Raw genomic sequence first — 56,915 nt, 5'->3', positions numbered from 1 at the left:
ACCTTGGAAGTCGGGTAGGTCTTGACCGTCTTCGTCAGCGCCTTCTGGTCGTCCGGGGTGAACGCCCGCAGCGCGTGCTGCACGCGGGCGCCGAGCTGGGACAGGACGTTGTTCGGGATGTCGGTCGGCAGCTGGGTGCAGAAGAACACGCCGACGCCCTTGGACCGGATCAGCTTCACGGTCTGCTCGATGCGCTCCAGGAACGCCTTCGACGCGTCGTTGAACAGCAGGTGCGCCTCGTCGAAGAAGAACACCAGCTTCGGCTTGTCCAGGTCACCCGCCTCGGGCAGCTCCTCGAACAGCTCGGCGAGCAGCCACATCAGGAACGTCGAGAACAGCTTCGGGTTGGCCGACTGCTCGGCCAGCTCCAGCAGCGAGACCACACCCTTGCCGTCGACCACCCGCAGCAGGTCGGCCGGGTCGAACTCCGGCTCGCCGAAGAACGCCTCGCCGCCCTGGGCCTCCAGGTTGACCAGCGCCCGCAGGATGACCCCGGCCGTCGCCGCCGACACCCCGCCGATGCCCTTGAGCTCGGCCTTGCCCTCGTCCGAGGTCAGGTGCTGGATGACGGCGCGCAGGTCCTTGGTGTCGAGCAGCGGCAGCCCGCGCTGGTCGGCCCAGTGGAAGATCAGGCCGAGCGTCGACTCCTGGGTGTCGTTGAGGTCGAGGACCTTCGACAGCAGGATCGGGCCGAACTGGGTCAGCGTCGCCCGGATCGGGATGGCCGCGCTCTTCTCCCCCAGCGACAGGAACTCGACCGGGTACGCCGTCGGCGTCCAGTCGTCGCCGGTGTCGGTCGCCCGCTGGTCGACCTTCGGGTTGTGCTCACCGGCCCGTGCGAGACCGGACAGGTCCCCCTTGACGTCGGCGAGCAGCACCGGGACGCCGGCGTCGGAGAGCTGGCCCGCCAGTCCCTGCAGGGTCTTGGTCTTGCCGGTACCGGTCGCGCCGGCGACGAGACCGTGCCGGTTCAGCGTCGCGAACGGGATCCGCACCTTCGCGGCCGGATCCACGACGCCGTCGACGAGCACGGTGCCGAGTTCGAGGGCCGAGCCCTCGGTCGCGTACCCGGCGGCGATGGTCTGAGCTGGGGTGTTCTCGGCCACGGGTCCAGAGGCTAGGGCATTTCCACCGTCCGTGGCCGCGCGGCTCACCCCGTGGACCGGCCCTTTCTCACCTAGGCTGCGCGAATGACCGACCGGCTGGTGTGGATCGACTGCGAGATGACGGGGCTCGACCTCGGGCGTGACGCCCTGATCGAGATCGCGGCCCTGGTGACCGACGGCGAGCTGAACGTGCTCGGGGACGGCGTCGACGTCGTCATCTCCTGCACCGAGGCCGAGCTGGAGGGGATGCCCGAGGTCGTACGCAACATGCACGCCAAGTCCGGGCTCACCGAGGAGGTCCGCGCGTCGACGGTCACGATCGCCGAGGCCGAGAAGATGGTGCTGGACTACCTGCGCCAGCACGTACCGGACCCGGGCACCGCCCCGCTGGCCGGCAACACGATCGCCACCGACCGGGCGTTCCTGGCCCGCGACATGCCGGAGCTGGACAAGCACCTGCACTACCGGATGGTCGACGTCAGCTCGATCAAGGAGCTCGCCCGCCGCTGGTTCCCGCGGATCTTCTACGCGAAGCCGGAGAAGGGCCTGGCGCACCGCGCGCTGTCCGACATCCGCGAGTCGATCCGCGAGCTGGCCTACTACCGCCGCGCGCTGTTCGTCGCCCCGCCCGGACCGAGCACCGAGCAGGCCCAGGCCGCGGCCGCCGAGGTGGCCGGAGTGGCCGCCCCACCTGCGGGAGAGTCGTGACCGGTACCCGCTCGCACCGGTCGCGGGCGGCCGGTTAAGCTTATCCGGCACGCCGGTCGAGAGGCCGGTAGGCATGGTGGGTGTAGCTCAGTCGGTAGAGCACCTGGTTGTGGTCCAGGGGGCCGCGGGTTCAAGTCCCGTCACTCACCCGGTCGCCACCCCGGTGATCGAACCCGGAACAGGACATGTTAATGTTCTCCGGGTCGCGATCACAAGGGATTCGATGCGACTAGCACGACATATCTGAATATGCGCCGTTAGCTCAATGGCAGAGCAGCTGGCTCTTAACCAGCGGGTTCGGGGTTCGAATCCCTGACGGCGCACCGAGACAGGAACTGCCCGCGAAGCAATTCGCGGGCAGTTCTCGTTTCCGGTCCCGGTCTCTTTCGGGCGGATCCTCTCCACAATTCTGTGGGTGTCGCCCCCGGATCGTTGCCCTCGTCCCACGGCGCCACGCACCCTTCGTCCCATGACGACGGACACGTCCCGGACCACTGCACCGGCCTCCTACGGCAACCGCTGGTACTACGTCGTGATCGCCGTGTCCCTCGGCATGCTCTCCCCCGTCCCGTTCGCCCACGCCGCGATCCGGATGCGGGGTGCCCGGGCGCGGCTGTGCTGGGTCTGGACCGCGCTCTACACCGCCGCCGTCGTACTCGCCCTGGTGCTCAGCTCGGTGGCGTCGACGAGCTCGGCGCTGCCCGCGTCCGAGCGACCCACGCCCTGGGGCGGGTTCCTGATCCTGACGATCATCATCGTGGCGCTGGTGCACGTGACCGCCGTCCGGCGTCAGGTGTGGTCGGCGACCCGCCCGCCGGACGAGGCGGTCGGGGTCGTGCTGGCCGCGCGGCGGCGCCGCGAGGAGGCCCGGCGGATCCTCGCCCGCGACCCGTCGATGGCCCGTGAGCTGCGGATCGGACGTCCGGACCTGCCGCGCACCTTCGACGACGGCGGGCTGGTCGACCTCAACTCGGCACCACCCCTGGTGATCGCCGACGCGTGCGGGATCGACCCCGCGATCGCCGTCCGGATCGTCGAGACCCGCCGCGTCACGGGAGTGCCGTTCGCCGCCGTGGACGACGTGTTCAGCCACGTCGAGATCCCGGTCGACCAGTGGGACCGGATCCGGGAGCGCGCCGTCGTCGTCGGCTGAGCCGTACCGCCGGGTGACGATCATCGCCTCGGCTGCGACCCCGGACGTCCGAGGCGCAACGATGTCGGTCATGACGCGCGCCGACCACCTCACGTTCCTGCGACGGGCGATCCGGCGCCCGGACCTCCTCGCCACACCGTTCGTCACCGGCCCCCGGCTGGCGCGCGACATCGCGAAGGTCATCCCGCGGGGCTCGTCGAGCACCGTCGTCGAGCTCGGCGCGGGGACCGGCGCGATGTCGGACCCGATCCGCGACCGCCTCGCGCCGGACGCACGCCACCTCGCCGTGGAGATCGACCCGGACCTGGTCGCGCACCTGCGGACCTCGCGGCCCTGGCTGGAGCTGGTCCACGGCGACGCGCTCGACTTCACCACGATCCTCGACGACGCCGGGATCGGCACCGTCGACGTCGTCATCTGCTCGCTGCCCTGGGCCCTGTTCCCCGCGGCGCAGCGCCGGGCCCTGCTGCGCGACATCTCCGGACGGCTGGCCCCGGACGGCGCGTTCAGCACGATCACCACGTGGATGGCGCTGCCGGGCCGGGTCCGCGACCTGCGCGGCGCCCTGGGCGACGTGTTCGACGAGGTGGTGGAGACGGCGACGGTCTGGCTCAACCCGCCCCCGGCGCGGCTGTTCGTCTGCCGGCGCCCGCTCGTCCCGCCATCATCTTGATGAGCAAGATACTTGATGAACGAGCTATAGTGGCGACATGACCGACACCCCGCCCGTCCCCGGCCGCACCGTCGTCGTCGGTGGCGGGCCGGGCGGCATGCTCCTCGCCTACCTGCTCGCCCGGGCCGGTCTGCCGGTCACGCTGCTGGAGCGTCACCAGGACTTCGACCGCGACTTCCGCGGCGACTCGCTGCACCCGTGGACGCTCGAGCAGCTCGACCGGCTCGGGCTCGCCGACCGGCTCCTGGAGCTGCCGCACGTGCGGGCGCGCTGGTTCCGCTTCCACACCCCGCGCGGCACGGTCACGACCTCGGACTACGGGCGGGTCGACTCGCGGTTCAACTACGTCGCGCTGATGCCGCAGGCCCGGTTCCTGGACTTCCTCGCCCGTGAGGCGGCCGAGCTCCCCGGCTTCGAGCTGCGCACGGGGGCCGCCGTCAACGGGCTGGTGACCGACGGCGCCGGAATCGTCACCGGCGTCCGCTACCGGGTCGGCACCGAGGAGCACGAGCTGGCGGCCGAGCTCGTCGTCGCCGCGGACGGGCGGTTCTCCAGGATCCGGCGGCTGGCCGCGATGACGGCGGAGTCGATGGGCGCCCAGACCGACCTGCTGTGGTTCACCCTCCCCCACCACGACGACGACCCGGACGACGCCGACGTCGACCTCTACTTCGGCGAGCACCACTACCTGGGCCTGATCAGCGGTCCGGGCCGCTGGCAGGTCGGCTACTCGCTGCCCAAGGGCGGGATCGCGGCGGTGCGCGAGGCCGGGGTGGAGCCGATCCGCCGGTTCGTCGCCGAGCAGGTGCCATGGCTGGCCGACCGGGTGCACCTGCTCACGGACATGAACGACACGACGCTGCTCTCGGTGGACATCTCCCGCGTCCCGCGCTGGCACGCGCCCGGGCTGCTGCTGATCGGTGATGCCGCGCACGTGATCTCCCCCGTCGGCGGCAACGGCATCCTGATGGCCTGCCAGGACGCGGTGGCCGCGGCGAACCGGCTGGTCCCGGCCCTGCGCGCGGGCACCCCCGGCGAGGACGTGCTGGCCGGGATCCAGACCGACCGGGAGCCGGCCATCCGCCGGGTCCAGGACGCGCAGGTCCGGGTGGAGCGCCAGGTCGCGAAGGCCCGCGAGCGCGGACGCCCGATCACCCCGCCGGCGTTCCTGCGCTGGCTCACCCGGATCCCGGCCGTGCGGGGCCGCTCGGCGCGGCGCAACGCCTACGGCCCGAACCCGCCGTCGCTCTCGCCCGCCCTGCTCGCGGCGGGGTCGAGGACCGGGGGTTAGCGTCGCAGGCGTGACGATCGACGAGCACGCCCGCCCGCTGGCCCACGTCGTGCGGGGGGACCTGGTCGAGTCGGTACATCTCGGACATCTCGTGCTCCTCGACGCCGGCGGCGCCGTCTCCGAGCGGCGCGGCGACCCGGACGCGGTGATGTTCCCGCGCTCGGCGCTCAAGCCGGTGCAGGCGGTCGCCATGCTGCGGGCCGGGCTGGACCTGCACGGCGAGCTGCTGGCGCTGGCCGCGGCGAGCCACAGCGGGGAGCCCGAGCACCTCGACGGGGTCCGCCGGATCCTGTCCGGCGCCGGGCTCGACGAGTCGGCGCTGGACAACACACCGGACGTCCCCCTGGGCGAGGCCGGGGCGGCGGCGTTCCGGGCCGCCGGGAAGGCGCCGTCGCCGATCGCGCAGAACTGCTCGGGCAAGCACGCCGCGATGCTGGCCACCTGCGTCGCCGCCAGGTGGCCGACCGAGGGCTACCGGGACCCGTCGCACCCGTTGCAGAAGCTGATCCGCTCGACGGTCGACGAGCTCACCGGGGACGGGGCGGAGCACGTCACGACCGACGGCTGCGGCGCACCGCTGTTCTCGTCCACCACGACCGGGCTGGCGCGGGCGTTCGCCCGGATCGCCGTCGCCGGCCCGGAGACGCCGGAGGGCCGGGTTGCCGCCGCCGTGCGGGCGCACCCGTGGTGGCTCGGCGGCACCGGACGTCCGGTGACCCGGTTCTGCGAGACCGTGCCCGGCCTCGTCGCGAAGGACGGCGCCGAGGGCGTGTTCGCCGGCGCCCTGCCGGACGGGCGGGCACTCGCGCTCAAGGTCCTCGACGGCTCGTCGCGCGCGATCCCGGCGATCGTCGCGTCCGCGGTGGAGCGGATCGGCGCCGGCTCGGACGCCGTCACGGAGCTGGGGCGGATCGACGTCCTCGGGCACGGGGTCCCGGTCGGGCGGATCACCGCCGAGGTCTGACCCGCCGCTACGGAGCGGCGGGCTCGGTGCCCTCGGCCTCCCGGACCATCCGCCGGGTGCGCTTGCGTGTCCACAGGGCGACGCCCAGCCCACCGAGGACGGCGACGACCAGACCGACCCAGGAGAACCGCTTGAGCCAGGTCTCGGCGACGATCCCCAGGTAGTAGACCCCCGCGGTGGTGCCGCCGGCCCAGCAGATCCCGCCGAGGACGTTGGCGACGAGGAACTTTGGGTACGGCATCTTCAACGCCCCGGCCAGCGGCCCGGCGAAGATCCGCAGCAACGCGATGAACCGGCCGAAGAACACCGCCCCCATGCCCCAGCGCCCGAACAGCCGCTCGGCCACCGCAACGTGCCCGGGACCGAAGTGCTTCGGGAACCGGCGGCCCAGCCAGCCGAACAGCGGCATGCCGTAACGGCGCCCGATCGCGTAGCCGATCGAGTCACCGATGATCGCGCCGGTCGTGGCGGCCACCCCGACCCAGAGCGGGTGGACGTCGATCTCCGGTCGCGAGGACAGCAGCGCGGCGCTGACCAGGACGATCTCGCCGGGCAGCGGGATGCCCAGGCTCTCCAGTCCGATCACCAGACCGGTCAGCAGGTAGACGACCAGCGGCGGGATCGTCTGCAGCAGGTGATCGACGCTCACACCGGTCCCTTTCCGATCCCGTCCCGTACCGCACCAGTGTGCCGTCGGCCCGGACGCGCCCGTGCCCGGGTCGCCGGACGGTCGTCGACGGACACGTGAGATGACGCTCATCCCCGTCCGGCCGTGCCGGAGGGCCACCGGCGTCATCTCACCGGCGGGGGCACGACGTCGGTGCGACCGCCGTCCCCACCGATCTCGGTACCGTGTCCGTTATGCACCTTCCGCTGCGCCAGGTCGTGGCCGTCGCCGGGCTCGTCGCGCTGCTGGCCGGGTGCGGAGGAGCACCCGCACCGAGTGCCGCGGCCCCGACCGGGCAGGCGCAGTCGGCGGCCCCGGCACCGGCCGAGCAGCTCACCGCGCAGCCGACGGCCGGAACCCCGCGGGCGATCGCGTCGGGTCTCGAGGTCCCGTGGGGCGTGTCGTTCCTCCCGGACGGGAACGCGCTGGTCACCGAACGCGAGACGGCCCGGATCCTGCGCGTCACGCCGTCCGGCGAGGTCACGCCGGTCGGCACCGTCGCCGGCGTGCAGGCCCGCGGCGAGGGCGGCCTGCTCGGCATCGCGGTGTCCCCGGGGTTCGCCACCGACCGGACCGTCGCCGCCTACTACACCTCCGGCTCCGACAACCGCGTCGTCGCGCTGACCGTCGCGCCCGACGGCACGGTCGACGGCGCCGCCCAGCGCGTCCTCGTCGACGGGATCAACTCCGGCTCGGTCCACAACGGCGGTGGCCTCGCGTTCGGCCCGGACGGGATGCTCTACATCGGCACCGGCGAGGCCGGGCAGCGCAGCCCGTCGCAGGACCGCGACGACCTCGGCGGCAAGATCCTGCGCGTCACCGCCGACGGTGCACCCGCGCCCGGGAACCCGTTCGGCACCCCGGTCCTGAGCCTCGGGCACCGCAACGTGCAGGGCATCGCGTTCGGCCCCGGCGGGCGGGTCTACGGCGCCGAGTTCGGCCAGAACACCGTCGACGAGCTCAACCTGATCACACCGGGCGCGAACTACGGCTGGCCCGACGTCGAGGGCGTCGACGACCGGGAGGGCTTCACCAACCCGCTGCTCACCTGGCCCACCGACGAGGCCTCCCCCAGCGGGATGGCCGCGGCCGGTGGAGCGCTCTGGATGAGCGCACTGCGCGGGGAGCGGCTCTGGCAGATCCCGCTGACCGCCGACGGCGCGGCCGGGGAACCGAGGGCCCTGCTCGACGGGCAGTTCGGCCGGATCCGCGCCGTCACCGCGACACCCGACGGCTCCGCACTGTGGGTCACCACCAGCAACCGGGACGGCCGCGGCTCCCCCGGCCCGGACGACGACCGGATCGTCGTCGTCCCCCTGAGCTGATCCCTGCGCTCAGGAGCCGGGGCCGGCGGCGCGGGTGAACCGGGCGGCCAGCACGTGCAGGTGCTCGACGAGCTCGGGCGGCTCCAGCACGTCGAAGTCGACGCCGAACGCGCCCAGCCACACGCCGAGGGTGTCCAGGCTGTTCGCACCGGTCACGAAGATGCAGGTGTGCTCGTCGATCGGCTCCAGGGTGCCCGTCGCGGGGGTCACCCACTCCGCCAGCTCCTCGACGGAGGTGTGCATCCGCACCCGTGCCCGGTAGCGGTAGGCGCCGGTGCTGATCCCGCGCTGGGCGAACTCCGCCGCCCCGCCCTCCGGCGGCTCCCGCGGCGGGAAGCGGGGTCCGGCCGGGAGCTTGAGCGTCATCCGGTCCACCCGGAACGTCCGCCAGTCGTCCCGGTCGGTGTCCCACGCGACCAGGTACCAGCGACGCCCGGTGTGCACCATCCCGACCGGCTCGACCACCCGGCGCGCGGAGTCGCCGCCGGAGGTCGTGTAGTCGAAGCGCAGGCGTTCGTGGTCGCGGCAGGCCGCGGCGACGGCGGAGAGGTCGTCGGCGTCGACGGTCGGGCCGCGGTTGGCCAGCGTCGCGGTCGCCGCGCCGAGTGCGGCGACCCGGCGGCGCAGCCGGTTGGGCAGCACCTGCTCCAGCTTGACCAGGGCGCGCATCGACGTCTCCTCGATGCCCGAGACCGTGCCGCCGGCCGCCGTCCGCAGCCCGACCGCGACGGCGACCGCCTCGTCGTCGTCGAGCAGCAGCGGCGGCAGCGACGCCCCCGCGCCGAGTTTGTAGCCGCCGGTCACGCCCGGTGTGGAGTGCACGGGGTAGCCGAGGCTGCGCAGCTTGTCGACGTCGCGGCGCACCGTCCGGACGTCGACGTCCAGGCGTTCGGCGAGCAGCGTGCCGGTCCACTCCCGGGGCACCTGCAGCAGTCCGAGCAGCCGCAGCAACCGGGCCGATGTCTCCTTCACACCGGTCATCATGGCGCGGATCGCGGACAGTTCCGGTCCTCGACCCGATCGGGGGCGGACAGCGCCGGTGGCGAGGAGTAGACCGGAGCGGACGTGATCGGTTCCCGGGTACCGATCGGCGCCACCCACGGCCCCGATCGGTACCCGTTCCCCGACCACCCCACAGCACGGAGGAGACGTATGACCGACTCGGCCGCACCCGTCGTCCGCACCACCGCGGGTCGGGTCCGCGGGATCCGCATCGACGGCCCGCCCGGCTCCGAGCCCGTGGTGCGCTTCCGGTCCGTCCCCTACGCCGCGCCACCCGAGGGTCCGCTGCGCTTCGCCGCGCCCGCCCCCGCACCGGCCTGGGACGGCGTCCGCGAGGCCGGCGGCGAACCCGGCCCGAACGCCCCGCAGCCGGTCCGGGCGATCGCCGGCGGGCTGGACATGACCCCGGTGATCGGCACCGGCTGGCGTCCGGGGTCGGACTACCTCACCGCCGACGTCTGGACCCCCGACCCGGCCGCGGGCGGGCTGCCGGTGATGGTGTTCGTCCACGGCGGCGCGTTCGTCGCCGGCGAGGCGGCCGCCCCGGTCTACGACGGCGAGGCGTTCGCCCGCTCCGGCGTCGTGCTGGTCTCGGTGAACTACCGCCTCGGCGCGGAGGGCTTCCTGCCGCTGCCCGGCGGGGAGACCAACGTCGGCCTGCGTGACCAGCTGGCGGCGCTGGCGTGGGTGCGCGACAACGCGGCCGCGTTCGGCGGCGACCCGGAGCAAGTCACGGTGTTCGGCGAGTCCGCGGGCGCGATGAGCGTCGGGGTACTGCTCGGCTCACCGCTCTCGGCGGGTCTGTTCCGCCGGGCGATCCTGCAGTCCGGCGGCGCGGAGATGGCCCGCGGTGGCCCCGACCGGACGACGTCGTTCCGCGACCTGCTGTGCGGCGAGCTGGGCATGACGGCCGACGCCGACGCGCTGCGGGCCCGTCCGGTCGCCGACCTGGTCGCGGCCCAGGGCACCGTGGACGTACCGGGCGGTCGTGGTGACCTGCGCGAACCCGACGGCAGCGACCCCGGGTTCGGGATCGGCGTGTTCATGCCGGTGCTCGGCGACGACGTCCTCCCCCGTTCGCCCCTGGACGCGCTGCGCGACGGCGCGTCGGCCGGCATCGACGTCCTCGCCGGGTCGAACTCCGAGGAGATGAACCTCTACTTCGCACCGACCGGGCTGCTCGAGGTGCTGACCGAGGAGCAGGCGCGCGCCGCGCTCGGGACGGTCCGCCCGGACGCCGAGGCCCTGATGGACGGCGCCGGTGACGGCACACCCGGGCAGCGCTACGCCCGGGTGCTCACCGAGCTGGTGTTCGCCGGTCCGACCCGGCGCGTGCTGGCGGCGCACACCGGCCGGTCGTTCGGCTACGAGTTCGCGTGGCGCTCGCCCGCGTGCGACGGCCGTCTCGGCGCCTGTCACGCCCTGGAGCTGCCGTTCGTGTTCGGCACCCTGGACCGCGCCGCCGCCCCCGACGGGCTGCCCGGTGAGAAGCCGCCCGCCGAGCTGTCGGAGCGGATGCACCGCGCCTGGGTCCGCTTCGCCACCACCGGCGACCCCGGCTGGCCGGCCCGCGACGACGCCGACCCGCGCATCCAGCGGTTCGACGCCGATGCCGACACCGTCGTCGCCGAACCCGCCCCGCCCGTGGGCTGATCGGTGCCGGGCCGGGCGGCGGCGCTACGGTCGGGGGCGTGGACACGACCCCCGGTGAGAGCGGACCCAACGGCGCGCCCCGGCCGGGCCCGGAACGGGTGGGCCGCTACGTGCGGATGACCGCCCAGCCCGGGCGCGGCGGCGAGCTGGCGCAGGCCCTGCTGAAGGTCGCCGACGGCATGGCCGACGCGCCGGGCTGCCAGGCCTACATCGTCAACGCGGCCCCGGACGAGCCGGACGCCGTCTGGGTCACCGAGGTCTGGGCCGACGCCGCGTCGTCGGACGAGGCGCTCAACCGCGACCTCGGCGAGGCCGGTCTCGGCGCGGTGCTCGAGCTGCTGGCCGCGGCACCGGAGTACATCGAGGTCAGCCCGCTCGGCGGCCCCGGCCTCAGCCCGAGCTGAGAAGCCGGGCTCAGCCCTGCGAGACCGAGCCCACCACCACGACCCGCTGCAGCTGCCCGACGAGCAGCTCGGCGCGGTCGGTCCGGACCGAGAGCCGCACGACCCCGGCGTCGAGGTCCGCGTCGACGGCGCGGACGTCCCAGCGCCGCCCCCGCAGCATCGTCACGACCTTGGCCAGCGCGTCCAGCGTGGTGCCGGGCTCGCCGATCTCGACGACGAGCTGCGCGCAGTCCTCGACGGCGGGGGTCGCGGTGGTGGGACGGGTGAGGGTGGAGCTGGTCACGAGGACCTCCGGGGTGGAGCGGGTGTCGGCCACCGGGCCAGGTCCCGCATCGGCGCCGTCCCGCGACGGGCGGGAGCGCGCGGCGAACCGCTGCGCGTCGGCGTCCTGGCTCAGCCGACGCGCCGGGTAATCGCCCGCCTGCGCGTACTCACGTGACCACCATAACAAGACGTGCCGTCGATCACCTGGTACGTCTCCGGAAGATCGCTCAGCGCGTGCGTCCGCTCGCCGGCGCGAAGACGCCCTCGGCCGGGAATGCGCCGTTGGTCAGTGCGGTCCGGACCAGCCCCGATCCCAGCTCACCGAGGCGGGCCGTGCCCTCGGCACCCAGTGCCGTCCACGGTGCGGCGCCGAGACGGTGCGTGTCGTCCTCGATCCGGTCGCGCAGCTTCTCGCCCGCGGCGGTCAGCTCCAGGTCGGCGTCCGGGTCGAGCAGCCCGCGCTCGCGCAGACCGGCGACGCCGGCGTCCCACTGCTCGCGCGACCACCCGCGGCTGGCGCGGGCGAAGCCGGGCAGGAACCCGGTACCGGTGGCGGTCGCGGTGAGCAGCGCCTCCAGCCCGGACAGCTCCGCCTCGACGAGCAGTGCGATGTGCCCGTCGCCGCGGTGCTCGCGCAGGATCGACAGGGCGTGCCAGAGCACCAGGTGCGGCGCGTCCGGCCACGCGAGGTCGATGTGCCCACCGGCCAGCGGGCGGCCGTCGGGGTTCGCCGCCTCGGCCGCGCTGCGGGCGAGCCCGGCCGCCTCGGCGACCTCCGGGGAGGCGACGCCGTCGTCGCCGAGCAGGCGGCGCAGCGCCGCGTCGACGATCTCGAAGCGGGCCGCGACGAGCGTCGCCGGGTCGGCGAGGGTCCAGGCCCGCGGGATCGACGCGCCGACCAGCTCGGCGGAGAAGTTGTAGAACGTCGCCGTGACGACCGACGCCGACACCGCGCCCATCGGAGCGGCGCGCCCGGCGAAGTAGCTCATCCGCCCGGGCTCGAGACCGGCCTCGACGTAGCGCGGCTCGGCCTCCGGCGCGAAATAGACCATCGCGTGCAGGGGCTCGAGGCGTCGGGCGATCTTCCCGGATTCGCGTGCGTCCACGCCCGGACGTTATCGCGGGGCCGCCGGGACCCGGACGGCACAGGCGTCGGCACCCGTGGCGAGCACACCTCCCAAACGGTCGTCCGATTCACTCGTCCACCGTAGTGACGCCGGTGTGTCCGCCGTCATACGGTCGGCTCGCTGTCCCCTCCGACGAGGGGACCCTGCAACGTCGCAGTGCGCGGCCCCCACCGGCCGCGGGGAGGAGAACGACGATGACCGAGGCCGACGAAGACCGGCAGCTCGACGCCCTGATCGTCGGCGCCGGCCTGTCCGGGCTCTACCAGCTCAAGACGCTGCGCGATCTCGGCCTGAACGTCCGCGTCGTCGAGGCCGCGAAGGGCGTCGGCGGCACCTGGTACTGGAACCGCTACCCGGGCGCCCGCTGCGACGTCGAGAGCCTGTCGTACTCCTACTCCTTCTCCCCCGAGCTCGAGCAGGAGTGGACCTGGACCGAGAAGTACCCCACCCAGCCCGAGATCCTGCGCTACGTCGAGCACGTCGCCGACCGCTTCGACCTGCTGCGTGACATCTCCTTCGAGACCCGGGTGACCAGCGCCGTCTACGACGAGAGGTCCAAGCGCTGGACGGTGACCACCGGCGGCGGGGACGTGATCGACACCCAGTTCCTGATCATGGCGACGGGCTGCCTGTCGGTGTCCAAGGCACCGGAGGTCCCCGGGGCCGAGCGCTTCCAGGGCCCGACCTACCACACGGGGCACTGGCCGCACGAGGGCGTGGACTTCACCGGGATGCGCCTGGGCGTGATCGGCACCGGCTCGTCGGGGATCCAGTCGATCCCGATCCTGGCCGAGCAGGCCCGTGAGATGACGGTCTTCCAGCGCACCCCGAACTTCTCCATGCCGGCCGGCAACCGGCCGCTCGCGGCCCAGGAGGTCGCGGACATGAAGGAGAACTACCGGGAGTGGCGCGCGGCGCAGCGGGCGTCCGGCTTCGGTGTGCCGGTTCCGGCTCCCACCGAGTCCGCGATGGACGTCTCCGAGCACGACCGGACCGCGAAGTATCAGGCGGGCTGGGACCAGGGGAACCTCGTCGGCGTGCTGACGGCCTACACCGACACGCTGACCAGCAAGGAGGCCAACGACACCGCGGCCGGGTTCGTCCGGGACAAGATCCGGTCGAAGGTGCACGACCCCGAGGTCGCCGAGACGCTGTGCCCGACGAGCTTCCCGTACGGCACGAAGCGCCCCTGCCTGGACACCGGCTACTACGAGACGTTCAACTCCGACCACGTGCATCTGGTCGACCTGCGCAAGACGCCGCTGCAGGAGATCACCGAGTCCGGCATCCGGACCTCGGAGGCGGAGTACGAGGTGGACGCGATCGTGTTCGCCACCGGCTTCGACGCGATGACCGGCGCGCTCACCGCGGTCGACATCCGTGGCAGGGGCGGGGTGGCGCTGAAGGAGAAGTGGGGCGAGGGACCGCGCTCCTACCTGGGGCTGGCCGTGGCCGGGTTCCCGAACCTGTTCACGATCACCGGGCCGTCGAGCCCGTCGGTGCTCTCGAACATGATCGTTTCGATCGAGCAGCACGTCGAGTGGGTCACCGACGCCATCGCCTACCTGCGCGAGCACGGCCACACCGAGATCGACGCGACGACCGAGGCCGAGGACGGCTGGGTCGCCCACGTCGAGGAGGTCGGCAACCACACGCTCTACCCGACCGCGGACTCCTGGTACATGGGCTCCAACGTGCCGGGCAAGCCGCGCGTGTTCATGGCCTACATCGGCGGCGTCGGACCGTACGCGGACCGCATCACCGAGATCGCGGACAACGGCTACGAGGGCTTCACCCTGAGCTCCTGAGGCCGCCACGATCCCACCGCCGGTCGGGTACAGCGCCGTACCCGACCGGCGGTGCACCACATCGATGCACGGATGTGCATCTCCGTCGCGCGCGATGACCGGGCCGCTGCGACGATCGGCCACGATGACTATTCAGACGACCGGCTACGCCCACGTCCGCATCACCGTCCGCGACATCGCCCGTTCCCGGGAGTTCTACGACTCCGTCTTCGGGTTCCCGGTCGCGGTCGAGCTGCCCGCCGATGCCGACGAGGCCACGCGCGAGCAGATGTGGTTCCTGTTCGGCGGCGTGATCTACCAGATCCCGGGCGGGGCGTTGTTCGGCCTACGCCCGATGGCGCCCGAGTCCGACACCTTCGACGAGAACCGCGTCGGGCTCGACCACCTCAGCTTCTCCGTGGGCACCGTGGCCGACCTCGAGGCCGCCTCCGCCCACCTCGACTCGTTGTCGATCAAGCACGAAGGCGTGAAGGACATCGGCATGGGCCACCTGCTGGAGTTCCGCGACCCCGACGGCATCGCCCTGGAGCTCTTCGCCCCGGCCCAGTAGCCACCTGCTCTCCAACGAGCGGCACGTTCGTCGCAACCTTTTCGACGAGCGTGCCGTTCGCCGGTTTTCTGGGGGTCAGATGGAGAGGGCGGCGTCGGCGCCGGTGTTGATCGCGCGGACGAAGTCGCCCGGTGCGTCGGCGTCGCCGAGGATCCGGACCTCGATCCCGGCTTCGACGAGCGGTCCGGAGAACGTCTTCCCGGACGGACGCCACCCGATCGCCAGCGCGACGACGTCGGCGGGCAGCTCCTGCTCCCCGCCCTCGGCGTCGGTGAAGCGCACCAGCCCCGGCTCGATCCCGACCACCGTGGCGTTCGTGAGCACCTGCACACCGTCGTGGCGCAGCGAGCGCACCATCTGCCGGCGGGTGATCGCCTCGATGCCACGTCCGATGCTGCGCGCCATCTCCACGATCGCCACCTCGGCGCCCCGCTCGCGCAGCAGCTCCGCGGTCTCGCAGCCGGTGGCGCTGCCGCCGACCACGACGACGCGGGCCCCGGTCGGCACGTCCACGTCGCCGCGCAGCAGCCGCTGCGCGTCGTGCACGTGCGCGCCGTCGATGCCGGGGATCGGCGGCACCAGCGGGTCGGCCCCGGTCGCGACCACCACGACGTCCGGCTTCTCCGACGCGACCGTAGAGGCGTCCACCTCGGCGCCGGTGTGGATCTCGACGCCGAGCGTGCGCAGCCGCGCCGCCTGGAACGCCCTGTAGCGCAGCACCTCGTGCTTGCTGGGTGCGAGTCCGGCGACCTCGAGCTTGCCGCCGAGCTCGTCGTCGCGCTCCCAGATCGAGACCGTGTGTCCGCGCAGCCGTGCGATCCGGGCCGCCTCCATCCCGGACGGCCCGCTGCCCACGACCATCACCCGCCGCGGCGTCACTACCGGGTTCAGCGACCACTCCCGCTCGCGCCCGGCCTCCGGGTTCACCGCGCAGCGGGCCCGCTCGCCGCGCCCGACGAGGTCGACGCAGGCGTTGCAGGCGATGCAGGGACGTCGCTCGTCGAGACGTCCGGCGTGCACGAGGTCCGGCCAGTCCGGCTCGGCGATCAGCCCGCGTCCGATCAGGACCATGTCGGCCTCGCCGGAGGCGATCACCTCGGCGGCCATGTCCGGGTCGTCGAGGCGCCCGACGGCCATCACCGGCACGTCGACGGCGCTGCGCACGGCGGCCGCGAACCGCCGCATGTGCCCGCGCGGGGTCGACATCGGAGCGAGGGTGACCTGCAGCGACAGCCACGTCCCGGCCGTCACGCTGATGGCCGACGCGCCCGCGTCGACGATCGCCCGCGCCGCCGCGACGGACTCGTCCAGGCCCAGCCCGTCGCGTTCGGCGTCCTCGCCGTTGATCCGCCACACCAGCGGCATCCCCGGCCCGACGGCGCCGGTGATCGCGCCCGCCACCTCGGCGGAGAACCGCACCCGGCCGGCGAGGTCGCCGCCGTAGCCGTCGGTGCGGTGGTTGTGCTGCGGGGACAGGAAGTTCGACGGCAGGTAGCCGTGCGCGCCGTGCACCTCGACGAAGGAGAACCCGGCGTCGCGGGCGCGGCGGGCGGCGTCGGCGTAGTCGGCGACGATCGTCGCGATCTCGTCGGCGGTCAGCTCGTGCGGGACGGGCGCGTGCGAGTTCAGCGGCACCGGCGACGGCGCGACCGACGGCCCCTCGACGACCTGACGGCCCGGGTGCATGAGCTGGACGCCGACCGTCACGTCGTAGGGGGCGAGCGCGTCGACGAGCTTGCGCAGGCCGGGTAGGTAGTCGTCCGAGCAGATCTTCGGTTCGGGCCCGACGGTGTCGGCGGAGACCAGGCAGCCCTCGACGGTGATCGCGCCGACGCCGCCCTGGGAGCGCCGGACGTAGTAGGCGATCGTGTCGTCGGTGATGTGCCCGGACTCGTCGAGGCAGGTGCCCATCGGGGCCATCACCAGGCGGTTGCGCAGCGTCAGCGGGCCCAGCGCGACGGGGGTGAACAGGACGTCGTGCGCCCCGCCCGCCACCGGCTCGGCGCGGTGCGGCGCGACCGCGTTCACTCCTCCTCCAGCACCGACAGCGCCCGGACCGGGCAGGACTCGACGCCGATCTTCGCGACGTCCTCCTCGCCCTCGGGCACCGTCGCGTCCGGGCCGAGCGCGCTGTAGCCGTCGTCGTCGAGCGGGAAGAGGTCCATGTCGACGACGGAGCACTGCCCGTGCGCCTCGCAGACCTCGGAGTTCACCCCGATACGCATCAGTGCGTCACCACCAGCGTCTCCATCGACCGCGACGCCAGCGCGTCCTTCCACACCGGCTCGTGGGCCAGCGCGAGACCGGGCAGGCGCTCGACGATCCGGCCCACCGCGATCCGCGTCTCCATCCGCGCCAGCTGCGCACCGATGCACGCGTGGATCCCCTTGCCGAACGCGACATGCGGGTTCGGGCTGCGTGTCAGGTCGAGGGTGTCCGGGTCGGTGAACTTCTCCGGGTCCCGGTTGGCCGAGGCCAGCACCAGGTGCACCCGCTCCCCGGGCGAGATCGTCCGGCCGGCGAGCTCGGTCTCCGCGACCACCCACCGGTTGATCACCTTGATCGGGCCGTCGTAGCGCAGGAGCTCCTCGACGGCGGGGTTGAGCAGCGACGGGTCGGCCCGCAGCGCGGCGAGCGCGTCCGGGTTGCGCAGCAGCGCCAGCGTCGCGTTGGCGATCGAGTTCGTCGTCGTCTCGTGCCCGGCGAACAGCAGCAGCGCGCACATCGCGACGAGCTCGTCGTCACTGAGCTTGTCGTCGCTCTCGTCCGTCGACATCATCGCGCTCAGCATGTCCTCGCCGGGCTCCGCGCGACGCTGCGCGACGAGCCCGCGGAAATAGGCGTCCATCTCGTTGAGGCCGCGCAGGGCGCGCTCGTGACGCTCGGCGCGCGCGGCACCACCGGTGCCGAACGCGACCAGGGCCAGCTCGTCGGACCACTCGCGGAACAGGTCCCGGTCCGACGGCGGCGCGCCCAGCATCGTCGCGATCACCGTGGCGGGCAGCGGGTAGGCGACCTCGCTGATCAGATCCTGCTCGCCGGCGCCGGCGAGGAACCCGTCGAGCAGCTCGTCGACCAGGGCGGTGATCTGCGCGTCCATCACCGCGATCCGCTGGCCCTTGAACGCGCCGGCGGCGAGCTTGCGCAGGCGGGTGTGCACCGGCGGGTCGGACACGACCATCCAGCCCGACATCAACGCCAGCACCCGCTCGGACGCGGTCGCGGGACGGTCGGCGGCCTCGCCCGACTCCGCGCGCCGGGCCTGCTGCTTGGCCAGCACCGGACGCACCCGGTCGTTGGAGAACGCCTTGTTCGCGAACGCCGCGGAGACGTCGGCGTAGCGGGTGACCAGCCACGCGCGGTGGGTCTCGCTCCAGTGCACCGGGTCGTCGCGTCGCAGCGCGTCGAACACGGCGTACGGGTCGGCACTCGCCTGCGCGGTCAGCAGGTCGTCGGCGATCGCACCGGTCACAGGAGCCTCCCTCTTCGGTCGCGGGCGGGGACGGTCATCGGCTGCGGGCGGGGGCCGGCGACAGCGCGCGGGCCATGCCCAGACGGTCGCGCACAAGGTGCCCGGACGCGACCTGACCGTCGCGGACGTGCACGAGCCCGACCAGGTGGCACGTCGCGGGGGTGCCGGCGGGCGCGTCGGTGACGTCGTCCAGCCCCCCGGCGTAGCGGCCGTGGCAGGTCAGGCGGAACGCGACCGCGTCCCCGGCGGAGAACAGGTCGTCGATGACCGACGCCGCGTCGGCCAGCACCGCGTGCTCGCTGCCCGGGCCGCCGTCGTCCCAGGTCAGATCGGTGTTCACGGTCGAGGAGCGCGCTGCCGCCGGTCCTCCGGCGGCCACCCCGCGGGCGATCCAGGACCGCACCACGGCCTCGGCCGCCGGGTCCGCCGGACGGGCCGGGGTGTCCCACGGCGCGACGGCCGGGCCTCCGACCGCCGCCGGGGTCCCGGAGGCGAGCTGACGGCGCCGGGACAGGTAGTCCTGCTCGACGGAGTTGTCCTGCAGCCGGGTGCCGTTCCAGCGGTAGAGCCCGAGTCCGGTCCAGGCCGCGGCGGCCCCCTCGTGCCGCCGCGACGCGCCGTGCTCGGAGAACCGCAGCGCAAGGCGCTCGCCGTTGGTCACGACCTCGTGCACGGTCAGCCCGAGCCCGGGGAACTGCATGAACTGCTTGCGCGACGCCGGGATGTAGGCCTCGTCGCGCCCGGACACCTCGTGCGGGCCCATCCGGAGCGTGTAGTCCGGCTCCATGATCTCGGCGCAGACGCTCGTGTCCTGCCGGTTGGTGTAGTCGACGACGTAGCGGCGCATCAGCGCCACGAACGGATCCGGCCCCTGCCCGGTCACGGCCGTCACCGCCCCTCGAACCGCGGTGGGCGCTTGCCGACGAACGCGGCGATCCCCTCGGCGGCGTCGTGGGTGGAGTGCAGGACGGTCAGCGCGGCCGTGGAGTGGTCGAACTCGCCGCGCTCGACACGTGCGTTCACCAGGTTCTTGCCCGTCGCGACGGCCAGCGGCGCGGCGGCGGCCATCCGTTCGGCCAGCTTGCGGGCCTCGGCCATCAGCTCCGCGGCCGGGACGACCTTCTGCGCCAGCCCGATCCGGACGGCGGTCTCGGCGTCGACCTTCTCCCCGGCGAACATCATCAGCTTCGTCCAGTGCCGCCCGATCACCGAGGGCGCGCGCAGCACCCCGAACCCGGGCACCAGCCCGACCGCCGTCTCCGGCATCCCGAACCGCGCGGTGTCCGACGCCAGCACGACGTCGCAGGCCAGGGCCAGCTCGCAGCCCCCACCCATCGCGTAGCCGTTCACGGCGGCGATCACCGGCAGCGGGGACTCCTCGACCGCGGCGAATGTGCGCATGCAGTCCTGCTGGAACGCCCGCTTCGCGGTCGCGTCGCCCAGCTCGGCGAAGCTCGCGATGTCGCCCCCGGCGGAGAACGCCTTCTCCCCGGCGCCGGTGACCACCACTGCCCGCACCCGCTCGTCGGCCTCGCAGGTACTCAGGGCGTCGCGCAGCTCGGGCCAGAACGTCCGGCCCATGGCGTTGAGCTTCTCGGGTGCGTCGATCACGAAGAGCGCGACCGCACCGTCCACCTCGACCCGCAGGTTCGTCATGCCCGACCTCCCAGACCCGATCCACCCAGACCCGATCCACCCAGGGCTATCTCGATGCTGGTCGCCACGACGTGACGGGTGGACGCGGGCTCGATGACGTCGTCGAGCGAGAGGTGCGCCGCGGCCTCCCACGGCTCCGCCTCGCTGATCCACTCCGCAGTGAGCTCCTCGACCAGCGCCGCGTGCGCCTCCGGGCCCTGCTCCGCGAGCACGGTCTCCAGACGACGGCGGTAGATCGTGCGGATGCCCGTCTCCGGGGCCATGAACCCCAGCTCGGCGGTCGGCCAGGCGTAGAGGAAGTCCGGCTGCGTCGGGCGCCCGCCCATCGCGAAGTGCCCGCCGCCGTACGCCTTGCGCAGCACCACGCCGACCTTCGGCACGCTCGCCTCGGAGATCCGCGAGACGAGCGCCTCGTAGCCGTGCAGGATGCCCGCCTTCTCGGCCTGGGTGCCGATCATCAGGCCGGGCACGTCGTGCAGGAACACCAGCGGCAACCCGAACGTGTCGCAGAGGTCGACGAACGCACGCTCCTTCGCCAGCGCGGCGGGGTCCAGAGCGCCGGCGCGGACGATCGGCTGGTTGCCGACGAGACCGACCGGACGGCCCTCGATCCGGGCCAGCGCGGTGAGCAGGCTCGACCCCCAGCCGTCGGCCCAGGGCAGGACACTCGCCTCGTCGGCCAGGCAGGCGAAGACGTCGCGCATGTCGTAGCCGGCGCGCGAGCCGGTCGGCACGAGCGTCTCCAGCTCGGACGGGTCGCGGCCGGGCGGCCGGGCCGGCGCGATCGGTGCGGGCAGGCTCGAGTTCTGCGGGAGGTAGGACAGGAACGCCGCGATCGCGTCCATCGCGTCCGCCTCGGTCTCGACGACCAGGTGCGCGTTGCCGGCCTCGGTCGCCGCGGCGGGACCGCCCAGCTCGTCGTCGGTGACCTTCTCCCCGATCGCCGGCTCCACCACCGACGGCCCGGACAGCGCCAGCGACGCCGACCGGATCATCACCACGTAGTGCGCGGTCGAGGCGTGCAGGGCCGAGTCGCCGTAGCTGGGTCCGAGCACCGCGGCCGCACGCGGCACGACCGGCGCGCCGGGGGCCGGCTTGAGGAACGAGGTGAAGTCGAGCGGCAGGCCGGAGAACCGCCAGCCGGAGACGTCGGGCATCCGGCCGCCGTCGGCGTCGCAGAGCAGTACCAGCGGGAAACCGTGGCGCTGCGCGTGCTCGATCAGACGGCCCTGCTTGCGCATGCTGATCGGCGCCGTCGTGCCCGCGACGACACTCGCGTCGATCCCGATCACGCCGATCCGGCGGCCGTCGAGCAGCCCGAATCCGGTGACGACGGCGTCGCCCGGGATGTGCTTGGCGGTGCGGCGCTCGGGCAGTGCCAGTGCCCCGATCTCGAACCACGAGTCCGGGTCGACGAGCATGTCGACGCGCTCGCGGACCGGCAGGCGCCCGGACTCGCGATGCTTGCGCAGACCCTCGGGCCCACCCATCTCCAGTGCGCGGGCGCGCCGCTCGCGCAGAACCGCCAGCCGCCCGTCCATGCTGGTGTCACTCGCCGTCACGCGCCCTCCTCCGGTGAGCCGGTCGCTCGTCCCGCCGGTGACGCTAGACTATCAGACGGTCGGTTGGTAGACAGACCTCGAAGCGCACCTCACCGAACGGACAAGGAGCCCCCGTGGCCGACCGACTGGGTATCCGCACCGTCCTGGTGGCCAACCGCGGGGAGATCGCGGTGCGGATCGTCCGCGCGTGCCGTGAGCTGGGGTTACGTGCCGTCGCGGTGTACAGCGACGCCGACGCCGACGCCCTGCACGTGCGGCTCGCCGACGACGCCCACCGGATCGGTCCGGCACCCGCACGACAGTCCTACCTCGACATCGACGCGCTCCTCGACGCGGCCAAGACCGCCGGTGCGGACGCGGTGCACCCCGGGTACGGCCTGCTCTCCGAGGACGCCGGATTCGCCGCCGCCGTCGTCGCGGCCGGGATGGCGTTCGTGGGCCCCTCGCCCGAGGTGATCGCGCGGATGGGCGACAAGGTCGCGGCGCGTGCGGTCGCGGTCGCCTGCGACGTCCCGGTCCCGCCCGGCACCGGCGCGCTCGACGTCGACGACCGGGACGGGGTCATCGCGTCCGCCGAGGAGATCGGCTGGCCGCTGGTGGTCAAGGCGTCGTTCGGCGGCGGCGGGCGCGGCATGCGCGTCGTGCAGGGTCTCGACGGGCTGGACGACGCCCTGGCCGCCGCCGGTCGCGAGGCCGCCGCCGCCTTCGGTCGCTCCGAGGTGCATCTGGAGCGCTACCTGGAGCGTCCGCGGCACGTCGAGGTGCAGGTCCTGGGCGACACCCACGGCACGGTTCTCGCGCTCGGCGACCGCGACTGCTCGGTGCAGCGCCGCCACCAGAAGCTGATCGAGGAGGCGCCCGCACCGGATCTGTCCCCCGACCTGCGCGCCGCGATCACCGACGCCGCCCTCCGCATCGCACGCGACGTCGGCTACACCGGTGCCGGGACCGTCGAGTTCCTCGTCGCCGACGACGCCCATTACTTCCTCGAGATGAACACCCGCCTGCAGGTCGAGCACGGCGTCACGGAGCTGGTCACCGGCGTCGACCTCGTCGCCGAGCAGCTGCGCATCGCCGACGGCCGCGCGCTCACCCTCACCCCCGGCGACGTCACCGTCCGCGGCCACGCGATCGAGGCCCGGATCGCCGCCGAGGACCCGGCCCTGTCGTTCCGCCCCTCCCCCGGCCGCATCGGCACGCTCACCCTGCCCACCGGGCCGGGCCTGCGCGTGGACACCGGCCTGGAGTCCGGTGGCTCGGTCGCGGCCGAGTACGACTCGATGTTCGCGAAGGTCCTCGCCCACGGCCCCGACCGCGACACCGCCCGCCGCCGCCTGTCCGCCGCACTCGGCGAGCTCCGCGTCGACGGCATCGCGACGACCGCGCCCTACCTGCGCGCCGTCCTCGACCAGGACACCTTCACCACCGCGACGCACGACACCGGGTCGGTCGAACGCGAGTGGGACCCCGCCACGCTCCTCGCCAACGCCAACGACACCACGGCCACCACCGCCGCCGGGGCCGGTCCCGGAGCCACCGCGGGCGCCCCGTCGGGCGCCCGGTCCGGCGCCATGCCCGGCCACCCGGCGACCAACGGCTCCGGACCCGCGGCGGCCCCCGGACCCGGGGCGTCGAACGGCGCAGCGACCGGCGCCGACGGCGACATCCCGGCCCGACGCGTCCGCATCGCGACCGACCGCGGACCCGTCGAGATCGAGGTCTACGGCCGGCCGATCCCTGCCGGTCGACAGGCCGGGACCTCGACCCGCCGCTCCCGCACCGACGACGACCGCGCCGCCGCCACCGCGGGCGGCCCCGGCGGGCCTCCCACCGCGCCGATGGACGCCACGGTGATCGCCGTCCGGGTCGAGCCCGGCCAGGAGATCGCCGCGGGCGACGTGGTGGTCGTGCTGGAGGCGATGAAGATGGAGATGGAGATCCGCTCCGAGATCGCCGGCACCGTGCGCGCCGTCCCGGTCACGCCGGGCGCCTCGGTCCCCGCCGGCACAGTCCTGGTCGAGGTCGTCACCCGCTGACCGTGCGATCGGTCCGCCGCCCACCGTCGAGAAGACCGGCGACCCGACACCGGCACCCGTTCCCGTTCCCGTTCCCGGAGGGCGGGGCGGGCCCGCCGAGCAGACTCGCGGCAGGGCCGTCGCGGAAACTCCGTCACCGGTTCTGAGACTTCGTGAGCGAATTTCCACGGAGCACCACCCGGGGCCGGCGCTCCGATTCACAGTCGGGAAGCAGACCGCGGCGCGCGGTTCCGCACCGTCCCGGCGCGGCCGGCATCCGTGCGGCCTCGTGAGCGAATCACCACATGACCGGCTCCCACGATCACGACCGACACGCCCACGCCCACCACTCCGACGCCGACTCCGACTCCGACTCCGACTCCGACTCCGAGGAGATCACCGACGCCGAGGAGATCCTGGATCTCCTGGCGCGCCTGGAGATCGGTTCGATGCTGTTCCGGCAGGCCCTGACCCAACGGCTCGGGATCACCGGGACCGAGCATCTGATGCTGGACCTGCTGATCCAGCACGGCGACCTGACCGGGAGCCAGCTGGTCGGCATGACCGGCCTGACCAGTGGAGCGATCAGTGGTCTCGCCGACCGGTTGGAGCAGGAGGGGCTCCTCAGCCGCTCGCCGGACCCGTCCGACGGGCGTCGGCGTGTCCTACGGCCCACCGACGCCGCTCGCCGTCACATCGAGACGACGATCGAGAAGCTCCGGCTGCGGCGGAAGGAACGGGTCGCCGTCGAGTTGCTGCACGGGCTGGACGACGCCGACCTCGACGCCGTGACGATCTTCCTGTCCCGTGCGACGGACCGGGCCTTCCGGCAGGCGCGCGCGCTCAGGCTCTGGCAGCGAGAGCCTTCTCGGTGGCGATCCCGCGGATCGACATCTCGGCCAGCTCCGACCCGATCTGCTCCGGGGTGAACGCGCCGCCGGGACGGAACCAGCGGTACACCCAGTTCGTCGACCCCAGGACCGACAGCGCGGCCAGGCGGGGGTCGAGGTCGGCGCGGACGTCGCCCTGCCTCTGCGCCTGCTCGATCAGGTCGCGGAACACGCCCTGGTAGGCGTGCTCGCTGCCGAGGACCTCCTTGCGCCGGTCGATCGGCAGCGCGGAGAGCTCGTGCAGGAAGACCGCGGTCGGCACGAGGTTGCGGCAGGTGTGCTCGACGTGCCCGACGATCACCGACTCGAGCTTCTCCAGCGGTGAGCCCTCGACCTCGGCGCGGGCCCGGACGACGGCGAGGCCGTCGCGGTGCACGGTCGAGATGACGTCGAAGAGCAGGTCCTCCTTGGACTGGATGTAGTAGTAGAGGCTGCCCTTGAGCATCCCGAGACGGTCCGCGATGTCCTGCAGGGAGGCGCCGTCGTAGCCCTTCTCGTAGAACACCTGGGTGGCGACCTCGATGAGCTCGGCCCAGCGCTCCTCGCGGGGCTTGCGCTCCCCGCCGGACCGCCGGGCGCTGCGCCCTGCTGGCTGTCGCACCTGGCCACGACCCTTCGACGTTCGGTGAAGGAAGAAGTCTACCGTTTGGTAGGCGCGGTCCCCGTACTCGCGGTCCTCAGAGCCGGGTCGCGGCGTCGAGCCGCACCACCTCGCCGTTGATCAGCTCGTTCTCCATGAACGACGCCACGAGGGCGGCGAAGTCCGACGGCCGGCCGAGCCGCTTCGGGAACACGTGCAGGTCCATCAGCGCCTCGCGGCGTTGCTCGTCGGCCCCGGCCAGCATGCCGGTGTCCATGATGCCCGGGCACACCGTCATCACCCGCACGCCCCAGATGGCGAGGTCGCGGGCCAGCGGCAGGGTCAGCGCGACGATCCCGCCCTTGGACGCCGAGTAGGCGGCCTGCCCGGCCTGCCCCTCCAGCGCCGCGGCCGAGGACACGTTCACGATCAGGCCGCGCTCGCCGTCGGGGCCGGGCTCGTTGCGCGCCATGGCGGCCACCGCGTGCCGCAGCACGTCGAAGGTCCCGACCAGGTTGATCTCGACCGTCCGCCGGAACACGTCGAGCGGGTGCAGCTGCCCCTTGCGGGAGAGCACCCGCGCCGCCGGGCTGATCCCGGCCGCGTTCACGCACACGTCGATCCGCCCGAAGTGCTCCGCGACGGCGGCGACCCCGCTCTCGACCTGGCTCTCGTCGGCGACGTCGACCGGGACGAACAGCGCCCGCTCCCCCAGCTCGGCCGCGAACGCCTCCCCGGCCGAGGACGGCAGGTCGAGGATCCCGACACTGCCGCCTCGCTCGACCAGCATCCGGGCCGTCCCGCCACCCAGGCCGGACGCTCCGCCGGTGACCAGTCCGACCGCACCGTCGATCCGCATCCCGATCTCCCTACTTGACGTTCGCGCCGGCGTCGACGGGCAGTGCCACGCCGGTGACGTAGCGGGCCTCGTCGCTGGACAGGAACAGCACCGCGTTGCTGATGTCGACCGGGTCGACCCACGGCACCGGCAGCGCGTTGAGGGACATGAACCCGGCCATCGCCTTGTCCTGTGTGGGGTCCGGGTCGCCCGGGGCGAACATCCCGTACGTGCCGGGATTCTGGATCATGTGGGTGTCGACGTTGGTCGGGTGCACGGTGTTGACCCGGATGCGCTCGGCCGCGAGCTCGTTGGCCATCGTGCGCATCAGGCCGACCAGCCCGTGCTTCGCCGAGACGTAGTGCGCGACCTGCATGATCCCCTTCAGCCCGCCGATCGAGCTGGTGAACACCATCGAGCCGCCGCCACGGGCGCGCAGGTGCGGCACGGCCGCCTTCGCGGTGTGCCAGACGCCGGTGAGGTTGACGTCGAGCATGTCCTGCCACATCTGCTCGGTCAGGTCGACGCTCATGCCGTAGCTGGCGATCCCGGCGTTGGCGACGACGGTGTCCAGCCCCCCCAGCTCGGACACGCCCTCGTCGAGTGCGGCCTGCAGGCCGCCGGCGTCGCGGACGTCGGCGACCCGGGCGACGATCCGCCGGTCCAGCTTCTCGACCTCGGCGACGGTCTCGTCCAGGTCGGCCCGGGTGGCGCCCGGGTACTTGTCCACGCTGGCGATCGGGGCGCAGACGTCCACCGCGATGATGTCCGCGCCCTCCTGCGCCAGCCGCACCGCATGACTGCGGCCCTGCCCGCGCGCCGCGCCCGTGATGAACGCGACCTTGCCCTCCATCCGACCCGCCATGCTCGATCCCCTCGTCTCAGTAGCGCACGGTCCCGGCGAACGCCGGCAGCCGTCGTCCCAGCACCGACTCGGCCGTGGTGATCCCGGCCCGGGCCGCCTTGTCGATCCCGATCCCGCGCGAGCGGGTCGTGTCCCCGGTCAGCCACAGTCCCTCGACGCCGCGGACCTCGGTGTCCGGGCGCACCGGCCCGACCAGGCCCGGTTTGTTGATCACCCCGTAGTTGTTCACCACGTGCGGTTTCGTCCAGAGCGCGCCGCGGGCGGCCGGCATCATCTCCTCGATGTCGTCCCACAGCTCGGCGAACTTGCGGTCGATCCAGGGGCGGTCGCCATATCGCTCGGTGGCGTCGAACGAGGCTCCGACGCAGGTCAGGTACTCCCCCGTCGGTGAGACCGACGGGTCGTAGCCGGTGAAGTTGAGCGTGAACCCGGGCAGCCCGCAGCGCGGCGTCGACAGGAACGAGGCCATCTCCCGTTCGGTCATCGCGATCACCGGCTCCTCCGCGGCGATCCAGTAGCCGATCCAGCAGGCGCGGTTGCGGTTGTCGGCCAGCATCCGGATCCGGGCCAGCAGGTCCCACGGCAGGGCGCCGGAGTCGAACAGCCGCGGCAGATCCCACACCGGCGCGGACACCACGACCCGGTCGGCGTCGATCTCCTCGGCCGGGCCGCCGTCGAGGGACCGCAGCCGCACCCCGCGCACCGCCCCGTCGTGGACCCGGACCCGCGAGACCGGCGTCGAGAGCCGCAGCTCCCCGCCGAGGGCCTGGAACCGTTCGACCATGGCGTGCCAGAGCGCGTCCCAGCCGCCCATCGGCCAGAACGAGTACCCGGCCGTCCGCCGTGCCTCGTAGTGCATCTTGCGGGTGAAGAGGTTCTCCGACGCCGAGTGCTCGTGCGGGCGCAGCGTGATCTGCTCCAGCACCGAGATCGCCTCCCACACCGTGTAGACGCCCTCGTCGGAGGTGTGCTGGGCCATCCACTCCCGCAACGACGCGTGGTTCCAGTTCTCCAGCTCGGAGTACGGGGTGTCGGCCAGGGCCCGGATGCAGCGCTTGAGCCCGGCCTTGGCCGCGCCGGAGTACTGCTCCTGAATCGGCGCCCAGCCCTTCCCGTTCGTCCAGAACGGCATCGAGTCGCTGCGGCGGGAGTGCTCCAGCTCGTGCCCGAGCACCGCGCAGACCCGGGTCAGCGAGTCACCCGGGTCCTCGACGAGATGGCTGCCGAGCCCGATCTGATGCCCGCGGTAGCGGTACTCGCGTGCCCGTCCACCCAGGTGACCGTGCTTCTCCAGCAGCAGCACCCGCTGCCCCTGCTCGGCCAGCAGGCAGGCGGTGACCAGCCCGGACACCCCGGCGCCGAGCCCGATGACGTCCTGGGACATGGCCACCCCTTCCCACTACCGTTCGTTTGGTAGAACGTAGGCAGCAGACCCCCGTCACGGCAAGGGAGCACGTCATGGGCAGGCTCGACGGCAAGGCCACGCTCGTCACCGGCGCGGCGTCCGGGATCGGGCGGGCCGCCGCGACGATGTTCGCCCGCGAGGGCGCACGGGTGCTGTGCGCGGACCGCGATCCGGCCGTCGCCGACACCGCGGCCGCGATCCGTGCCGCCGGCGGGGAGTCGTTCGCGCGGGAGGCCGACCTCGCCGACCCGGACCAGGCGAGGGCCACCACCGAGGACGCGCTGGAGCGCTTCGGGCGGATCGACGTCGTCTACGCCTGCGCCGGGATCGCCGGGGCGGGCACCGCCGCCGACACCGACCTGCAGACGTGGGACCGGGTGATCGCGGGAAACCTGACCAGCAAGTGGCTCTCGTTCCGGTGGGCGCTGCCGTCGATGGTCGAGCAGGGGTCCGGGTCGGTGATCGTGCAGGCCAGCGTCGGCGGGCTGCGCGGCGTGCCGGGGATCTTCCCCTACGCCGCGGCCAAGGCCGGCTGCATCGGGATGGCCCGACAGGCCGCCGTCGACTACGGCCCGCACGGGATCCGGGTGAACGTCGTCGCCCCCGCGACGGTGCCGACGCCGCTGGTGCGCGACACCTACGCCTCCGGCGGAGGCGCGGGCGCCGGCATGGACCCGGACGAGGCGATGGCCCGGGTCGCGTCGGTCTACCCCGCCCGGCGCCTGGGCACCGAGGACGAGGTCGCCGCCCTCGCGCTCTACCTGGCCTCCGACGAGTCGCGCTGGACGACCGGGCAGACGTTCACCGTCGACGGCGGGATCACCGCGGCGCTGCCCCAGCCCCCTCGCTGAGGGCCGGACGCGAGTGCCGCGGGACCCGTCCGCCGGACCGGCTCAGGCGTGCGGGAACCGGTAGGGCTGGGTTCCGCCGGCGTCGACCACGTGCGTCGAGCCGGTGACGTAGCGGGCCTCGTCCGAGGCCAGGTACAGCACGGCGTTGGAGACGTCGACCGGCTCCACCCAGGGCACCGGCATCGCGTTGAGGCCCTTGAACGCCTCCATCGCCTGCTCGCGGGTCGCGTTCTCGTCGCCGGTGAACAGCGAGTAGATGGCCTGGTTGCCGAGCATGTCCGTGTCGACCGTCGTCGGGTTCACCGTGTTGACCCGGATCCCGTACTGCGCCAGCTCGACGGCGAGCACCCGCATCAGCCCGACCACCCCGTGCTTGGCCGAGGTGTAGTGCGCCAGGTTGCCGTAGGCGACCAGCCCGGCCGCGGAGCTGGTCAGGACGATCGAGCCGCCGGTGCCCTGGGAGATCATCTGCGGGATGGCGGCCTTGGTGGTCTTCCAGACGCCGGTCAGGTTGATGTCGATCATCTCCTGCCAGGTCTCCTCGGAGAGCTCCCAGGCCGGCGCGAACGAGCCGATGCCGGCGTTCGCCGAGACGATGTCGAGATGCCCGAACTCGGTCACCCCGTCGGCGACGGCCGACTCCAGCGCCCCGAGGTCGCGGACGTCGGCGACGCGGGTGAGCACCCGGCGGTCGAGCTCCTCGACCAGACGGGCCGTCTCGGCCAGGTCGTCACGGGTGCCGAGCGCGTAGGGCACCGTCTTCGCGTCGGCACACATGTCGACGGCGATGATGTCCGCGCCCTCCTGCGCCAGCCGGACCGCGTGACTGCGGCCCTGCCCCCGTGCGGCTCCGGTGATCAGTGCGACCTTGCCCTCGACACGCCCCATGGCGGACCTCCGGTGGAGTCGTGACCGGCCCCGTTGCCGGCCACGACCCCACCGTGGTTGCGGGACAGGAGGTCGGTCAACCGGCCGTTCGGGTCGCCGTCGGGGCCTCCCGTCTGTCCCCGACCGGGCCCAGGACCAGCAGCAGCGACGCCGCCGCGAGCGAGAACACGGCGAAGAACCAGAAGTTCCACGCGACCCCCACCCCGGAGGCGAGCACCAGCCCGGCCCCGGTCGGCCCGGCGATCCCGCCGAGGCGGCTGAACCCGACGACCCAGCCCAGACCGGTGGCCCGGATCCGTGCCGGGTAGGACGACGCGACGAACCCGTTGACCAGGATCTGCGCCCCCATCGCCCCGAACCCGACGAGCGCGACCAGCACGTAGAGCACCGCAGCCGGCGGTGCGAGCGCCATCAGCACCAGGCACACCGTCCCCAGCCCGAACGCCGCCGGGACGACCCGCCGGGAACCGATCCGGTCCGCCACCCGGGCGACCAGCAGGCTGCCCACGATGTTGCCCAGGTTCAGCACGAGCAGGAACGACAGCGCCGACCCGAGCTCGAACCCGGACTTGCGCATGATCTCCGGCAGCCAGGTCCCGACGCCGTAGGTGAGCAGCAGCCCGCAGAACCCGACGAGCGCGAACACGACCGACCGTCGCCGGTAGGTGGGCCCGAACAGTCCGCGGGCGACTCGGGCAGGTACCGGTAGGCGATCGGGAACAGCACCTGCACCGGCAGCGCGCCGATCAGGTACATCGACCGGAAGCCCAGCGCGGGCAGCACCGGGATCGCGATCAGCGCCGCCAGCACGCCACCGGTCGAGTAGCCGATGTGGACGATCGAGTTGTAGAGCTGCCGACGAGCATCCCGACCAGGGCGTAGCTCGCGATCGCCCCGCCCTCGGCCCCGCCGCGGGTGCGGCGGGGCCCGGAGGACGCGTCCATCAGCCGGGGGCCTGCACCGTCGCCCCGCCCGCGGTCACGAACACGAGCGGGTCGAAGTACTCGGTGAACGCGGCGAGCTTGTCCCCGCGCACCGTGAACGTGGCGATGTAGTCGTTGCGGTACGGGTTGCCGGTGGCGAGCATCGTGCAGTCGCTGCGGTAGGTGGCCAGGAACTCGCCCTCGCCCGGCAGCGGCGTGATCACCAGGTCGTGGAAGCCCAGCGGGCTGACCAGCGACGGGAACCCGCCGTAGAGCCCGACGACGCCGGCCTTGCCCTCGGTCACCTTCGGCACCGGGTCCGGCGCGTAGGGCAGCCGGACCACGACGTCGTCGGTCACCAGGTCGGCGAACGCGTCCAGGTCCAGCTTGTTCATGATGTCGATGTAGGTCCGGACGACCTCCTCGCCGCCGCTCACGCGTCGAAGCCGTCCATCTCGGGCGCCGTCAACGGCGTGATCTTGCGGCCGGAGATCTTCCAGACGCCGTCGACGCGGCGGTACTCGTCCTCGTTCAGCGCAATCGCCCGGATCGACGCGCCGGACTTCGTCTTCCCCTCGGAGAACACGTAGTTCGTGCCGTGCGCGTCGTCCGGGCCGTCGAAGTCGACGATGTGGTTGGTGATGATGTGGAACTGCTCGGCCATCGCGTCGGCGTCGGCCTGGAAGAACCCGAGGATCTCTTCCGAGCCCTCGAAGCGCTTGAGCCCCACGGGGGTGGCGTCCCAGTAGGCGTCGTCGGTGTAGGCCGAGAGCGCCTCCTTCGGGCGGAACAGGTCCAGCCCGCGGGCGTAGAGGTGGGTCGCGGCCACGATGCCGGCGACGTCGTCCGCACGGTTGTCGGTCATGTTCCCGCTCCTCAGTCGTCGTACATGATCACGCCACGCAGGTTCTTGCCCTCCTGCATGTCCGTGAACGCCTGGTTGATGTCCTCGAGCTTGTAGGTCTTCGTGATCAGCTCGTCGAGCTTGAGCTGGCCGGTCCGGTAGAGCTCCGTCATCAGCGGGATGTCGTTGCGCGAGTTCGTGGTCCCGTACAGCGAGCCCTGCAGGCGCTTGCCGGACATGGCGAAGGTGAACAGGTCGAACTCCATGTCGCGCTGCATGATCGGCGCGGCCGAGGTCAGCACCATGACGCCGCCTCGCCGGGTCATCTCCTGGGCGGGGTTGAGCAGGTTCCCGTACGCGACGCCGACGGTGATGATCACCCGGTCGGCGCCCTGGCCGTTCGTCATCTGCTCGACGAGCTTCGCGGCCTCCTCGTACGACCCCACGGCGTGCGTGGCCCCGAACGCCTGGGCCTGCTCCTGCTTGAACGGCACCGGGTCGATAGCGATGATGTTGCGCGCGCCCTTGTGCCGGGCGCCCTGCACGGCGTTGATCCCGACCCCGCCGATCCCGACGATCACCACGGTGTCGCCGAGCTGCATGTCCGCGGCGTAGACCGAGGAGCCCCACCCGGTGGGCACGCCGCAACCGATCAGCGCGGCCTTGTCCAGCGGGATGTCCTTCTCGATCTTGACGACGGCGTCGACCGGCACCGTCACGTACGGGGCGAACGTGCCCAGGTACGACATGCAGCCGACGCCCTTGCCGCGGGCGTGCACCCGGTGCGTGCCGTCCGGCGCGACACCGGCGAGCACCCCGTTGCCCAGGTCGCACATGTTCGACTTGCCCGAGACGCACATCTTGCAGCGCCCGCACGAGGGCAGGAACGACAGCACGACGTGGTCACCGACCTCGAGCCCCTCGGTCTCCGGGCCGAGCTCGGTGACGACGCCGGCACCCTCGTGCCCGCCCAGCACCGGCGACCACGGCAACGGGATGACGCCGTCGTCGAGGTGCTGGTCGGAGTGGCAGATGCCGGACGCGGCGAGCTTGACCATCACCTCGCGGCGCTTCGGCGGGTCGACCTCGATCTCCTCGACGCTCCAGCCGGAGTTCGTCCCCGGCTCCCAGAGCAGGGCTCCCTTGGTCTTCACTGCAGTCTCCTTCGACGTCGCGGGAATGGTCGGTGCCGCCGCGGAACGGGGGTCCGCGGCGGTGTCATGGGTCAGACGGAACGGTCGCGGTCGGCCCAGAAGGGCCTGCGGAGGTCGCGCTTGAGGATCTTCCCGGTGGGGGCCTTGGGCAGGGCGTCGACGAACTCCACCGAGCGCGGCTTCTGGTACGACGCCAGGTGCGCACGGGCGGTCTCGACGATCTCGGCCTCGGTCGCGGTGGTCTCGGGCTTGAGCACGACGAACGCCTTGACGCTCTCGCCCCACTCGTCGTCCGGGACGCCGATCACGGCACACTCCAGGACCGACGGGTGCTGGTTGACCGCCTCCTCGACCTGGATCGAGTAGATGTTCTCCCCGCCGGAGATGATCATGTCCTTGGAGCGGTCGACGATGAACACGTAGGACTCGGCGTCCCAGGTCGCGATGTCGCCTGTCCACATCCAGCCGTCGCGGATCGTGGCCCCGGTCAGGTCCGGGCGGCCCAGGTAGCCCAGCATGTTCGCCTCGGACCGCACGATGATCTGGCCCGCGGTCCTCCCGTCACGGGGGACCTCGTCGCCGTCCGGGTCGACGACGCGCACCCGCGTCACGAACCCCTCGCGCCCGCAGGACATCAGCCGCTCTGGGTGCACGCCGCGCACCGCGGCGGCGTGGTCCTCCTGGGACAGGAAGCACATCGTGGTTCCCTCGGTCTGCCCGTAGCCCTGGATCAGCGTGCAGGGGAAGTTGTCCAGCGCCGCCTTGACCACGCTCGACGGCATCGGCCCGCCGCCGTACTGGATGTTGCGCAGGCTGGAGATGTCGAACCCGGAGAAGCCGGGCACCGCCATCATCCAGTTGAGCATCGTGGTGATGCCCAGGAACGCCGAGACCTTCTCCGCCTCGATCAGCTCCAGCGCCGTGCGGGCCTCGAAGTTCATCAGCACCAGCGGGCAGCCGTGGCGCATGTAGTTCATCGAGAGCACCACCGGGATGTGGTACATCTGCCCGGTCAGCATGTAGACGTCGGTCGGGACGATCCGCTCCGCGACGGTCTGGTTGAGCATCCCGAACGACACGCTGGTGTGGCTGTGCAGCGCGCCCTTCGACTCCCCCGTCGTCCCTCCGGTGTAGAGGATGAAGAACGGGTCCGCGTCGCCGACCTGCGACGACCGCTCCGGCTCGTGGTCACCGCTGCGGGCGAGGAGGTCCTCGTAGCTGCCGTCGCCGCCGGGGCCGAACTGCAGCCAGTGCGGCACGTCGACCGCGGCCTGCAGCTCCTTGCCGGTCTCGAGCCACTCGTCGGAGGTGATCACGGCCTTCGGCGCCGCGTCCGCGACGATCTTCGCCAGCTCGCCGGCGCCGAGACGCCAGTTCAGCGGCTGCGCGACGAGCCCGGCCCGGCCCGCGGCGTAGTAGAGCTCCTGGTACTCGATCGAGTTCTTGGCCAGGATCGCGACGCGGTCGCCCTTGTCGAGTCCGAGCCCGCCATCACCACTGTGTCGATTTTTCGGGCTGCCGAGCCCGTTGGCCAGCCGCCGCACCCGCTCGTCGAGCGTGCGCCAGTCCATCCGCCGGCCGTTCGGGGCGTCGACGATCGCGTCCCGCCCCGGCGTCAGCGCAGCCCACTTGGACGGGATCTGGCCGATGTTGACCACGCGGATCTCCCTCGATCTGCTACACGGCCCGGACCCGGCGAGGGGGCACCCGGCGGCTCGCCAAACAGCCGTTTGGTAGCCGCGAGATTAGCATCACGCCCGGGGGCGGACAAGGGCTCTCACCTGGCGTTTCCCGGCCAGGACGACCCGACGGCCACCGACGTCGGGACGCCGGGCCCCGCGCGCTCCTAGTAGGGCAGGTCGAGATAGATGTGACGGGTCGCGATCCGCCAGGTGCCGCCGTCGCGGGTGAACTCGTCGCGGTAGTAGCCGCTGCTCAGGACCTTGATCGCGCCGTTCTCGATCGAGAGCAGCGTCAGGTTCGCCAGCGTCGACGCGGAGTCCGCCGACTCGGCGTCGATGATCACGTTGCTGACGTTGTGCCGGCGCTGGTCGGTCTGCGAGACGAGCGAGTCCGCGTGCAGCTTCCGGATCGCCTCCCGGCCGGAGAACGGGCCGATCGTGTCGCCGTCGCGGCCGATCTGCATGGTCAGCTCGGCGTTGTCGGCGAACTGGTCGGCGATGAGGTCGACGTCGTTCTCGTCGTAGCCCCACGCGGCGCGGTGGATGGCGTTCTCGATCTCCGGGCGGGCGGTCATCGCGGGTCCTCCGGTCGGGGGTTCTCAGGCGGTCGGGGGTTCTCAGGTGGTCGGGGGTTCTCAGGTGGTCGGGGGTTCTCAGGTGGTCGGGGTGAAGGTGAGACGCAGCTGCGACGGGGCGCGGGTGAACACGCCGTGCTCGGGCGGCGGGGCGCCGTCGGCGAAGGCGATGTCGTCCATCGCGTCGAGCAGGTGCGCGACGGCCGTCTCCAGCTCGGTGCGGGCCAGCAGCGCGCCGACGCAGAAGTGCCGCCCCAGCGCGAACGCCGTGTGGTTGGCACCGGCGGTGTAGGCGCGGCCCTGGTCCAGGTCGGGGCGGGCGATGTCGAACTCGTCGGGGCGCTCGTACTGCTCCGGGTCACGGTTCGCGGCGCCGATCAGGCAGGTGACGGTCCTCCCCGCCTCGACCGTGCCGCCGGAGAGCTCCACGTCCTCGGCCGGCTGGCGCATGATCATGTGGACCGGCGGGGAGTGGCGCAGCGTCTCGGCGAACGCGGCCGGGATCAGGGAGTGGTCGGCGCGGACGGCGGCGAGCTGGTCCGGGTGCGCGACCAGGTTGCTCATCACGCTGGCGATGGCCTTGTCGGTGGTCTCGCCGCCCGCGGTGAGCAGCAGGCTGCAGAACGCCTTGATCTCGTGGTCGGTCATCCGCTCACCGTCGATCTCGGCGGTGCACAGCGTGGAGAGCAGGTCGTCGCCGGGATTCTCCCGCCGCGCGGCGATGATCGGGACCATGTAGTCCTCGAACTCGCCCTTGGTCCGGATCCCGTCGGCCATCACCGTCTCGTCGCCGGAGAGGTTCGACAGGAACCCCATGATCGAGGTGTACCAGCGGTGGAAGTGCTCGTGGTCGGACTTCGGCAGTCCGAGCATGTCGACGATGACGTTGATCGGGAACCGGGTCGCGTACTGCGCGACCAGGTCGACCTCACCGTCGGCGGCGAAGGCCTCGATCAGCTCGGCGGAGTTCCGCTCGATCACCGGCACGAACTTCTCGGCCAGGTCGCGCCCGCGGAACGCCGGTGCGACCAGGTTGCGGTGCGTGGAGTGCTCGCGGCCGTCCATCTGCAGGATCGTGCGGCCGTGCACCGGTTCGAGCTGCCAGTCGTAGTTGCGGCTGGTGAACAGCGGGTCCTTGAACGCCCGGACGACGTCGGCGTAGCGGCTGATCACGTAGCTCTGCGTCGGCTCGTGCCAGATCAGCGGGTGGTCGTCGCGCATCACGCGGTACGCCGAGTACGGGTCGGCGGCGAACTCCGGGGAGAGGATGTCCGGGGCGGCGGTGGGAGCGGACACGGTCGGCGTACCTCCGGGGCGGGATGACGTCGTCGTCTAACGGCCGTTTGGTAGCGGTGAGATTAGCATCACACGCCGAGCACGGACAACCGACGGCCCGGTGCTCAGGAGGAGTGGCGGGCCCAGCCGAAGCTGCGGTCCACCGCGCGGCCCCAGTTCTCGTGCTCCCGGCGGCGCAGGCCCGGGTCCATGCCCGGTTCCCAGGCCGCGGCCCGGTGCCAGTTGCGGCGCAGCACCTCCAGGTCCGGCCAGTACCCGACGGCCAGGCCGGCCGCGTACGCCGCGCCGAGCGAGACCGCCTCGGACCCCAGCGGGCGCTCCACCGGCACGTCGAGCACGTCGGCCACGAACTGCATGAGCAGGTGGTTGGCCGTCATGCCGCCGTCGACCTTGAGCCGGGTCACCGGCAGGCCGGAGTCGCGGTTCATCGCGTCGAGTACCTCGCGGGTCTGCCAGGCGGTCGCCTCCAGCACGGCCCGGGCGAGGTGGCCGCGGTGGATGTAGGAGGTCAGCCCGACGATGACGCCGCGCGCGTCGGGGTGCCAGCGTGGGGCGTAGAGCCCGGAGAACGCGGGCACGACGTAGCACCCGCCGTTGTCCGGGACGGTCATGGCCAGGGTCTCGATCTGGGCCGCGGTGGAGATCATCCCGAGCGCGTCGCGGAACCACTGCACCAGCGACCCGGTCATCGCGATCGAGCCCTCGAGGGCGTAGACGGGGTCGTCGCCGAACAGGTAGCCGACGGTCGGGATCAGCCCGTCCTCGGAGCCGGCGATCCGGGAGCCGGTGTTCTTGAGCAGGAACCCGCCGGTGCCGTAGGTGCACTTGGCCTCGCCGGGGGCGAAGCAGGTCTGCCCGACGAGCGCGGCCTGCTGGTCACCGAGCGCCCCGGCCACCGGGACGCCGTCGAGGACGCCGGTGCAGTGCCCGTAGACCTCGGAGTTGGACCGGATCTCGGGCAGCATCCGGCGCGGCACCCGCAGCGCGTCGAGCAGCTCGTCGGACCACTGCAGGGTGCGTAGGTCCATCAGCATCGTGCGGCTGGCGTTGGTCACGTCGGTGACGTGCCGACCGCCGTCCGGGCCGCCGGTGAGCCGCCAGATCAGCCAGGTCTCGATGGTCCCGAACAGGACGTCGCCGGACTCGGCCCCCTCGCGGGCGCCGGGCACGTGGTCGAGCAGCCACTGCAGGCGCGGGCCGGCGAAGTAGGTGGCCGGGCCCAGCCCGCTGATCCCGGCGTAGAGCCCGGTCTGCCCCTCGGAGACCAGGCGTTCGACGATCGTGTCGGTGCGGGTGTCCTGCCAGGTGATCGCCCGGGCCAGCGGGATGCCGGTGTGCCGGTTCCACACCAGCGTCGTCTCGCGCTGGTTGGCGATGCCCAGCGCGACCACGTTCGACGGCTCCAGACCGGCCCGCCGCAGGGCCGCGGGGACGACGCGGCGCACGTTGCGCCAGATCTCCATCGCGTCGTGCTCGACCAGTCCCGGGCGGGGGTAGTGCTGGCGGTGCTCGCGCTGGGCGACCGCGACCATCCGCCCGGAGTGGGTGAACAGCAGGCAGCGGGTCGACGTCGTTCCCTGGTCGATGGCCGCGACGACGCGCTCGCCGGTCCCGGCGGCGCCGGTCATCGCTCCGCGTCCAGGCTCGCCGCGATCTCCGCGGCGGCCGACGTCAGCGCGACGAGCGGGTCCGGCCGGGCCCGGCCGTCCGGGGAGAACAGCTGCTCGGTCGGCGCCCCGACCCCGAGCGCGGCGACGGTGAGGCCGCCCCCGCTGCGCACCGGGACCGCGACCCCGCCGACGCCCGGCTCGTACCCGCCCATGTCGGCCGCCCAGCCGCGGCGACGGGTCTCGGCGAGGACGTCGGCGAGTCCCGCGGCGGTGGTGACGGTGCGGCGCGTGTAGCGCTCGAGCTCGGCCGGCGCCCGCGCCGCGACCGGGGCGAACGCGAGCAGGCACAGACCCCAGGCGGTCGCGTGCAACGGCTGGACGGCATTGGTGCGCAGCCGCTGCGGGGTCCCGTCGGGCCGGAACACGTGGTGCACCAGCCCGACCCCGCCGTCCTCCGGGACGCCGAGGAACACCGCGCAGCCGGTCGTCGCGGCGAGGGCGTCGGCCCAGTTCATCGCCCGCGAGCGCAGGTCGTGACGGTCCCAGGCGGAGCCGAGCCGGGTCAGGCCGCCGCCGAGGTGGTACCGCCCGGTCGCGGTGTCCTGGCCGACCAGCTCCTCGTCGCAGAGCGTGCGGACGATCCCGTGCGCGGTCGGGCGGGGCAGGTCCAGGGCGGCGGCCAGCTCGGCCAGCGCCAGCGGCCGCCCGGCCCCGCCGAGCAGGCGCAGCACGGCCGCCGCCCGCTCGATGGACTGGATCGGCTTGGCCACGGCCGCGAGCGTACTGAGGACGACGGTGCGCACCGCCGGGACGATCTTCTTTTCCGTCAGGACGAGGCAATCGGAGCCATACCGTTCGGCATTGCCGAACGGCGCACGTTGTCGCGCGACTCTGCCCCCCATAGCGTCCGCGTCCGACGGTGCCGCCCGGCCCCGTCGAGGGGGACCGAGAGGTGGGTTCGATGACGAGCTCCGACAAGGGCGAGCCCGGACTGCTGGCACAGCTCAGCGCCGAGTTCGCCGGCACCATGATTCTCATCCTGTTCGGCACCGGGGTCGTGGCCCAGGTGACCACCAGCTCCGACGGCAGTCTCGGTGACCACGACTCGATCGCCTGGGCGTGGGGCATCGGCGTGGCGCTGGGCGTCTACGTGGCGGGCCGGATCTCCGGCGCGCACCTCAACCCGGCGGTGACGATCGCGCTGGCCGCGTTCCAGGGCTTCTCCTGGCGCAAGGTCGGGCCGTTCATCGCCGCCCAGACCGTCGGTGCGTTCGTCGGCGCGCTGATCGTGCGCGCCACCTACTCCGACCTGATCCGCGCCGCCGACCCCGGCCTGACCTCGGCGAGCCAGGGCATCTTCTCCACCTCGCCCGGCAACGGCACGGCGCCGGTCAGCATCCCGATCGCGTTCCTGGACCAGATCGTGGGCACGGCGATCCTGGTCTTCGTGATCTTCGCCCTGACCAGCGCCCGGAACAACGGCCCGCTGGCCAACCTCGTCCCCGTCGTGATCGGCCTGCTGGTCGTCGCGATCGGCATGGCCTTCGGCGCGAACGCCGGCTACGCGATCAACCCGGCACGGGACTTCGGACCGCGGCTGGCCTCGTTCATCACCGGTTACGCGACGGCCTGGGTGGACCAGAACGGCACGATCTACTTCTGGTTGCCGATCATCGCGCCGATCGTCGGCGGGCTGATCGGTGGCGCCCTGTACAAGTACCTGATCGACCGCAACCTGCCGTCTGTGGACGCCCCGCAGCCGGTCGGCCGCGACTGATCCGCTCCCCACACACGCACCCCACCGAACAGGGAGAACTCAATGGCAGAGTTCGTCGGAGCCATCGACCAGGGCACCACCAGCACGCGATTCATGATCTTCGACCACGGCGGCAACGAGGTCGGGCGCCACCAGCTCGAGCACGAGCAGATCCTGCCGCAGGCCGGCTGGGTCGAGCACAACCCGGTGGAGATCATCGAGCGCACCAACGCCGTCTGCCAGACCGCGCTGAACAAGACCAAGCTCTCCTCGGACGACCTGGTCGGCCTGGGCATCACGAACCAGCGCGAGACCACCGTCGTCTGGGACCGCAAGACCGGGCGCCCGCTCTACAACGCGATCGTCTGGCAGGACACCCGTACCGACCGGATCGCCACCGCGCTGGACCGCGACGGCCGCGGCGACGTCATCCGCCGCAAGGCCGGCCTGCCGCCGGCGACCTACTTCTCCGGCGGCAAGATCCAGTGGATCCTGGAGAACGTCGACGGCGCCCGCGCCGCCGCCGAGCGCGGCGACGCCCTGTTCGGCAACACCGACACCTGGGTGATCTGGAACCTCACCGGCGGGGTGAACGGGGGCGTGCACGTCACCGACGTGACCAACGCCAGCCGCACGATGCTGATGAACCTCGAGACCCTCGACTGGGACGACGAGCTGCTCGGCTTCTTCGGCGTCCCGCGCTCGATGCTGCCCGAGATCAAGCCCAGCTCGCTGACCGAGGGCTACGGCACCACCCGCGCCGGGTCGCTCGGCGGCGAGGTGCTGATCACCGGCGACCTCGGCGACCAGCAGGCGGCGACGGTCGGCCAGGTCTGCTTCGCCCCCGGCGAGGCCAAGAACACCTACGGCACCGGCAACTTCATGCTGCTCAACACGGGCAACGAGCTGGTCCGCTCGGAGAACGGCCTGCTCTCCACGGTCTGCTACAAGTTCGGCGACGAGCCGGTCGTCTACGCCCTGGAGGGCTCGATCGCGGTCACCGGGTCGGCCGTGCAGTGGCTGCGCGACCAGCTCGGGATCATCTCCGGCGCGTCGCAGAGCGAGTCGCTGGCCCGGCAGGTCGAGGACAACGGAGGCGTCTACTTCGTCCCGGCGTTCTCCGGCCTGTTCGCCCCCTACTGGCGTAGCGACGCGCGCGGCGCGATCGTCGGGCTGTCGCGGTTCAACACCAACGCACACCTGGCCCGGGCCACGCTGGAGGCGATCTGCTACCAGAGCCGCGACGTCGCCGACGCGATGTCCGCGGACTCCGGGGTCCCGCTGGAGACCCTCAAGGTCGACGGCGGCGTGACGGCCAACGAGCTGTGCATGCAGATCCAGGCCGACGTGCTCGGCGTCCCGGTCTCGCGCCCGGTGGTGGCCGAGACGACGGCGCTGGGCGCGGCCTACGCGGCCGGTCTGGCCGTCGGGTTCTGGTCCTCGACCGACGAACTCCGCGAGAACTGGAACGAGGACCGCCGCTGGGAGCCGCACTGGAGCGAGGAGCAGCGCCAGGACGGCTACGGCCGGTGGAAGAAGGCGGTCGAGCGCACGCTCGACTGGGTGGACGTGGGGTAGAAGACAGCGCGATTCCGGGTGGGTACGTCCCACGAGGGGTATCCCGGAGTCAGACACCGTGCACGGCGGGACCCGCCGGACACGGCGCATCCATTCCCGGCCGGGCCGACCACGGCCCGGCCGGGACCAGCAGTCGGGAAGGTCAGATCATGAAGTCGGTCGCGCTCTCCCCGCAGGCCCGTACCGGGGCCCTGCGGGCCATGGGATCCGGTGAGCTGGACGTCCTCGTCGTCGGTGGTGGGGTCGTCGGCTCCGGTGCCGCGCTGGACGCCGCCACCCGCGGACTGTCGGTGGGGCTGGTCGACGCGCGGGACTTCGCGTCCGGCACGTCGAGCCGATCCTCCAAGCTGATCCACGGTGGCCTGCGCTACCTGGAGATGCTGGACTTCCGCCTCGTCGCCGAGGCACTGCAGGAGCGCGGGCTGCTGATCCAGCACCTCGCGCCGCACCTGGTGCGCCCGGTGCCGTTCGTCTACCCGCTCAAGCACCACGTGTGGGAGCGGTTCTACGCCGGTGCCGGCGTCGCGCTCTACGACACGCTCGGGCTGCTGTCCGGGCGCTCGCGCGGGCTGCCGCACCACCGTCACCTCACCCGCGCCGGAGCGCGCCGGGTCGTGCCGTCGCTGCGCAAGGACGCCCTGGTCGGCGCCCTGGAGTACTACGACGCGCAGGTCGACGACGCCCGCCACACGATGATGATCGCCCGCACCGCGGCCGCCTACGGCGCGCACGTGGCGACCCGGGCCCGCGTCGTCGGGCTGCTCAAGGACTCCGGCCGCGTCGTCGGCGCGACCGTGCAGGACCTCGAGTCCGGCGAGCGCATCGACGTCCGCGCCAAGCAGGTCATCAACGCCACCGGCGTCTGGACCGACGAGACCCAGGGCCTCGCCAACGAGCGCGGGCAGTTCAAGGTCCGCGCGTCGAAGGGCATCCACCTGGTCGTCCCGCGCGACCGGATCCGCGGCGACGCCGGGCTGATCCTGCGCACCGAGAAGTCGGTGCTGTTCGTGATCCCGTGGGGCCGGCACTGGATCATCGGCACCACCGACACCGACTGGGACCTGGACAAGGCCCACCCGGCGGCGAGCGCGGCCGACATCGAGTACCTGCTCAAGCACGTCAACGGGGTGCTGGAGCAGCCGCTCACGCACGAGGACGTCGAGGGCGTCTACGCCGGACTGCGGCCGCTGCTCTCGGGCGAGTCGGAGGCGACGTCGAAGCTCTCCCGCGAGCACGCCGTCGCGACGCCGGTGCCCGGGCTGGTCGTGGTGGCCGGCGGCAAGTACACGACCTACCGCGTGATGGCCAAGGACGCCGTCGACGCGGCCGTGCACTCGCTCGACGCCAAGGTGCCGGAGTCCTGCACCGAGGACGTCCCGCTGCTCGGCGCGGAGGGTTACTCGGCCCTGCGCAACTCGACGCAGCTGCTCGCGGCACGCAGCGGCCTGCACCCGGCCCGGATCGAGCACCTGCTCGGCCGGTACGGCTCGCTGATCGACGAGGTGCTCGACCTGCTGGTGGAGGACCCGACACTGGCCGAGCCGCTCACCGGGGCCGATGACTACCTGCGCGCCGAGGCCGTCTACGGCGCCTCGCACGAGGGTGCCCGGCACCTGGAGGACCTCCTGGCCCGCCGGACCCGGATCTCGATCGAGACGTTCGACCGGGGCGAGGGTGCGGCCGAGGAGGTCGCGCGCCTGGTCGCGCCGGTGCTCGGCTGGGACGACGAGCAGATCGCACGCGAGGTCGACCACTACCGCAAGCGCGTGCAGGCCGAGCGGGAGAGCCAGAAGATGCCCGACGACGCCACGGCCGACGCCGCCCGCCTGGGTGCACCGGACGTCGTGCCGGTCAGCGGCTGACGCGGGCCTCCCCATCGGCACCGAACCCGAGCGCACCCCCGACGGCCGCTACATCGTCGTCGGGGGTCGCCGGTGGCGTGCCACCGATCCCGAGATCCCCGACGACGTGCGGGCGACGCTGCAGCACCACCTCGGCGTCGCCCGTTCCGCCGTCCGGACGAGCAAGAAGGCCGGCGACGACGACGCCGTGGCCGCCGCCCGCGAGAGGGTCGGGATCGCGAAACGGGGACTCGGCGAGCGCGGCGACCCGTGGTGGGACCTGTCGACGGACGACCGTCGCACCCGCTGGGACGACGCCGTCGCCGAGCTCGACGCGCGCGAGGAATCCGGCTGAACTCCTCTTAATGCGGACAGAAGGTGTCCGCATCGGGTCGTAACGTTCTCCTCAACGGACCGAGATACCCGGTTCCGCTCGACGAGAGAGGCAGAACCCGATGAACGCTCCCTCCACCTCCGCCACGACCGGCTCTCAGCTCACCGGCGAGCGCGCCGAGCTGCTGACGACCCTCGAGCGACACCGCGGTTTCCTCCTGCAGACCGCGCAGGGGCTGACCGAGGAGCAGGCGCGCACGAAGAGCACGGTCAGCGCGCTGACGATCGCGTCGCTGCTCAAGCACGTCGCGGACACCGAGGAGCAGTGGTTCCGCTTCGCCGTCGAGGGCGCGGCCGCGTTCGAGGGTGGCGAGGGCTCGGACGTCGACTGGAACGCGATCGACGCCGACGACAGCTGGGGCGAGGTCGAGTGGGAGGACACCCGGTTCGTCCTCTCCGACGACGAGACCCTCGACGTTCTCCGCGCCCGGGTGGATCAGGTCGCGGCGCGGACCGAGGAGGTCCTGCGCACCGCCGACCTCGACAGCGCCCACGACCTCCCGGTCGCACCGTGGTTCGAGCCGGGCGCGCGCTGGTCGGTGCGCCGTGTGGCGATCCACATGCTCGCCGAGATCAGCCAGCACGCCGGACACGCGGACATCATCCGCGAGGCCATCGACGGTCAGAAGACCATGGGCTGAGCCCCCACCCGCTCGACCGACGCCCGCGCAGCCCCCGCTGCGCGGGCGTTCGCACGTCCGGACCACCTCACCACCCGAACCCGAGCGGGATCGGACGCACCCCGGCTGCGCACTCATGGAGCTTTCGTGCGGTGGCGCGACACGGAAGCGGCACGTGTGCGGCCGCAACAGCGTCCGACTCGATCTACCCGACGAGGACCGAAGGTGTCCTCATCGGGGCCTACCGTCGTTCTCATCAGGCCGGGGACGACCCGGGCGGGCTCCACGAGAGGCAGAGACCCATGAGCGACACGACGTCCGCCACCACCCTCGTCGACGCGTTCACCGACGCCGGAGGTGAACCGACCGGGGAGCGGGCCGTGCTGCTCGAGACCCTGGCCAAGCACCGCATGTTGCTGCGGTACACGGTGCGCGGACTCTCCGACGACGACGCCCGTCGCCGTCCGACCGCGAGCGCGCTGACCCTGGCCGGGCTGCTCAAGCACGTCGCCGAGTGCGAGGCGGGCTGGGTCGACTTCATCCTGACCGGGGTCGTGGCCGGCTCCGAAAGCTGGGCGGAGTGGTCGCCGGACACCGACGCGGAGCGTGACGACTTCACCCTCGACGACGGCGACACCCTGGAGCGTCTCCTCGCCCGCTACGACGAGGTCGCGGCGCGGACCGACGCGCTCGTCGCGACCGTCGACCTCGACGTCGCGTACCCGCTCCCGGACGCACCCTGGTTCCCGGCCGGCACGCGGTGGAGCGCCCGGCACGCGCTGTCCCACATCATCGGCGAGACCGCCCAGCACTCCGGCCACGCCGACATCCTCCGCGAGACCCTCGACGGCCAGAAGTCGATGGGCTGACCGCCTCACCCGGCCGGGCCGAGGTGGCGGGGCAGGGGCGGGCAGCGGGCTCAGAGGGCGGCGTCGGCGGTGCGGGTGATGGTCTGGAGGGGGCCTTCGAGGTCGCCCGGGACCGCGCCCGGGGTGAGCAGGACCGGGAGTTCGATTCCGGCCGTGCGCAGGTCCGCGGCCCGGCCGGCGACGTCGGACCCGTCGCTGACGGCGCAGAGGTGGTGCACGGCCGCGTCCGGGACCAGGGCCAGGGCGCCCGCCCGGTCTCCGGAGGTCCAGAGCGCGGTGGCGCGGTCCAGGTCGGCGAACGCGCCGGCGAAGGAGTCCCGGTGCGTCGGCACCATCGCGTACTGCAGGACGAGACGGCGCATCCGCGTCATCGCCTCGTCGGTGCGGTCACCGGCGTAGGCCCAGAACGACGCCATCGCCCAGACGCTGCCCGGCTCCCGCCCGGCCTCGCGCTCGCCCTCCCGGACGTACGCCAGCCGGGACTCGACCTCGTCCGGCGGGCACCAGGTCACGAACACGCCGTCGGCGATCCGTCCGGCGAGCCGCAGCATCCGGGGGTTCATCGCGGCCAGCACGATCGGCGGTGGTGCGGGCGGGAGCAGCGACGCGCGGAACCCGTGCGTGCGCGGGTGCTCGACGTGCACGCGCTCCCCCGCCCAGGCCGACCGCAGCGCGGCGACGTACCCCTCGATCGTCGCCAGCGGTGCGTCGAAGTCCCGGCCGTGCCAGTCGCGGACGATCATCGGGCTGCTCGCGCCGATCCCGGCCAGGATCCGTCCCGGAGCGGCCGACGCCAGCGTCGCGAAACCCATCGCGGCCAGTGCGGGCGAGCGCGGGTAGACCGACGCGATCCCGGTCCCGAGCCGTACCCGCGCCGTCGACGCCGCCAGAACCCCGAGCAGGGAGAACACCTCCGGCCCGGCCACCTCACCGGCCCAGACGGAGTCGTAGCCGCAGTCCTCCGCGGCCCGGGCGAGCCGCACGTACTCCGGAACCCCCAACCCGTCGTCGATCGGCATGGTGACCCCGAGCTTCACCGGTCCCCACCCCGCCCGAGCAAGCGAGCGGCACTGTCGTCGGAAAGGTTGCGACGACAGTGCCGTTCGCTGGATCCGGCCGGGCGTGGCCCGGGGAGGGGGCCCCGATCGCCGGGCGCGCCCGTCCCGGGTGGGCGAGCGGCACGTTCGTCGCACAGGTTGCGACGAAAGTGCCGGTCGCTGGGGTGGGACGGGGTCATCCTCGGACCTGGCGGGCCACCAGGCGGGTGTCGTACCAGGTGGTGACGCGGGTGATCAGGCCGTCGTGGACGTCGAACACGTCGAGGGCGTCGAAGCGGATCTCGCGGCCGTCGGTGAGGGTCCCGGAGAAGGCGATGTCGCAGACGATGGCGTCGGCGCTGCCGTCGTCGACACCGGAGATCCAGCGGGTGACGTGGTCGTCGTGGGTGGCGTAGCCGGACAGGACCACCGGGAAGTGCGCCAGCGCGGCCTCGCGGCCGACGACCGGCTCCGCACCGACGGTGTGGATCTCCACCTCGGGCGCGAACACGTCGGCGAGGTCGGCGAAGGAGTCGGAGTTGATCGCGGCGAAGTACCCCTCGACCGCGGCCCGGCTCACGAGCCCACCAGCTTCTTCAGCTCGGCCATGGCCTGGAACGACCACTTGGCCAGCGACGGGTCGCCGAACGCGGTGATGTTCCACATGACCAGGTGCTCCAGCCCCGCCTCGCGGTACTCGTAGAGCTCCTCGGCCACCTGCTCCGGCGTCCCGCAGAACGCGTAGTGCCGCACCACCTCGGGCGGGATCGCGTCGATGATCCGCAACGACTCGGCGCGCTCGATCGTCGACGGGATGAAGTCGTGGAAGCCCGACCCGCCCGGCCCGCCGTCCAGCGGCGGCTCGACGCCCAGGTCGCGGAACACCTGCGAGGGCAGCAACACGCACAGCGCGCGCACCAGCGGGGCCTCGGTGAGCCGGCGGACCGTCTCCTCGTCGGGTCCCATCAGGATGTAGCCGAGCATGCCGGGCGTGATCTTCGCGGGGTCCCGGTCCGCGTCCTGCGCGGCCTGGTGGATCGTCGTCAACGCCTTGCCGTAGTCCGGCGCGGTCATCTTGGTGGGCAGCCAGCCGTCGCCCTTGGTGCCGGTCAGGCGCAACATCCGCGGGCCGTGCGCGGCCGTCCAGATCTCCGGCGGCTCCGCGCCGTAGGGCTGCAGGCCCAGCACGGCGGAGTCGAGGGTGTGGAACTGCCCGTCGAAGCTCACCGGGCCGTCGGCCTCCCAGAGCAGGCGCATCACGTCGATGCCCTCGGAGAGTTTGGCGACGGGCTTGTCGAAGCTCATCCCGTACGGCGTCACGTTGAGCTTCTCGCCGCTGCCCAGACCGATGATCGCCCGGCCCTGCGTGACGTGGTCGAGCGTCAGTGCCGTCGACGCCGCCATCGCCGGGTTGCGGCGGATCAGGTCCGTCACGACGACGCCCACCTTGATGCGTGACGTCTGTGCCCCGACCACACCCATCATGATCATGGGGTCGAAGTAGGTGTGCGGGTTGGCCTGGACCTCGGCCAGCGGTGTGAGGTCCGGCGTCCACATCGTGTCGGCGTGCCAGCCCATCAGGTGGTCCGGCCACCAGACGGCGTCGTAGCCGTCGGCCTCACTGCGCTGCGCGAACTTCACCGCGCGGTCGGCCGGCGGCATGATCTGCCCCGGCACCCCCAGCTGCAGGCGCTCCACGTCTAGTACCTCCACCCGTCGCCGAAGGTCGGGATCCGAGCGCCGAGGTAGTCCTCGACGCAGGTCAGGGCCGCGCGGGCGGCGCGGTCGGTGCCGATGCCGCGGCTGCGGAACGTCTCGGAGGCGAACCACAGCCCCTCGACGTTCGGGGCCCGCCAGTGCGGGCGGTACTTCCCGACCAGCCCGGGCATCTGGATCACGCCGAAGCTGGGCTCGAACACCAGGTGCCGGCGGCGCCAGATCGGCTTCGCGAAGCCCGGCCACATCGTCTCGACGTCGTTCTCGAAGGCCTGCATCGTGTCGCGGCACCACTGGGCGTCGCGGCCCTTCGCGCCGGGGATGATCGCGCCCATCACGTGCAGGTGGGTGCCCTCCGGCGAGCACGACGGGTCCATCGCGGACTGGTCGAACATGAACCCGGAGCAGTCCGTGGACGGCGTGGCGGTCCAGGTCGCGAGCTCGCGCGGGTCGAACTGCGTGACCGGCTCCTCGGTGGCCAGGTAAAGGCCCAGCCAGGCGATCCGGAACTTGTCCTGGGCCAGGAACTCGATCTGGCTGGCGTACCACTCGGGCAGCTCGCGCCGCGGGACCACGTTGAGCACGCTCCACACCGGCAGCGTCGAGATCACCGCATCGGCGGTGAGGATCTCCTCCTCGAAGAACTCGTTCGGCAGCACCTTCGGCTCGCGGCCGACCGCGACGCCCTTGACGGCGCCGTTCTCGATCACGACCCGCTCGACCGACGTCCCGAGCCGCAGCTCCCCGCCGTTCTCGGTGATCGCGTCCGCGAGGTCGCGCCAGATCCCGTCCCAGCCCTGACCCGGCCAGCACGAGTAGGCGGCGGTGTTGCGCTCCTCGAAGTGCATCTTGCGGACGTAGAGGTTGTCGCTGGCCGAGTGGTCGTACCAGTTGTCGGTCATGCACTCGAGCACCGAGATGAACTCGAACAGGTCCACGACGCCCTGGTCGTCGGTGTACTGGTGGATCCACTCGCGCAGGGACCGGTCGTCCCAGTCGTCGAGATCCTCGTACGGCGTCTCGACGAGGGCCTTGATGACCTTCTTCAGCTCGTCCTTGTCCGTGTAACGGTCCCGGATCGAGCCCCAGCCCTTGCCGTTCTCCCAGATCGGCATGTCGTTGCTGACCTCGCCGTGGATCAGCTTCTTGCCGACGTGCTCGAACACCTTGGTGATGCCCGACCCGCCGTCCTCGATGAGGTGCCCGCCCAGGTTCACGGTGAAGCCCTCGTCCGGGACGGCCATCGCGCGCCCGCCGAGGTAGGGGCTGCGGTCGAGCACGACGACGCGCTTGCCCTCCTTGGCCAGCAGCGCACCGGCGGTCAGCCCGGCGGCCCCGGCTCCGATCACCACGACGTCGTAGCTGGGCATGATGCTCCGATCCGTGCGTCTACCAAACGACCGTTTTACACTGTCACGGCGCCGGCGGCGGCGCAAGTAACGTCGCCGTCCCGGACAGTGCCCGAGCCCCGCCGGTGACGTCCAGCCACACCTCGCAGTCGACCTCGCCGTCCCGGACGGCGGTGACCCGCCCGCCCGCGACGACCCGGTCGCCGGCGTGGACGTTGGCCAGGAACCGGAACGCCGTCGCGCGGACCCGGTCCACCCCGCCGGCGGCGTGGGCGAGCATCGTCTGGACGTAGCCCATGTTGATCGGGCCCTGGTTCACCACCCGGTCGCCGAGGCCGTGCCGGGCCGCCTCGGCCGGCTCCAGATGGATCATGTTCGGGTCGCGGAGCAGGGCCGCCATCGTCTTCATCCGCTCCGGGTCCACCGACTCGACGACGAGGTCGAGGAGCGCGTCGCCGACGTTCACGAGCGCCGCGGGAAGACGTAGGTCGGACGGACGGTGGCGTGCCGAGCCCCGTCCGGGCCGTCGAGCCCGATCTCGACGGTGGCGAGGTCGAACACGCCGGTCCGCGCCCCGCGCTTGCGCCTCACCCGGTCCACCCGGCAGGTCACGTCGTAGTCGACGCCGGTGCGCAGCGGTCGGGCGAAGTCCACCGACCACTCCCCCAGCATCGGACCGTCCTGCGACCGTGCACCGAACAGCGCGAACACCTCCTCCAGCTCGAGCCCGACGTTGCCCTGGGCCACGAGGAACGCGACGGCCGGATGCACGGTGTCGTCGCCGGGCGCGCGCTGCGGAGCCCCGACGACGTCACGAGTCAGCCAGTCGACGTACGGCTCGATCCGCGCCCGCCCCCCGGGCATCCGGTGCCCGACCAGCGCCGACAGCTCGTCCTCGGTGATCACTGCCCGCGGGCCTCCTCGACGTCGGTCTTGTCCACCTTCGGCGGACCTCGGTAGCTTGTCAAACGACCGTTAGACAGGCTGGAAGGACGCGCGACGATGCCGGACCCCACCGTCCCCGATCTGCTCGACGCGCGGGCCGCCGACACCCCCGGCCAGGGCGTGGTGTTCCCGGACGGCCGGGCCTCCTACCCGGAGCTGCACGCGCAGGTCGAGCGGGTCGCACGCGGCCTGTGGGCGCTCGGTGTCCGCCCCGGCGACCCGGTCGGGTTGCTGCTGCACGGCGGCATCGACAGCCTGCGGTTCTGGCTCGCGGCGAGCGCGGTCGGCGCCGTCGCGGTGCCGCTCAACGTCCGCCTGCGCTCCCGCGAGATCGCCTACGTGATCTCCGACGCGCAGCTGCGCGTGCTGATCACGACCTCGGCGTTCGAGCCGGTGCTCACCGGGCACCTCCCGGGCGACGACGGCGCGCAGCTGGACACCGTCGTCACCCTCGACCGCGACACCGACGCCGGCGGACGGCTGGGCCGGAGGAGCTTCGACGCGGCCGCGGACGGCACCGACCCGGCCGGCCCGGCGGCGGCCCGCGCCGCCCTGACCGCCGACGACCCGAACCTCATGCTCTACACCTCTGGGACCACCTCGCGTCCGCGCGGCTGCGTGCACACCCACTCCTCGCTCGTCACCGAGGGCGAGGCCGTCGCCGAACGCCTGCAGCTCACCCCGGACGACCGGTTCTGGACGCCGCTGCCGATGTTCCACTGCGGAGGGTTCGACGTCGCGCTGGCCGCACTGGCCGGGCACTGCGGGTTCGTGCACGTCGGGACGTTCGAGCCGGGGCACGCGCTGCGCCAGCTCGTCGACGAGCGCTGCACGGTCGGGTTCCCCGCGTTCGAGACGATCTGGCTGCCGGTGCTCGACCACCCGGACTTCGCCGCCGCGGACCTGTCCGCGCTCCGGATGGTGATCAACGTGGGCGCGCCGGAGCGGATGCGGTCGATGCAGGCCCGGCTGCCGCAGGCGGTGCAGCTGTCGTGCCTGGGCATGACCGAGTCGTTCGGGTTCTGCTGCGTGGGCTCGCCGGACGACCCGGCCGAGGTCCGCGCGACGACGAGCGGGCGGCCGTTGCGTCACATGGAGGCGAGGGTCGTCGACCCGGAGACCGGGGCCGAGGTCGCGCCGGGTGTGCCGGGCGAGTTCCGGTTCCGCGGCGGGTCACGCCTGTCGCACTACCACCGCGACCCCGAGCTGACCGCGCAGCGGATCGACGCCGACGGCTGGTTCGCCTCCGGGGACCAGGTCGTCGCCGACGCCGAGGGCCGGCTGCGGTTCCTGACCCGGCTCGGAGACATCCTCAAGGTGGGCGGGGAGAACGTGGCCGCCGCGGAGATCGAGGGGTTCCTCTCCGAGCACCCGGCGGCCGGGATCGTGCAGGTCGTGGGCGCCCCGGACGCGCGCTACGGAGAGGTGGCGTGCGCGTTCGTGCAGCTCCGGCCCGGCGCCGCCGCCTCGGAGGAGGAACTGATCAGGTTCTGCCTCGGCGCGGTGGCCACCTACAAGGTGCCCCGCTACGTGCGGTTCGTCGAGGACTGGCCGATGTCCGGGACGAAGGTGCAGAAGTTCCGCCTCCGGGCGCTGATCACCGAGGAGCTCGAACGGCGCGGGATCACCGAGGCGCCGCGGATGGTGGCACCGCCCGTGTCCGCGGGTCCCTAGTCCCCGGCCCCGACGGCCACCGGCTCCGGCGTCGTCACCGGCGCGGTCCGAGCCTGGCGACGGCGGCGCAGCAGCCACACCGCGGTCCCGATCACCCCGAGCGAGCCGAGGACGACCCACCCCGCGATGCCGAACGTCCGCTCGAACCACAGCGCCGAGCCGCGGGCGCCGAAGCCGACCGCGACGTGCGTGGCCGACCACAGGAACGCACCGGCGAGGCTCGCCGGGAGGAAGCGGCGCAGCGGCAGCCCGGAGGCGCCGGCCGCGGCGGGGGTCAGCGTGCGGACGACGGGCAGGAAGCGCGCGCCCAGGACGGCCCAGGCGCCGTGGCGTCGCAGGATATCGCCGGTGCGGTCCCACTGGTCGCGCCCGACCTTGCCGACCAGCTTCGACGCCCGCAGTCGCGGTCCGAAGCGGCGGCCGAGAAGGTAGCCGATCGCGTCACCGCAGGCGGCCGCGAACCCCACGACGAACACGGCCACGACGGCCGCGCCCAGGTTCGGCAGTGCGATCGCGGCGGCGACGAGGACCGACTCGCCGGGAAGGACGAGGCCGAGCCCGATCGTGGTCTCACCGAGCGCGGCCAGCGCCGCCACCAGGACGACGATCCAGGTGGGGATACCGGCCAGCATGTCGAGGATGTGGGCGAGCAGGGGATGCTCCTTCGTCGGCCTGCCGGGGGCAGCAGGGCACGTCGCTGGGGACTGTTCCGACGGTACCGAGACCCCGGACCATTCCGGCATTTCGGGTCCGGTTCCGGGGGTATGCCCTACCCGGCCGGAACGCGCACGCGGGGCGCCTCGGTGATCCCCGCCGCGGCGAGCTCGGCCGCGATCCGCTCGCGCAGCACGAACTTCTTGATCTTCGTTCCGGACATGGGGTACTCGGTCACGAACCGCACGTAGCGCGGCACGCGGTAGGTCGCGATCCGGCCCAGACAGAAGTCGACCAGCTCCCGTTCCGTCGCCTGCGCGCCCGCCTTGAGCACGACGTACGCGGCCGGGACCTCGACGTAGCGGGCGTCCGGCGCGGCGACGACCGCGACCATGTCCACCGCCGGGTGCCCGAGCAGGAACCCCTCGACCTCGGCCGCGGCGACGTTCTCGCCGCCGACCTTGAGCATGTCCTTGAGCCGCGAGCGGAACGACAGCCGCCCCTCGGCGTCGGCGACGACGAGGTCCCCGCTGTGGAACCAGCCCTCGTGGTCGAACACCGCGGCGGTCTGCTCCGGGTCTCGGAAGTAGCCGTCGAAGGCGTTGGGGCCGCGGAAGAGCAGCTCGCCGAGCGTTCCGGGCGCGACGTCGAGCCCGGTCTCCGGGTCGACGACGCGGCAGCGCATGCCGGGCATCGGGTGCCCGCCGGTCGTGGCGCGGGCCTCCGGCGGGTCGTCGAGGCGGTTCAGGGTCAGGAACGCCGACGACTCGGTCATCGCCACGCAGGACACGTGCGTCGCGCCCGGCAGCCGCGAGGCCATGTCGCGCAGCCGTTCCGGCACGCCGACGGCCATCACGACCCGGATCCCGGACAGGTCGAACGCCGCGAAGTCGGACCGGTTGAGCACCGGCATCCATATCGTCTCGAACGCGGCGAGCGCGACGGTGACGCGCTCGTCGCGCAGGTACTCGAGCGTCGTCGACGGGTCGAAGAAGCCCGGGTGCACGAACGTCGCACCGGCGGCCAGGCAGCTCAGCGCGAACGTGATACCGCCGCCGTGGAACAGCGGGATCGCGGTCCAGACGCGGTCGGAGGGGGTGTAGCCGAGGCGGTCCCCGATGCCGGTCGCGAGCCGCACCAGGGCCTCGTGCGAGAGCATCGCGCCCTTCGGCGCGGCCGTCGTGCCCGAGGTGTAGACGATCACCGCGGTGTCCCGGACCCGTACCGACTCCTGCTCGGACCGGACGTCGGCGCCGGGCACCGCTCCCGCCTCGAGCCGGTCCGCGCCGGTGCAGCCGGGGTGCTCGCCGGAGAGCAGCAGCACGTGCCGCAGCTCCGGGGCCGACGCGCAGGCCAGATCGCCCGGCGTCTGCGCGGCCAGGTCCGGCAGCGTGCCGGTCACCAGCGGGAGATGGTCGGGTGCCGTCACCAGAACCGCCATCCCGGAGTGGGCGACGATCTGGCCCAGCTCGGTGCTGCGGAACCGCGCGTTGACCGGCACCGCGACCGCGCCCAGCTTCACCGCGGCCAGCAGGACCGCGACGAGGTCCACCGAGGCCGGCAGCAGGATCCCGACTCGGTCGCCCCGGCCGACCCCGAGCCCGGCCAGGCCCCGCGCGAGCTCGTGCGAACGTGCGGAGAGATCGGGGTAGGTGGCCCGCCGGTCGGGGAAGACGAGCGCCTCGCCGTCCGGGCGCTCGGCGGCGCGGCGGTCCACGAGGTCGCCGAGCGTCGAGACCTCGATCCAGCGGCGCTCCCCCGGTGCGTTCGTCGGTGCCACGGTGGAGCCTCCTCGGGGTGGACCGGACGGGACGTCCCGGCGCCGGGGATTCTCGCCACCCGTTTCCCGCAACGTCTACCCGCCGTTTGGTGGTTGCTTCCCCCGGGCCTGCGACGACCCGTTGTGCGGCGTTCGATCGTGCTGGTAGCAAGGGGGAGCCGGGCGACCCGACGGTGGCAGCGTGGCCACCGTCGTCCGGCACATCCGAGGGGTCTTCTCATGGGACGCATGGACGGCAAGGTCGCACTGGTCACCGGGGCGGCACGGGGACAGGGACGCTCGCACGCGCTGCGGCTGGCCCAGGAGGGCGCCGACATCATCGGCGTCGACCTGTGCAAGCAGATCGACACGGTGCCGTACCCGATGTCGTCGCCGGGGGACCTCGAGCAGACGGTCTCCCAGATCGAGGAGCTGGACCGCCGGATCGTCGCCCGCGAGGCCGACGTCCGCAGCAGCGCCCAGCTCACGGCCGCCGTCGACGAGGGCCTGTCGCAGTTCGGGCACATCGACGTCGTCTGCGCGAACGCCGGGATCTTCTCCACCGCGCCCTACACCGAGATCACCGACGAGCTGTGGGACGACATGATCGCGGTCAACCTGACCGGTGTCTTCCGCACCGTGCAGGCCGTCCTGCCGCACATGATCGAGCGCCGCAGCGGATCGATCATCATGACCAGCTCCACGGCCGGGATCATGGGCTTCGGCAACTTCGCGCACTACACCGCGGCCAAGCACGGCGTCGTCGGCCTGATGCGCACGCTCGTGCAGGAGGTCTCGCAGCACGGCATCCGGGCGAACACGATCCACCCGACGTCGGTGGACACCGACATGATCCAGAACCCCACGCTGTACTCGCTGATGAGCCCGGACGACCCGAGCAAGGAGGGGTTCGCGGCGGCCTTCGCCTCGATGAACGCCCTGCCGGTCGCGTGGGTGGAGCCGGTGGACATCTCCAACGCCGTGCTCTTCCTCGCCTCCGACGAGTCCCGCTACATCACCGGCCAGCAGCTCAAGGTCGACGCCGGTTTCTGCGAGAAGACAGGATGAGTGCGTGACGCCGACCTCCACGGGAATCTCCACCGGCCGGGCCCGGCGTGACGGAATCGCCGAGAGCCTGGTCGGGCGGCGCCGCGAGCTCGACCTCGTCCTCGCCGCGGTGACGGCCGGGCGCGACATCCTCCTGGAGGGCCCGCCGGGCACCGGCAAGTCCACCGTGCTGCGCGCGATCACCGGCAACTGGGGCATCCCGTTCGTGCTGGTCGAGGGCAACGCGGAGCTGACGCCGGCGCGCCTGGTCGGACACCACAACCCGGCGCGGGTGCTGCGCGAGGACTACAGCGAGGACAACTTCGTCGCCGGCCCGCTGGTCGAGGCGATGCGCTCGGGCGGGTTCCTCTACATCGAGGAGCTCAACCGGGCGCCGGAGGACACGCTCAACGTGCTGCTGGCCTCGATGGCCGAGCGCGAGGTCGCCGTCCCCCGGGTCGGAACGATCCGCGCCGAGCCGACGTTCCGCGTGCTGGCCTCGATGAACCCGTTCGACAACGTCGGCACCGCGCGGATCTCGGACTCGGTCTACGACCGCTGGTGCCGCCTCGCCGTCGGCTACCAGGACGAGGCCGAGGAGGTCGGCATCGTCGGCGTCCGCACCGGGAGCGAGGACGCGACGCTGATCGGCGACGCGGTCGCGATCACCCGGGCCACGCGCTCGCACCCGGAGCTGCGCCGCGGCTCCAGCGTGCGCGGGGCGATCGACATGGTCGCGATCGCCGTCGAGCTGGAGAAGCTGGACACGTACTCGTCGCGGGAGAACCTGGTCCTCGACGCGGCGCTGCTGTCGCTCTCGGCGCGGGTCGGGGTGGACGAGGCGTCGGAGGCGAGCCCGGAACAGGTGGTCACCGAGATCTGGGAGAACCATTTTTTCTCCTCCCCCGGCGGGCAGCGCCGGGTCCGCACCGCCTGAACGTCGACAACGCCGTCTCGCTGCCCACCGCCGACAGCGGTGAGAGACGCACACTGGAGCCGTTGCGCCGCAAGCCCAAGCAGCTGCGCGAGGCGCCGTCGCTGTTCCAGGACGGGCCGGGGCCGCCGGTCGTCGTCGAGCTCGGGGACACCCGTGGCGACGGCGGCGCCGACGTCGAGGCCGCGGGCGGTCAGGGCCTGCTGGTCACCTCGCAGTCGGCGACGGTCCGCGGGCTCGACGAGCTGCTCGAAGATCGCACGCCCGACCGCGAGGTATCCCGGATGGCGCAGCGGATCGCCCGGCGCCTGGCGATCCGGCGGCGTCCGCGCGACCCGCGGGCCGAGCGCGGCGCCGGAAAGCTCGCCTCGGTCCCCTACCGCTACCGCAGCGACGACATCGATCTCGACCGCACGATCGAGATCCTCGCCGAACGCCCGGTGCCCGAGGACACCGACATCGTCGTCCGCGAGCGGATGCGGTCCCGGCGCGCCGCGGTGCTGATCGTCGACGTGTCCGGGTCGATGCGCGGGGAGAAGGTGCGGATCGCCGCGGCGACCGTCGCCGCCCTGTCCGCTGATCTGGGCGGCGGAGAAGGTGGCGACCAGCTCGCCCTGGTCGCGTTCTGGTCCGACGCGGCGCTGCTCAAGCCGCTCCAGACACGGGTGGCGCCGTCGAAGCTGCTCGACCAGCTGCTGCGGATCCCGGCCCGGGGACTGACCAACGTCGGCTTCGGGCTGTCCGTCGCGCACTCCGAGCTCAACCGCTCCTCGGCGCGCCGGCGGACCGCGGTGCTGCTCACCGACGCCGTGCACAACGCGGGGCCGGACCCCCGCGAGATCGCGCGCCGGTTCGGCGAGCTGCACGTGCTGTGCGAGACCGACGGCGAGCACGACGCCCCGCTGGCCCAGGACATGGCCCGCCTCGGCCACGGCCGCTACG

At 72.5% G+C, this 56,915-nt stretch carries 57 protein-coding genes and 2 tRNA genes (2 of these 59 only partly in view); 25 read left to right on the top strand and 34 right to left on the bottom strand.

Annotated features, from left to right (window positions below; translation table 11 throughout):
• On the bottom strand, positions 1–1,106 hold the 5' portion of the coding sequence (locus EV383_RS06815; protein ID WP_130289114.1) for a helicase HerA-like domain-containing protein. The gene continues 451 nt to the left of window position 1, outside the view; only the first 1,106 of its 1,557 coding nucleotides appear in the window; its start codon is at positions 1,104–1,106; its stop codon lies beyond the left edge, outside the window.
• Between the two features lie 84 nt (positions 1,107–1,190).
• Between EV383_RS06815 and orn the strand changes: the two genes are divergently transcribed.
• From orn to EV383_RS06780, 7 genes are all read left to right on the top strand, one after another.
• Positions 1,191–1,814 carry an oligoribonuclease gene (orn, locus tag EV383_RS06810; protein WP_130289113.1) on the top strand — a complete coding sequence of 208 codons (624 nt, stop codon included), beginning with the start codon at positions 1,191–1,193 and terminating at the stop codon, positions 1,812–1,814.
• A 76-nt stretch (positions 1,815–1,890) separates the two neighbouring features.
• Positions 1,891–1,963 (top strand) — tRNA-His (locus EV383_RS06805).
• 102 nt (positions 1,964–2,065) lie between these two features.
• A tRNA-Lys gene (locus EV383_RS06800) sits at positions 2,066–2,137 on the top strand.
• A gap of 146 nt (positions 2,138–2,283) precedes the next feature.
• Positions 2,284–2,967, top strand: coding sequence for a hypothetical protein (locus EV383_RS06795; protein ID WP_130289112.1), 684 nt, complete (start codon positions 2,284–2,286; stop codon positions 2,965–2,967).
• A gap of 70 nt (positions 2,968–3,037) precedes the next feature.
• Complete coding sequence (locus EV383_RS06790; protein ID WP_165438261.1) at positions 3,038–3,640, top strand: class I SAM-dependent methyltransferase; 603 nt, start codon at positions 3,038–3,040, stop codon at positions 3,638–3,640.
• A gap of 37 nt (positions 3,641–3,677) precedes the next feature.
• Positions 3,678–4,931 carry an FAD-dependent oxidoreductase gene (locus tag EV383_RS06785; protein WP_130289110.1) on the top strand — a complete coding sequence of 418 codons (1,254 nt, stop codon included), beginning with the start codon at positions 3,678–3,680 and terminating at the stop codon, positions 4,929–4,931.
• 10 nt (positions 4,932–4,941) lie between these two features.
• Positions 4,942–5,895: an asparaginase gene (locus EV383_RS06780; RefSeq protein ID WP_242622942.1), complete on the top strand. Its 954-nt coding sequence runs from the start codon at positions 4,942–4,944 to the stop codon at positions 5,893–5,895.
• Between the two features lie 7 nt (positions 5,896–5,902).
• Here the strand turns inward: EV383_RS06780 and EV383_RS06775 are convergent, their stop codons facing one another.
• Positions 5,903–6,544 (bottom strand): DedA family protein, encoded by a 642-nt coding sequence (locus EV383_RS06775; protein WP_130289109.1) that lies wholly within the window; start codon positions 6,542–6,544, stop codon positions 5,903–5,905.
• Between the two features lie 212 nt (positions 6,545–6,756).
• Between EV383_RS06775 and EV383_RS06770 the strand changes: the two genes are divergently transcribed.
• Positions 6,757–7,887, top strand: coding sequence for a PQQ-dependent sugar dehydrogenase (locus tag EV383_RS06770; RefSeq protein ID WP_130289108.1), 1,131 nt, complete (start codon positions 6,757–6,759; stop codon positions 7,885–7,887).
• Positions 7,888–7,896: 9 nt separating this feature from the next.
• Here EV383_RS06770 and EV383_RS06765 read toward each other — a convergent pair whose 3' ends face one another.
• Positions 7,897–8,859 (bottom strand): helix-turn-helix transcriptional regulator, encoded by a 963-nt coding sequence (locus tag EV383_RS06765; protein ID WP_165438260.1) that lies wholly within the window; start codon positions 8,857–8,859, stop codon positions 7,897–7,899.
• 180 nt (positions 8,860–9,039) lie between these two features.
• On the opposite strand from EV383_RS06765, the gene EV383_RS06760 reads away from it, so the two are divergent.
• Positions 9,040–10,542 (top strand): carboxylesterase/lipase family protein, encoded by a 1,503-nt coding sequence (locus EV383_RS06760; RefSeq protein WP_130289106.1) that lies wholly within the window; start codon positions 9,040–9,042, stop codon positions 10,540–10,542.
• A gap of 38 nt (positions 10,543–10,580) precedes the next feature.
• Entirely contained in the window at positions 10,581–10,946 is a 366-nt protein-coding gene (locus EV383_RS06755; protein ID WP_242622941.1) for a putative quinol monooxygenase, read from the top strand.
• Positions 10,947–10,956: 10 nt separating this feature from the next.
• Here the strand turns inward: EV383_RS06755 and EV383_RS06750 are convergent, their stop codons facing one another.
• Complete coding sequence (locus EV383_RS06750) at positions 10,957–11,262, bottom strand: hypothetical protein (protein ID WP_130289105.1); 306 nt, start codon at positions 11,260–11,262, stop codon at positions 10,957–10,959.
• A 175-nt stretch (positions 11,263–11,437) separates the two neighbouring features.
• Positions 11,438–12,316, bottom strand: a complete 879-nt coding sequence (locus EV383_RS06745; protein WP_423213634.1) for an SCO6745 family protein — start codon at positions 12,314–12,316, stop codon at positions 11,438–11,440.
• 215 nt (positions 12,317–12,531) lie between these two features.
• Between EV383_RS06745 and EV383_RS06740 the strand changes: the two genes are divergently transcribed.
• Complete coding sequence (locus tag EV383_RS06740) at positions 12,532–14,145, top strand: flavin-containing monooxygenase (protein WP_130289104.1); 1,614 nt, start codon at positions 12,532–12,534, stop codon at positions 14,143–14,145.
• Between the two features lie 124 nt (positions 14,146–14,269).
• Positions 14,270–14,695: a VOC family protein gene (locus EV383_RS06735; protein WP_130289103.1), complete on the top strand. Its 426-nt coding sequence runs from the start codon at positions 14,270–14,272 to the stop codon at positions 14,693–14,695.
• 75 nt (positions 14,696–14,770) lie between these two features.
• On the opposite strand, the gene EV383_RS06730 is transcribed toward EV383_RS06735, so the two are convergent.
• Genes EV383_RS06730 through EV383_RS06710 form a run of 6 tightly spaced genes read right to left on the bottom strand, consistent with a single transcriptional unit; the run spans position 14,771 to position 21,385 of the window.
• The gene (locus EV383_RS06730) at positions 14,771–16,723 is read right to left on the bottom strand and encodes an NAD(P)/FAD-dependent oxidoreductase (protein ID WP_165438259.1); all 1,953 of its coding nucleotides are present in this window, start codon (positions 16,721–16,723) and stop codon (positions 14,771–14,773) included.
• Positions 16,720–16,920 carry a ferredoxin gene (locus tag EV383_RS31050; protein WP_165438258.1) on the bottom strand — a complete coding sequence of 67 codons (201 nt, stop codon included), beginning with the start codon at positions 16,918–16,920 and terminating at the stop codon, positions 16,720–16,722. Before EV383_RS31050 ends, EV383_RS06730 begins: the two co-directional genes overlap by 4 nt.
• The gene (locus tag EV383_RS06725) at positions 16,920–18,167 is read right to left on the bottom strand and encodes a cytochrome P450 (protein WP_130289101.1); all 1,248 of its coding nucleotides are present in this window, start codon (positions 18,165–18,167) and stop codon (positions 16,920–16,922) included. Before EV383_RS06725 ends, EV383_RS31050 begins: the two co-directional genes overlap by 1 nt.
• Positions 18,168–18,201: 34 nt before the next feature.
• Complete coding sequence (locus EV383_RS06720) at positions 18,202–19,050, bottom strand: ester cyclase (RefSeq protein WP_130289100.1); 849 nt, start codon at positions 19,048–19,050, stop codon at positions 18,202–18,204.
• A 5-nt stretch (positions 19,051–19,055) separates the two neighbouring features.
• Positions 19,056–19,823 carry an enoyl-CoA hydratase/isomerase family protein gene (locus EV383_RS06715; RefSeq protein ID WP_130289099.1) on the bottom strand — a complete coding sequence of 256 codons (768 nt, stop codon included), beginning with the start codon at positions 19,821–19,823 and terminating at the stop codon, positions 19,056–19,058.
• Complete coding sequence (locus EV383_RS06710; RefSeq protein WP_130289098.1) at positions 19,820–21,385, bottom strand: acyl-CoA carboxylase subunit beta; 1,566 nt, start codon at positions 21,383–21,385, stop codon at positions 19,820–19,822. Before EV383_RS06710 ends, EV383_RS06715 begins: the two co-directional genes overlap by 4 nt.
• Before the next feature lie 113 nt (positions 21,386–21,498).
• On the opposite strand from EV383_RS06710, the gene EV383_RS06705 reads away from it, so the two are divergent.
• Entirely contained in the window at positions 21,499–23,421 is a 1,923-nt protein-coding gene (locus tag EV383_RS06705; RefSeq protein WP_242622940.1) for an acetyl/propionyl/methylcrotonyl-CoA carboxylase subunit alpha, read from the top strand.
• A gap of 284 nt (positions 23,422–23,705) precedes the next feature.
• Positions 23,706–24,329 (top strand): MarR family winged helix-turn-helix transcriptional regulator, encoded by a 624-nt coding sequence (locus tag EV383_RS06700; protein ID WP_130289097.1) that lies wholly within the window; start codon positions 23,706–23,708, stop codon positions 24,327–24,329.
• Here EV383_RS06700 and EV383_RS06695 read toward each other — a convergent pair.
• From EV383_RS06695 to EV383_RS06680, 4 genes are all read right to left on the bottom strand, one after another.
• Positions 24,244–24,891: a TetR/AcrR family transcriptional regulator gene (locus tag EV383_RS06695; protein WP_130289096.1), complete on the bottom strand. Its 648-nt coding sequence runs from the start codon at positions 24,889–24,891 to the stop codon at positions 24,244–24,246. The genes EV383_RS06700 and EV383_RS06695 overlap by 86 nt on opposite strands.
• A 76-nt stretch (positions 24,892–24,967) precedes the next feature.
• Positions 24,968–25,729 carry an SDR family NAD(P)-dependent oxidoreductase gene (locus tag EV383_RS06690; protein WP_130289095.1) on the bottom strand — a complete coding sequence of 254 codons (762 nt, stop codon included), beginning with the start codon at positions 25,727–25,729 and terminating at the stop codon, positions 24,968–24,970.
• A gap of 10 nt (positions 25,730–25,739) precedes the next feature.
• Positions 25,740–26,573 (bottom strand): mycofactocin-coupled SDR family oxidoreductase, encoded by an 834-nt coding sequence (locus EV383_RS06685; RefSeq protein ID WP_130289094.1) that lies wholly within the window; start codon positions 26,571–26,573, stop codon positions 25,740–25,742.
• Positions 26,574–26,589: 16 nt separating this feature from the next.
• Complete coding sequence (locus EV383_RS06680) at positions 26,590–27,957, bottom strand: phytoene desaturase family protein (RefSeq protein ID WP_130289093.1); 1,368 nt, start codon at positions 27,955–27,957, stop codon at positions 26,590–26,592.
• 74 nt (positions 27,958–28,031) lie between these two features.
• Between EV383_RS06680 and EV383_RS06675 the strand changes: the two genes are divergently transcribed.
• The gene (locus tag EV383_RS06675; RefSeq protein WP_130289092.1) at positions 28,032–28,829 is read left to right on the top strand and encodes an SDR family NAD(P)-dependent oxidoreductase; all 798 of its coding nucleotides are present in this window, start codon (positions 28,032–28,034) and stop codon (positions 28,827–28,829) included.
• A gap of 42 nt (positions 28,830–28,871) precedes the next feature.
• On the opposite strand, the gene EV383_RS06670 is transcribed toward EV383_RS06675, so the two are convergent.
• The 11 genes from EV383_RS06670 to EV383_RS06620 all read right to left on the bottom strand — a co-directional run bounded on the left by EV383_RS06670 (position 28,872) and on the right by EV383_RS06620 (position 38,571).
• Positions 28,872–29,717 carry a mycofactocin-coupled SDR family oxidoreductase gene (locus EV383_RS06670; protein ID WP_130289091.1) on the bottom strand — a complete coding sequence of 282 codons (846 nt, stop codon included), beginning with the start codon at positions 29,715–29,717 and terminating at the stop codon, positions 28,872–28,874.
• Positions 29,718–29,793: 76 nt separating this feature from the next.
• Positions 29,794–30,396: an MFS transporter gene (locus EV383_RS06665; RefSeq protein ID WP_130289090.1), complete on the bottom strand. Its 603-nt coding sequence runs from the start codon at positions 30,394–30,396 to the stop codon at positions 29,794–29,796.
• A 115-nt stretch (positions 30,397–30,511) separates the two neighbouring features.
• Positions 30,512–30,661, bottom strand: coding sequence for a hypothetical protein (locus EV383_RS31045; RefSeq protein ID WP_165438256.1), 150 nt, complete (start codon positions 30,659–30,661; stop codon positions 30,512–30,514).
• Positions 30,661–31,077 carry a nuclear transport factor 2 family protein gene (locus tag EV383_RS06660; RefSeq protein ID WP_130289089.1) on the bottom strand — a complete coding sequence of 139 codons (417 nt, stop codon included), beginning with the start codon at positions 31,075–31,077 and terminating at the stop codon, positions 30,661–30,663. Before EV383_RS06660 ends, EV383_RS31045 begins: the two co-directional genes overlap by 1 nt.
• Positions 31,074–31,505 (bottom strand): nuclear transport factor 2 family protein, encoded by a 432-nt coding sequence (locus tag EV383_RS06655; RefSeq protein ID WP_130289088.1) that lies wholly within the window; start codon positions 31,503–31,505, stop codon positions 31,074–31,076. Before EV383_RS06655 ends, EV383_RS06660 begins: the two co-directional genes overlap by 4 nt.
• Positions 31,506–31,516: 11 nt before the next feature.
• The gene (locus EV383_RS06650) at positions 31,517–32,638 is read right to left on the bottom strand and encodes an NDMA-dependent alcohol dehydrogenase (RefSeq protein WP_130289087.1); all 1,122 of its coding nucleotides are present in this window, start codon (positions 32,636–32,638) and stop codon (positions 31,517–31,519) included.
• A gap of 71 nt (positions 32,639–32,709) precedes the next feature.
• Complete coding sequence (locus EV383_RS06645) at positions 32,710–34,296, bottom strand: class I adenylate-forming enzyme family protein (RefSeq protein WP_130289086.1); 1,587 nt, start codon at positions 34,294–34,296, stop codon at positions 32,710–32,712.
• 188 nt (positions 34,297–34,484) lie between these two features.
• Complete coding sequence (locus tag EV383_RS06640) at positions 34,485–34,895, bottom strand: nuclear transport factor 2 family protein (RefSeq protein ID WP_130289085.1); 411 nt, start codon at positions 34,893–34,895, stop codon at positions 34,485–34,487.
• Positions 34,896–34,973: 78 nt separating this feature from the next.
• Positions 34,974–36,191 carry a cytochrome P450 gene (locus tag EV383_RS06630; protein WP_242622939.1) on the bottom strand — a complete coding sequence of 406 codons (1,218 nt, stop codon included), beginning with the start codon at positions 36,189–36,191 and terminating at the stop codon, positions 34,974–34,976.
• Positions 36,192–36,295: 104 nt separating this feature from the next.
• Entirely contained in the window at positions 36,296–37,819 is a 1,524-nt protein-coding gene (glpK, locus tag EV383_RS06625; protein WP_130289084.1) for a glycerol kinase GlpK, read from the bottom strand.
• Positions 37,816–38,571, bottom strand: coding sequence for an IclR family transcriptional regulator (locus EV383_RS06620; RefSeq protein ID WP_130289083.1), 756 nt, complete (start codon positions 38,569–38,571; stop codon positions 37,816–37,818). Before EV383_RS06620 ends, glpK (EV383_RS06625) begins: the two co-directional genes overlap by 4 nt.
• A 191-nt stretch (positions 38,572–38,762) precedes the next feature.
• Here EV383_RS06620 and EV383_RS06615 point away from each other — a divergent pair, with 191 nt between their 5' ends.
• From EV383_RS06615 to EV383_RS06590, 6 genes are all read left to right on the top strand, one after another.
• Positions 38,763–39,578, top strand: a complete 816-nt coding sequence (locus EV383_RS06615; RefSeq protein WP_130289082.1) for an MIP/aquaporin family protein — start codon at positions 38,763–38,765, stop codon at positions 39,576–39,578.
• A 42-nt stretch (positions 39,579–39,620) separates the two neighbouring features.
• Positions 39,621–41,135: a glycerol kinase GlpK gene (gene glpK / locus EV383_RS06610; RefSeq protein ID WP_130289081.1), complete on the top strand. Its 1,515-nt coding sequence runs from the start codon at positions 39,621–39,623 to the stop codon at positions 41,133–41,135.
• 149 nt (positions 41,136–41,284) lie between these two features.
• Positions 41,285–42,997: a glycerol-3-phosphate dehydrogenase/oxidase gene (locus EV383_RS06605; protein ID WP_130289080.1), complete on the top strand. Its 1,713-nt coding sequence runs from the start codon at positions 41,285–41,287 to the stop codon at positions 42,995–42,997.
• Positions 42,998–43,103: 106 nt separating this feature from the next.
• Positions 43,104–43,331 carry a hypothetical protein gene (locus EV383_RS06600; RefSeq protein WP_242622938.1) on the top strand — a complete coding sequence of 76 codons (228 nt, stop codon included), beginning with the start codon at positions 43,104–43,106 and terminating at the stop codon, positions 43,329–43,331.
• Between the two features lie 100 nt (positions 43,332–43,431).
• Positions 43,432–44,010 carry a DinB family protein gene (locus EV383_RS06595; RefSeq protein WP_130289079.1) on the top strand — a complete coding sequence of 193 codons (579 nt, stop codon included), beginning with the start codon at positions 43,432–43,434 and terminating at the stop codon, positions 44,008–44,010.
• Positions 44,011–44,291: 281 nt separating this feature from the next.
• On the top strand, positions 44,292–44,858 hold the full coding sequence (locus EV383_RS06590; RefSeq protein ID WP_130289078.1) for a DinB family protein: 567 nt from the start codon (positions 44,292–44,294) through the stop codon (positions 44,856–44,858).
• A gap of 50 nt (positions 44,859–44,908) precedes the next feature.
• On the opposite strand, the gene EV383_RS06585 is transcribed toward EV383_RS06590, so the two are convergent.
• The 6 genes from EV383_RS06585 to EV383_RS06560 form a co-directional block, all read right to left on the bottom strand.
• The gene (locus EV383_RS06585) at positions 44,909–45,895 is read right to left on the bottom strand and encodes an LLM class flavin-dependent oxidoreductase (RefSeq protein ID WP_130289077.1); all 987 of its coding nucleotides are present in this window, start codon (positions 45,893–45,895) and stop codon (positions 44,909–44,911) included.
• Positions 45,896–46,091: 196 nt separating this feature from the next.
• Positions 46,092–46,475, bottom strand: coding sequence for a nuclear transport factor 2 family protein (locus EV383_RS06580; protein ID WP_165438255.1), 384 nt, complete (start codon positions 46,473–46,475; stop codon positions 46,092–46,094).
• Complete coding sequence (locus tag EV383_RS06575; protein WP_130289076.1) at positions 46,472–47,593, bottom strand: LLM class flavin-dependent oxidoreductase; 1,122 nt, start codon at positions 47,591–47,593, stop codon at positions 46,472–46,474. The genes EV383_RS06580 and EV383_RS06575 overlap by 4 nt, the downstream gene beginning before the upstream one ends.
• A gap of 2 nt (positions 47,594–47,595) precedes the next feature.
• Complete coding sequence (locus tag EV383_RS06570) at positions 47,596–48,981, bottom strand: phytoene desaturase family protein (protein WP_130289075.1); 1,386 nt, start codon at positions 48,979–48,981, stop codon at positions 47,596–47,598.
• Between the two features lie 43 nt (positions 48,982–49,024).
• Positions 49,025–49,426: a MaoC family dehydratase gene (locus tag EV383_RS06565; RefSeq protein ID WP_242622937.1), complete on the bottom strand. Its 402-nt coding sequence runs from the start codon at positions 49,424–49,426 to the stop codon at positions 49,025–49,027.
• On the bottom strand, positions 49,423–49,866 hold the full coding sequence (locus EV383_RS06560) for a hypothetical protein (protein ID WP_130289074.1): 444 nt from the start codon (positions 49,864–49,866) through the stop codon (positions 49,423–49,425). The genes EV383_RS06565 and EV383_RS06560 overlap by 4 nt, the downstream gene beginning before the upstream one ends.
• A gap of 96 nt (positions 49,867–49,962) precedes the next feature.
• Here EV383_RS06560 and EV383_RS06555 point away from each other — a divergent pair, with 96 nt between their 5' ends.
• Positions 49,963–51,579: a class I adenylate-forming enzyme family protein gene (locus EV383_RS06555; protein WP_130289073.1), complete on the top strand. Its 1,617-nt coding sequence runs from the start codon at positions 49,963–49,965 to the stop codon at positions 51,577–51,579.
• Here the strand turns inward: EV383_RS06555 and EV383_RS06550 are convergent.
• Positions 51,576–52,211 carry a DedA family protein gene (locus EV383_RS06550; RefSeq protein WP_242622936.1) on the bottom strand — a complete coding sequence of 212 codons (636 nt, stop codon included), beginning with the start codon at positions 52,209–52,211 and terminating at the stop codon, positions 51,576–51,578. The two genes, EV383_RS06555 and EV383_RS06550, sit on opposite strands and share 4 nt — an antisense overlap.
• Before the next feature lie 137 nt (positions 52,212–52,348).
• On the bottom strand, positions 52,349–54,013 hold the full coding sequence (locus tag EV383_RS06545; RefSeq protein ID WP_165438254.1) for an AMP-binding protein: 1,665 nt from the start codon (positions 54,011–54,013) through the stop codon (positions 52,349–52,351).
• A 219-nt stretch (positions 54,014–54,232) separates the two neighbouring features.
• On the opposite strand from EV383_RS06545, the gene EV383_RS06540 reads away from it, so the two are divergent.
• The 3 genes from EV383_RS06540 to EV383_RS32010 form a co-directional block, all read left to right on the top strand.
• Positions 54,233–55,060 (top strand): mycofactocin-coupled SDR family oxidoreductase, encoded by an 828-nt coding sequence (locus EV383_RS06540; RefSeq protein ID WP_130289070.1) that lies wholly within the window; start codon positions 54,233–54,235, stop codon positions 55,058–55,060.
• Between the two features lie 4 nt (positions 55,061–55,064).
• Positions 55,065–55,976: an AAA family ATPase gene (locus EV383_RS06535; RefSeq protein WP_242622935.1), complete on the top strand. Its 912-nt coding sequence runs from the start codon at positions 55,065–55,067 to the stop codon at positions 55,974–55,976.
• A 62-nt stretch (positions 55,977–56,038) separates the two neighbouring features.
• Positions 56,039–56,915 carry the 5' portion of a vWA domain-containing protein gene (locus EV383_RS32010; protein ID WP_130289069.1) on the top strand. Its footprint extends 59 nt past the window's final position, so 877 of the gene's 936 nt are visible here — the first part of the coding sequence; it begins with the start codon at positions 56,039–56,041; the stop codon falls past the right edge of the window.

The sequence above is a fragment of the Pseudonocardia sediminis genome (assembly GCF_004217185.1).
Classification (GTDB): Bacteria; Actinomycetota; Actinomycetes; order Mycobacteriales; family Pseudonocardiaceae; genus Pseudonocardia; species Pseudonocardia sediminis.
This window is presented reverse-complemented; position numbering and strand designations above follow the sequence as displayed.

Bases quoted from the DNA above. Each gene is read 5' to 3' on its own strand.
- orn (WP_130289113.1), top strand. From the start codon at position 1,191: ATGACCGACCGGCTGGTGTGGATCGACTGCGAGATGACGGGGCTCGAC.
- EV383_RS06795 (WP_130289112.1), top strand. From the start codon at position 2,284: ATGACGACGGACACGTCCCGGACCACTGCACCGGCCTCCTACGGCAAC.
- EV383_RS06790 (WP_165438261.1), top strand. From the start codon at position 3,038: ATGACGCGCGCCGACCACCTCACGTTCCTGCGACGGGCGATCCGGCGC.
- EV383_RS06785 (WP_130289110.1), top strand. From the start codon at position 3,678: ATGACCGACACCCCGCCCGTCCCCGGCCGCACCGTCGTCGTCGGTGGC.
- EV383_RS06770 (WP_130289108.1), top strand. From the start codon at position 6,757: ATGCACCTTCCGCTGCGCCAGGTCGTGGCCGTCGCCGGGCTCGTCGCG.
- EV383_RS06760 (WP_130289106.1), top strand. From the start codon at position 9,040: ATGACCGACTCGGCCGCACCCGTCGTCCGCACCACCGCGGGTCGGGTC.
- EV383_RS06740 (WP_130289104.1), top strand. From the start codon at position 12,532: ATGACCGAGGCCGACGAAGACCGGCAGCTCGACGCCCTGATCGTCGGC.
- EV383_RS06735 (WP_130289103.1), top strand. From the start codon at position 14,270: ATGACTATTCAGACGACCGGCTACGCCCACGTCCGCATCACCGTCCGC.
- EV383_RS31050 (WP_165438258.1), bottom strand. From the start codon at position 16,920: ATGCGTATCGGGGTGAACTCCGAGGTCTGCGAGGCGCACGGGCAGTGC.
- EV383_RS06715 (WP_130289099.1), bottom strand. From the start codon at position 19,823: ATGACGAACCTGCGGGTCGAGGTGGACGGTGCGGTCGCGCTCTTCGTG.
- EV383_RS06700 (WP_130289097.1), top strand. From the start codon at position 23,706: ATGACCGGCTCCCACGATCACGACCGACACGCCCACGCCCACCACTCC.
- EV383_RS06690 (WP_130289095.1), bottom strand. From the start codon at position 25,729: ATGCGGATCGACGGTGCGGTCGGACTGGTCACCGGCGGAGCGTCCGGC.
- EV383_RS06685 (WP_130289094.1), bottom strand. From the start codon at position 26,573: ATGGCGGGTCGGATGGAGGGCAAGGTCGCGTTCATCACGGGCGCGGCG.
- EV383_RS06680 (WP_130289093.1), bottom strand. From the start codon at position 27,957: ATGTCCCAGGACGTCATCGGGCTCGGCGCCGGGGTGTCCGGGCTGGTC.
- EV383_RS06675 (WP_130289092.1), top strand. From the start codon at position 28,032: ATGGGCAGGCTCGACGGCAAGGCCACGCTCGTCACCGGCGCGGCGTCC.
- EV383_RS06670 (WP_130289091.1), bottom strand. From the start codon at position 29,717: ATGGGGCGTGTCGAGGGCAAGGTCGCACTGATCACCGGAGCCGCACGG.
- EV383_RS31045 (WP_165438256.1), bottom strand. From the start codon at position 30,661: ATGGACGCGTCCTCCGGGCCCCGCCGCACCCGCGGCGGGGCCGAGGGC.
- EV383_RS06655 (WP_130289088.1), bottom strand. From the start codon at position 31,505: ATGACCGACAACCGTGCGGACGACGTCGCCGGCATCGTGGCCGCGACC.
- EV383_RS06640 (WP_130289085.1), bottom strand. From the start codon at position 34,895: ATGACCGCCCGCCCGGAGATCGAGAACGCCATCCACCGCGCCGCGTGG.
- glpK (WP_130289084.1), bottom strand. From the start codon at position 37,819: ATGACCGGCGCCGCCGGGACCGGCGAGCGCGTCGTCGCGGCCATCGAC.
- EV383_RS06615 (WP_130289082.1), top strand. From the start codon at position 38,763: ATGACGAGCTCCGACAAGGGCGAGCCCGGACTGCTGGCACAGCTCAGC.
- glpK (WP_130289081.1), top strand. From the start codon at position 39,621: ATGGCAGAGTTCGTCGGAGCCATCGACCAGGGCACCACCAGCACGCGA.
- EV383_RS06605 (WP_130289080.1), top strand. From the start codon at position 41,285: ATGAAGTCGGTCGCGCTCTCCCCGCAGGCCCGTACCGGGGCCCTGCGG.
- EV383_RS06595 (WP_130289079.1), top strand. From the start codon at position 43,432: ATGAACGCTCCCTCCACCTCCGCCACGACCGGCTCTCAGCTCACCGGC.
- EV383_RS06590 (WP_130289078.1), top strand. From the start codon at position 44,292: ATGAGCGACACGACGTCCGCCACCACCCTCGTCGACGCGTTCACCGAC.
- EV383_RS06570 (WP_130289075.1), bottom strand. From the start codon at position 48,981: ATGCCCAGCTACGACGTCGTGGTGATCGGAGCCGGGGCCGCCGGGCTG.
- EV383_RS06555 (WP_130289073.1), top strand. From the start codon at position 49,963: ATGCCGGACCCCACCGTCCCCGATCTGCTCGACGCGCGGGCCGCCGAC.
- EV383_RS06550 (WP_242622936.1), bottom strand. From the start codon at position 52,211: ATGCTGGCCGGTATCCCCACCTGGATCGTCGTCCTGGTGGCGGCGCTG.
- EV383_RS06540 (WP_130289070.1), top strand. From the start codon at position 54,233: ATGGGACGCATGGACGGCAAGGTCGCACTGGTCACCGGGGCGGCACGG.